The sequence below is a fragment of the Chitinophaga sp. Ak27 genome, assembly GCF_012726295.1.
GTDB lineage: Bacteria > Bacteroidota > Bacteroidia > Chitinophagales > Chitinophagaceae > Chitinophaga.
This window is the reverse complement of the sequence record NZ_JABAOB010000001.1, coordinates 1,441,786-1,499,456: the sequence shown is the minus strand read 5'-3', so window position 1 is coordinate 1,499,456 and position 57,671 is coordinate 1,441,786. Positions and strand designations below refer to the sequence as shown.

Here is a 57,671-nt window from a genome sequence, read left to right as displayed (position 1 = left end):
ATTTCGTCGGCTGTCCATCTCTGTCCCGTGATTACAGTCTTCCACTATTCCTGAAAGGCGGCTCAAAGATCCATGTAACAGTGAGTAAGGAGTTAAACAAATTTACAATCTCAGGGGATAGCAATGCTGAAGAGCAAAACCGATATTACAAGGGAGCGGATTCGATTTACCGTGCTTTTGCGCAAGTGGGGGATAAGGCCAGTGAGCACACAACAAATTACGGTGTACAATGGGTAAAGGATCACCATAATTCTCCATTCAGCGCTGCTATTATAAGGCTTTATTTGTCTAGTGGTTCCATAGAGGCGGAAGATAAAGTTGCAAAAGCTTGTTACAGCTTCTTATCGCAGCAGGCAAAGAAGGATAATTATGAATGTGAGTTATTGGAGAGCCAGTTTTCCTGGCTTGACGACAAATACGAGGTGGTGGGCCAGCCTGGATTTGTCAAGGATTTTGTGATTAGAGATACCTTAGGCCATGAAATCAGGTTCAATGATTTCAAAGGCAGCTGGTTGTTGATGGATTTTTGGGCGAGCTGGTGTGGTCCATGCAGGGAAAATGTCCCCGAACTCAGAGAAGTTTATGAGAAATATAAAGGTAAGGGCCTGAAGGTATTGAGTATCTCCGTCGACACAGATCCAGAGAAATGGAAAAAGGCAATTCAGTCGCTTGGAATGGAATGGCTGCATGGGTCCGACCTAAAGGGACAGCTTTCTGGTGTGGCGCATAGCTATCGTATAAATGCTATCCCACGTTATTTCCTGTTTGCGCCGGATGGAAAGGTCGTGATCTGGCGTAAGACTGATAATCTGGGTGCCATCGCTGATAAATTAAAGGAGGCGCTTTAGGGACGGGTGGAAGTGAGTAACCGGATTTAATGAAGTTAATAGGGACGAAATTTATTTCATGGGAATTTGCCTGCATAGGATGAAATGCTTTTATCATACGGACGAAAACTGTAGCCTAAACGCGGGGTGGCATAAATTGAAAGCTAGATGAAAATGTATGAAAATTTTCTATTTGATACTTGCGCATCATCAGCTCAATCGACTTGATAAATTAATTACGGCGTTGAATCATGAGCATGCACAATTCATTTTGCATGTAGATAAGAAGGCAGATATCCGGGAGATAAAAGAACTCCGGAAGAAATATCAAGGAAAGGTGGTGTTGATAAGAAGGCGATTTGATATAGCCTGGGGAGGGTATAATATGGTCAAGGCAACGTTGTCCCTTATAAGAAAGGCCGTGAAAGAGAGCGAAAAAGGGTATTTAGTGTTGCTAAGTGGTGAGGATTTCCCATTAAAATCCGCTGACCATATATATGACGGATTGCATGAAAATTATGGAGTCGAATATATTGAACATTTTGCATTGCCTGATCCGAGATGGAGTATGAATGGTGGGTTAGACCGCATAAATTATTATTGGCATATTGATGAGTTGAAAAGAGAAGGGAGTTTTACCACATATATTGACCAGCAGCAAACCGGGCATGTCAGACCTTATTTTGAAGGGATTATTCCTTGTGGGGGCTCGCAGTGGTGGTGCATAACATTTGAATGCGCTAAATATATATTACGATTTCTGAAGACAAATAAAATTTATGAAGAGTATTATAAGTATTGTTACATCCCTGATGAAATGTTCTTTCAAACACTTATTCTGAACTCTCCATTTAAGCATAATGTAATGAATAATAATTTAAGATATATCGATTGGGAAAGTGGCCCGCAATTCCCTAAGGAATTAACGATGCATGATCTGGACAGCTTGGTGAAGTCTGGTAAGTTTTGGGCAAGAAAATTCAAAGACGCTGTTGGTGTTACCGTAATATCTGAGATTGAAAAGGATCTAGGGCTACCATTATAAAAATGCATTCAATGAAAACAGCAAGTATTCCCACTTTTGTTATTAATCTGGAAAAAAGAAAAGAGCGAAGACAACATATTTTGAGAGAGTTTGCCGGAAGAGAGGAGTTCGATGTTACAATAGTTAAGGCCAGGGAGCACAAGATTGGAGCGGTTGGATTATGGAATACCATACAAGATATTATTGGAAACCTGGTGGATGGGACAGAAGAATTCATTTTGATTTGCGAAGACGATCATCAGTTCACGAAAGATTATTCCAGCGAACTCCTGTTTAACTGTATCACTGATGCTAAAGAAATGGGTACCGATTTATTATCAGGTGGCGTAAGTTGGTTTAATAATGCTTTACAAGTGTGCGAGCATACTTTCTGGATGGAACAATTTACTGGAACACAGTTTATTATCATCTTCAGGCACTTTTTTAAAAAAATGCTGGAGACGACGTTTGACGATCAAGAGACGGCTGATCATAAAATTTATACACTGTCGGAACACCTTTTTTTGATGTATCCTTTTATTTCTACCCAAAAGGAATTTGGTTATTCTGATGCTACCTCCATGAATAATGAAGACCATAGGGTGGAATTGTTGTTTAAAAAGAGTATTGATAGTGTTCAAATCTTAAAAGAGATAGATTGGTTTTATAATAAAAAAGATCCGAAAGTGAATATACATGGCGGATCATTTGATAATGTTTTCATCCCAACTTATATTATCAACCTTCCAGAAAGGACAGAGCGACGCGAGCATATTGTGAAACAGTTTTCGGGTAGAACCGAATTTGATACTGTTATTGTCGATGCATGTAGGCATGAAATCGGAGCCGTTGGCCTATGGAGAAGCATTATCTCCATCATTAAAATGGCCGTTGACAATGATGATGATGTGATTGTGATATGTGAGGATGATCATGAGTTTACAGAGCATTATAATCGAGAGGTTTTTATCAGGAATATTATTGAAGCAAATGCACAAGGCGTCGATTATCTATCAGGAGGAACTGGCTATTTTTATCTGGCGGTGCAGGTTTCTGAGCACAGATTTTGGGTAAATCCCAGCTCGGCAACGCAATTTATAGTTATATACAAGAGATTTTTTGATAAAATATTAAATGAGCCATATAATGACAATGTGATTGCTGATGTTTTACTTTCGGGGATGACAGGTAATAAAATGGTAATGTACCCGTTTATATCCAGGCAAAGGGATTTTGGTTATTCAGATGTTACCCCTGTTCACAACAATATGCCAGGATTGGTGGACTGTCTTTTTTCGGAAAGCAGCAGAAAATTAGGGATGTTAAAGGATACTGCCTGGAAATTTTGTCAGAAGAAATCATTGACACTTGATCCATCGAAATAGTATTACAACATGACACTTGGTATTCATACAATTTTTGTTTTGCGCGAGAATATTTTATTCTTGGAAGAGTGGATCAATTATCATATTAGCATCGGGGTTGATAAAATCATATTATATGATAATTCACTTTCCATCGGATGGGAAGGCAGTACGCAAACTACTAATAAGTATAATGTCAATTTTGGTAATTTAACTGCACATTTTTCAGACCGTGTAGTCCAAAAGATGTTATCTGGTATTCTGAATAAGTACCACAGCGAGGTAGAATACGTGGAATGGTCTCCTAAAGACGTTGATGGAAATATATTTTATGCCCAAAATGAAGGAATTGAACATTATTTGACTCATTATTCCGACAAAATTGATTGGACTGCCTTTATTGATATGGATGAGTTTCTATTTAGTAAAGTAGCTATCAAGGAGATTGTTGACAAGTATCAGACTATGGGTAATGGTGATCTTTTATTATTGCAAAAAAAATTCAAAGATCGATTTGAAGATGCAAAGCTACCCGTAACAGAAATTTTGGACTGTATTGAGGGAATTGATACAAGACATTGGGCTCCCAAGCATATTATTAAAAACAAAGACTTTGATTTTAATACATTGGCATTTTGGAATGTTCACCGTCTACCTGTGATTAACTCTAATACTATTGTTATGGATCCGGCTGAATTGAGATTCAATCATTACAATGTAAATAAATGGCAATTGGAATGGATGAAGTTGTTTTATAATACTAGTGAAGACTTTAAGTTCAATGCAAGGTGCGATGAGTTGCAAAAATTATATTTTGGAAAGAAGTTGAGGTCGTAAATATTGTAGCTTCATGTCTGAAGGTTTTGTTGGCTTACATTTTACTCCAGTATTTTAACTTAATGGAGTGAGGTGTTATATATTGGAGAGGGTACTTTATGAAAAAAAACGAGTCACTATGTAAAGCCCCGCTGATCAGGAAAGAGATAAACAAAAGGATTATGGCGGAGGAGCAGGATCTTCTGCCCAACTGTATAGCGGATAACATCAAAAATAAAAGGGTTTCCCGAAAAATCAACAGCTCGGGAGCGCCTGGGAACCATTTACTAATGTTGAAATATTATAACACAAACCTGCTAACCGAAAATATTTTTAGAAGGATTGGTCTGTTCTTATACTTTACAGATACATTCCTGGAAGAAAATCGTTTCAACTGGCTTGAAAATATGCGCCGTTATTGGACATGGATAACTTCTGCGGTAGCTGTATTATTTGTTTGTACAGTTTGCTTTAAAGTAGCAGGAAAACCAACGCCTCTGATAACGGAACTGGCATTGAATGGGATCAAACAAAAATGCCCTATACCGGGAAGCTGCAAATCCATTCTTACTCTAGCCGATGGCATGCAGCTAGTATTAGCTAACAACTCAAATGATACCGTCGGCCAACAGGGGAAAAGCAATGTTACTCACCATAAAGGCGGGCTATTCGCATATAATGCAGGTAATCAACCAACAGGAGCTATTACCGTTTTCAACACCATTGTCGTCCCGGCCGGTGCCCGATATGAGGTGGTATTATCTGATGGTACTCACGTTTTTCTTAATTCCGCGTCCTCATTAAAGTATCCAGCCTCCTTTTCAGATAGTAAACGGGAAGTTGTATTAACAGGAGAAGGCTATTTTGAAGTGGCACATGCGTTATCAAAAGATAGAAAAGCGAAACTCCCGTTTATCGTGAAGATAGGTCTTCCCTCGGGAGATGGCGGGAAGGTGAATGTACTTGGAACACATCTTAATATTATGGCTTACGCTAATGAGAAAGCTGCGAAAATAACGCTTGTGAGCGGCTTGGCGGACGTCCACAAAGGAAACAGCTACGTATTGGTTAGACCCGGTCAACAGGCCATTTTATCCAGCAACTCGAATAAACTGACGGTTAGGGAAGTTGACCTGGAAGAAGAATTGGCTTGGAGAAGTGGGAAGTTTATATTTAAACACGCTGAAATTACGGCAATTATGCGTCAGATTTCCAGATGGTACAATGTCGATATCGCATACCGAGGTGACATGTCTGGCATAAGGTTTTCCGGAAATATTATGCAGAAAGATAATGCAGCAGAACTATTTGACATCCTTGAAGCTGACGGTCGGCTTCACTTTACTGTAACAGATAACCAGGTGATAGTATCCCGTGTATCGGAATAATATATAACCATCTTGTTCTTTTATTGGGGAGAAGTAGACGCCAATATCTGGAATCTGTATAATTCGAACAGGGACGATTCACAAAATGTATTTTTTTCAGCTAGTGCGGTTGAAATGCTATTGATCCGATATTTTGCCTTTATTTATTTCGATCCTACTGAAGTATACTTAATGGCATTGCTAATCAACCGGTCCATTAAACGTGTATTTCTAGTAATAATAATTGCCTGCGCCTGCAGGCCTGTTTTGTATGGAATAGATATATGATTATTGGTAACTAGTCCGTTGTCCAGTCGTACGGTTGCCATAAACCCACTGTCGGAGGCTATCTTCGAAACATAGTTAATCGTTCCTTTTACAAAGCCGACTTCTTGGTAGGGATATGCTGCAAAGCGCAGTTGTACCTGCAATCCGGTATCTATTTTTCCTAAATTGGTCTGTGGTAAACTTATCTCTGCAAAATATTGACTAAAGCCGGGATCAATATATCCTAATGTTTTTCCCTGGAGTAAAAATTGGTTTTCCTGTAACGGCACATTTAATACTACTTCCCCGGCAATAGGCGCCATAATAACATATTTTCTTTTCCACTCATCAACTACGTTTTTCAAAGATTGTATCGCCTGTTGGAAAAGGACTTTTTGCTGTAGGTAATCATGTTGCAGCTGGTCTATCTCTTTTAACTTGTCTCTTTTTTGAGACTCGTTGGAAATTAGTGAGGCTGTTAGTTGAGGGATGCTCATTTTCTTGTTCACAAACTTACTTTTCTCATTTCTGAATTCCTCTTTTGCGATTACTTTCCCATCAAATAATTCCTTATTCATATTGTAGCTTTCTTCGGCGAGTTTTACGTCCTGCTCTGTGAGCTCCAGCTGCTGTTGGAGTGTGAGTTTTGCCTGGTCCATTGATGTCGCATCTTGACGTAATGTTTCAGTTTTTCTGGCATAAAACCCGTTCACTACATAGTCATCAAATTGCTGCAACGACTTAATAAAATCGCCGTAGGGTTGTTGTATCTCGCCCAGGTTATTGTGATGCCGGGAGAAATATCGGACCACTTTCTCAAACCGACCATGATTAAACAGGGTAATACAGCTATCTATCTGCATAGACAACTCTAGTACTTCCTGGTGACTGGCATTGCTTTCCATCAATCCCAGCAGTTCATTTTTTTTTACCTTTTTCCGATTAAAGGTGAGCAGGTTTACTAGCCGCCCTTCCTGTCTTACTATGATTTCCTTAGGCGCATTGGTGGCGGTTAATACCGCGTTGGCTTCAATAATATCGGGGTATTTTATAAACCAGGTAGTTGAAAACAGCGACAGCAGGATGATTAAAAATAAGTACAAAGCCCATCGTTCCAGGAAACCTGGTTTATGGCTGATGATTTCCTGCACCATCTCCGAACGCTGTTGGATGCTATACACCATTTCTAGTATTTCCGCGGAAGGCGAAGCTTCCTTATAATTGTTTACCACTTCGTCTATCATCATCGTATTTTTTTACATACCGAGTTCTAGCTGGTTTTTAACCAGTTCATAATATTTTCCTCTGCTGGCTGTTAAAGATGCATGCGTGCCTTCTTCGGTTATTTTTCCGTTATCCATTACAATTATTTTATGAGCATTTTTCACCGTGCTTAACCGGTGTGCCACCACTATCACGGTTCTGCCATGAAAGAACCGCTCTAAATTCTCCACAATCGTTTTTTCATTGTTGGCATCTAATGAATTGGTGGCTTCATCGAAGAAAAGATACTGAGGGCTTTTATATACAGCCCTGGCTATGAGCAGCCGTTGCCGCTGACCCTGGCTCACGCCTACGCCTTCTGCACCCAGGATGGTATTAAATCCGTTGGGCAACGTTTCTATGAATGAGAAGATATTAGCAATTTTACAACTTCTTATTAACCGGTCGTGATCTACGTATTCCCCGCTCACGGCTATGTTTCGGGCGATGGTGTCGTTGAAAATATAGCCATCCTGTAATACAGCTCCGCATTGCTTGCGCCAGAAAGAGGGGCTGAGGTACTTAAAATTATTATCTCCGATTTTTATTTCACCCTGGTACTGCTCATATACCTTCAACAACAATTTGATCAAGGTGGTTTTGCCGCTTCCGCTGGCTCCTACAATGGCAGTGACTTTGCCTTCAGGGATAGTTAGATTGATATCTTCCAGCACTGGGTCATTCCCGGCGGACGGATAGGTAAACGACAGGTGATTAATTTTTATCTCGTGTTTTTCCGGTAGTGCGGCAATAAGTGTTTTGTTAACTGGTTCTTCATCTTCTATATTATGTACCTCGTTCAGTCTTTCCATACTTATTTTTGCATCTTGGATACTTTGCGATAAACCGATGAACTGATGTACCGGACCGCTGAGCTGGCCAATAATGTATTGAATAGCGATCATGGCACCGAAAGTCAGCTGTCCTTGTACTACCAGGCCTGCTACTGTAAAGCTGATGATAATATCCTTTCCCTGGTTGATGAATAATGCACCGGCCGATTGCCATTGGCTGTAGTTGAGACTCCTGAAAGTGAGCTTAAAGATTTTTGCCTGTATATTTTCCCATTCCCATCTTTTGAGTTGCTCTGCATTATTTAGTCTTATTTCCTGCATGCCCTGTACCAGTTGCAGAGTAGCATTGTTTTCCTTCGCCGATATATGAAAAGATTCATAGTTTATTTTTCTGCGGATCCGCATAAACAGGCGGATCCAGAGAAAATACACAGTGCTGCCTACCGAAAAGATCATGAACAGGGGGACACTGTAGGTGATCAGGATAACGGCATACAAGAAAAAATTAAGAATAGAGAAAATAGTGGTTAAGGCCTGACCGGTTAGAAAGGCCTGGATTTGTTTGTTGTCACCGATGCGTTGAATGGTATCGCCGGTATGATGAGCATCGAAATAGGACAGAGGCAACCTCGTTAATTTTATCCAGAAATCGGAGAGAATCGAAATATTAACGGTATTGGATATCCGTAGTTGTAACCTGCTTCTGATAAACTCTATCACGGTGCTGCTGAACGTGAGCGTGAGCTGGGCGACTAGCACAATAGTGATGTATTGCATGTTACGGGTATTTATGCCCGTATCTACCATACTTTGAGAAAGAAAAGGTAGTATTAGCTGCAACAGGGAGCCAATGAGCAGGGCAACAAACACCTGTGCAATAGACCACTTACTGGGACGCAGATAGCGTGTGATAATATTCCAGTTAAGTTTATTCTCTTTCTCACCTTCCTCTTCGTAAAACGAAGAAGCTGGCTCCAGCAGTAAAACCGTGCCTGCCTGTTCCTCTCCGTTTTTTTTGTTAGAGAGCCAGTAGGGTAGAAACTCTTTAGTGCTGTATTGGATCATCCCCCTGGCAGGGTCGGCAATCTGCACCTTTCTTTTATTCATGGATACCAGTACTACAAAATGGTTCTGGTTCCAATGTAATATAGAAGGATGGGCGATGGTCAATAGTTTATCGTACGTGATCTGAACGCCTCGTGTTTTGAATCCTAGCTTTTCTGCTGTCTCACTTATACCCAGTAATGAAACGCCTTGCTTGCTGAACCCTGTTTTTTGCCGGATGGTATCTGCATTATAATGTCTGCCGTAGTACTTCGCTACCATTCGTAAACAAGTGGGGCCACAGTCCATCTCATTCAGTTGTTTATAAAAAGAGAAACTCATTATCTATTTTAGTTATCGATGTCAAAAATACAATTGCAAATTGTTGCCGTAACTTTTTCCCCATATATCCAGTCCGTTTTCAATCAGGTAGCGGGGTATATCTATTCTATGGAGACGGTGAAAGTGCTCAGTATTTCTGTTTTCTATTTGATGACCTCCAATATATTTTGAAGAGGAAATCCCAGTTATTGAGAGAGGTGAAAAATTAATCATCTTCATAAAGCAGGATGAAAAATCTTTCCATTGCCGGGCGATAGCCCGAAAGAATTTTTCGGCTGGCCTTATTGCACGCTGCAACCAGTTGTTTGGTAGCGAAAAAAGGCTGTGACCTCCATATGCCGGCAACAATAGGCGTCCTCTATTTTATTATCACTGCCTACACTGTGAGGAAATATTTTAGGTCCTCCACGGTATAGATATCGGGCATCTGGTAGCCATTTATAAAGAATGTGGGAGTAAAGCTTATCTCTGTCTCATTACACCATTTATGCATAGCATCAATTTTATCCTCTTGTTGTTTCAACTCACCATTCATGGGATATTTGGCGGCAAATTGGTCGTAGTTTTTTTCTTTTGCTAGGTACCATTCGTTCAGTCCTTGTTTTATAGCGGTGTTATCGCCTTTATCGGAAGCTGCAATTGCCAGCAGATGCTTAACCGGTGGAGCACTTGGATCTCCGACCTTATTACTTGCGGTGAATATTATCTGGACCTGTACATTAGGGTTGTTCTCCAGCAATGCTTCCATAGGAACGTGAGCTCTTGCACATGGACCACAATAAGGATTACATACTTTAATGATTTTAAACGAAGCAGATGGGTCCCCCAATGTGATGCCTAGTCCATCGGAAGGAATAGAAAGTTGTTTTTGTTTGCTCAATAGGGCGTCAAATACCTGGCTACTATGCTTTATTCGCTGTAACCGCGATATGTTTTCCCTGCTTTCCCTAGCCTTTTTGAAAATAGGCATTAATGCAGTCGCTAGTATAAAGGGAAAGGTATAAGCGGTGATGATGGCTGGAAGCCACTCAATTCGGAAGGAGAGGGGAAATAGCGCCCCCAGCCTGCCGGTCGTCAAAAGTGTTATCAGTTGTAATACCAGTATGACCTGTACGAAAAGACAAAGCACACACCATTGCTGTGCAATCCGCCATTGATAATAGATAGAAAAGAAAGTGTAAGGGAAAGCCACCAGTATTAGTATACCTGTAGTAAACAGCACTTGGGCACTGTTAAGACCAGTAAATAACATAAGCAGTAGCCCACCGGAAAAATAGCTAAAACCAATGGAACTCCAGCTAATACCTGCTATTTTTGCTGCCTTGGACTGGAGAATAGAACCACAGTTTGTATTTTTTCCAGCACCGCATATTTGTTGCAATGCTGGATTATGCTGATCAAGTTCATACCATAACAGCAGCCCACCCGCTGATGTGCCGGCGAGATTTAATAGCGCAAACAATAGTGATGACCAACTGCTCATTCCGTATTGTACGCAGCTGATAACACTGGCAATACATACTATTACAGGAAGCGCTATTAAGCCTAATAAAGTAAGAGTAGATTTACGTTTTTCTTCTTTTGCATTTTGGGCAAAATCCTGCTCACCTGCATCTTCCCTGGCCTCCGCCAGTAATGCCACTCCTAGGTATCTGTTTAAAAAATCATCTTTTTTACTATGCCGCCATTTAAACGATGCGGGATCATAGTAATCAATGTAGTCACCGTCAATTTTTTTTACAATAGAAAAATAATCAGGTTCATTGTTAGCGCCTCTTATCTGGGTAATAAAAGGAGTAGGAGTAATAAGTAACTTATCGCTATCCAGCCTGACCGCCAGGTTATCTACTCCGAAACGTGTCAATATATCACTGATACTTAACAGACTATTGAAGTTGGGATGTTCTTCCAGTTCTTTGTTAATAGTACCGGCAGTTACAGGTACCTTGAGCGCCTCCATGAATAACAAGATAATATCTGGGCTGTTACTTTTGGGTTTAAAGAGTTTTTTTAAGAATGAATACATCTTGTTGGATTTTGTATAATTCCGAGATGCGATAGGTCCTCCAGCAAAGGATCTCCTGAGGTCTACCTGCAGCTAGTTTTCGACGGAATCGTTGAAGGGTTTACTATCGGTTGCTGAATGAATAGATGTTGTTGGGTACTTAACTAAGATTCTGAGTTCGCAGGATCATTAGTATCGGGGGGGGCGGTGAAATATTGTGATATACATCGTTTTTTTGAGTTTGGCAAAAATCAGAGTTTATATAGTGAGATTTACAGTTGCGGCCCTAACGGAGAGCTATTGTTCTCTTTACGAAAGTATGGGGGTGATTTCTGTTAAACAACCACTATTTTGATTTATTTCATTGCTATTTTGATTTTAAAAGGGATTAACCTGCAGTTAAGACTCAATACCTGTACCTGGAATAGCGGTTTAGTGTTAAGATGATTGGGCCAAGAGGGAGACGCAAAAGGATAAAGGCAGACTACATATTTAGAAAAAAATTATCCTCTTTATACTATGGCAAGGTGTTGCTCATGTTTAACTATCTATATAAATTTATCTTATCGATTCTCTGTTTCGCAAGTATTCGGGGGAGGAACTAGTTAATAAATGAAACTAAAAGAGTTGGAAACTGAGTTGGTACAAGGTAAGAAAATAATTTCTGACCAAGCCTTTCACAGTAGTGATACTGTTGCTCTTAGGGCTTCAAATTTATTAGAATTATAGATATGAAATTTATTAAATAGTGCCACTTGGTCTTTAGGAGCAGTCAACTGTGTGAGATATTGGCAACATTTTTCTATTTTAATTTATCTATTAGTAAATGTGTCGGTGTTACTCGCCGGGAATCGTTTGTTTGTCTGCAGTGTCATGGCGAGCCCATAAAGGAGGACCATGATTGTGACAATTTTTACTATAATCCATAAGCATCTACTAAAGCTATTGCCGATATATTTACTATACGTATCAATTTTTGTAGCGTTACGTCGTGCATAAAACTGTTTTCTACTGGCAAAAGTAAAGGCCAGTAAGCTTGCTACCATTATTATGATCCCCTTTTAAATTTCCATGGGAAGATCAATGTAGGAGTGTTAGGTAATGCTTTGAAATTAAGGCGTACTATTCGATAATGGAACCACTTTCTCTCTTTTTTATTCAGAATATTATTCTTATGGTCTAAGAAAATATTTTTATTCAGTAATACGGTATATATATATTTATTATCTCCACTGAGTGACTATTGTACCTGAAATTAAAGCACAAACCATAACATCTGTATTTTTTATTTATGACGACAATTAGGCATGAGAAAGGAAATAGTCCTTCACGGCTCTTTATTCAGTGGAATCGGCGGCTTCGACCTTGCAGCAGAATGGTGCGGCTGGCCCTGTCAGAAATATTCGGTGGCAGGAAGTAGAATTGGATCTGAACCTCTCAAGGAAGTATTGTTGGATGTTGTGGAAGCAGTCAGGCCGGGATGGGCAGTGCTTGAGAACGTTTTTGGCTTTATTACTTAAACGTTTGCCAAAGAATACGATTTGCTCTGTCATTAACTGGAATCCAAGTTGGCAGAAGCTGGCTTCCAGGACCGCGGAAATAAAGGCTACAGAAGACCTTTTATCTTGGAGCGTCACCAGGAAATGAGAACCGCCCTAAACAATATATCCCGGGTAGAGTTAAGAATGGCGGCTATTACGGAAAGTAAGCCCCTTGAGGATGCGGATTTTTTAAATGGAAATATTCTGAACAGATATAGCGGGCAGCTGGATAAATTAAGAAGCCGGCTGAAAGGCCAAAAGTATAAAAGCCTTTATTATCTCCAAACGCGGATACGGGAGTCTCATAATGCAATTAAACTATTAAAGCAAAGATTAGGTGATAATACCTATTCTTTTGCGCTACAATCGGAAGTCAGGCAGGAAGCCAGAATTTTTTACTTAGCCTGTATAAAGAGGGAACGGGAAGTGATTAAGTTTTGTCAGAAACATCGAGAGTATCTTGAAATGGACCAGGAATGCAAGGTATTAAAAACGAAAAAGGACATAATACGCGGTTGTTAGTCCCACACATATTTAAAGTAGAAATTTGTCTATAGGGCCTGGGGATGATGGTTACGGTACCTTAAATCACTTTTTAAGAAAATGTATAATGTATGAAAATTGAACTAAAGAACATACATCACGCTCATACTCTTTCTGGATCGTGGAATGCTTTCTCCGCAAATCTATACATTGACGACATAAGGATTTGTACTGTTACAGATAATGGATTTGGCGGCGGACTGGAGTATGGTATTATTGATCCTCTGCAAATAGATAAATTTAATCAGGCATTCGCATGGTGCCGGTTTCAGCCTCCGGTCAAGGTGTATCCCGATATGGCGGATAGCATTGAGACTGTAGCCCTGGACCTTGACTTATTCCTACAACAAATTGTGGAAAAAAACCTTGTTGCCAGGAGGAAACTAAGATGTTGAAAAAAATGGAGAAGAATTTCCTTATCGGCATACCCGGAGTCAATTATTTCATGATAGCCTTTAAGGTTCCTTTTGCACAAATACTTTCGTCACCTAATGGCGCATTAATGATGGAGAAGATGCTTAGAAAATATGTTGTACCGGAATTAAGAGGTGATAATATTCTTTTAAATACCAATGTCCCTGAATATATATTAACATCCGCTGGACTTAATAAGTGGCAGTATGTAAAACCAATTTCATCTACTGTTTCACCTAAAAAGAAACGACGGGGGAATCATCCGTAATTGGGCGTCAATAGACCCAACTTGGGGTTAGTTATTTTCTCAAATGTTAAGAGGTGAGGGTAGTTATGGAAGAACAATCATTAAAACCGCTTATTCGTTCGTTAGAACAGCTTGAATGCGATGATCCTATTTTAATAGAACAGGTTAACTTTTTTGCATATTGCAGAATTCCGTATTTTACACTTTCTCATGAGTCTTCGTTTCCGGATGGCACTCTTGAGCTCCGCCTACGGTGCCGTCGTGATACGGTTACTGGAATCTATAGCTTAGAAAATTATAATGGAACATTTATCAGGGAAATAGAAATAACCCAAGATATCATCAATGATATTGACCTCAGGGAACTGGATAGCGATATGGAAGACATTAACTGGAAAGAAATGATTCCATTGTTAGCTTCCTGCGAAGAAAACCAATCCTGTAGAACAGTGCTTGAAAGACTTGGAGGACTAGGAGCTAATGGGACTGCCGAAGGAATTCTTCAACAAAACCTTTTAAGAATAAAGTACTGGTCCCATACTGCATGGCACGATCCATCGCTAAACGAACAACGAAAACAATATATCCGATCACAGCTGTATTCAACAGAGTCATTGACTGGGGAAGGCCATTATTTTTGTTATTACCAGCTTTCCGGAAAGTATGAACAGTATCTAAAAGAACTGCAAAGGATAGGATTTAATTTAATGTTCCTTTTTACTTAAAGCAGGTTCTTTCTGGCCCTAATAAAAATTTTTCCCTTTTCCTGAATAAAGTCGTTCCCGATGGTTTGATCGAATGCGAAATTCCCTTTAGTTATGATACTTTTAACTATCAAATACAGGACTATCACGCGAGACATGTCATACTTAACCATATTTTTGAACGTCGCATAATAATTTTGCGGAGTTTCACCAGTAAGACAATCTAGTAAGTATCGCCTGAATCGAAAGCAGAAATCATACGTCACCTCCACTGGTGAAACAAATTCGCGCCTGACGTACTTTTTGAATTTTGTGAAGCAGCAGATTAGATGCCTGCTGCCCTGCCGTTTATTGTTTTCGACATACTCTTTATAATAATCCAGGAAGTTTCGTTTGACTTTATGATTCGGTATATATCCTGTTCCTATTGCCTGTGCTTCTACAATAGCCTGTCCCTTCTTGATTTCCAGGATGGCCAGAGTTTCTTTATTGTAATTCTTTTCCGTTGGAGATTTTGGATGGGCATAAATGAATAAACCAGTAGATGGTCTCTGTCCGGCCCCCCTCCCCAAGTCATAATGAAACATAATTTTGTCCCCGGTCCGATTGGGTCTCTTTATAAATCTCATCGTTCAACACATTTAAGGGTTAAGAAATATGCCTCAAACGTTGTACCGCAACCGTTATGAAGGAGGTAGAAAATGCTCCTCCATAGCGGGGTTGAAGGGTTTGTGTGAAGATGTGTGAAAAAGCGGCAGGAAATATTTTTTAGAAATCTTCTTACCCTTAGCCATTTAAAAAGATCATTAGGTCTTGCAGTCAGTGACAGCCTGACAGGGTTTAAAAGCCTTGCCCAGGTGCGATTTTTTCGAGGTAAAAAGTGATAAAAATGCAGGTGATATTCCTGCTTTTTTCCGCCTAAAGTGCGTGTCATAGTGCGTGTCATTTGCGTGTCAGAATGGGTGGGAAAAGGTGTAAAAAAGCGGAAAAATTTGACACGCACTAAATAAAAAAGCCTTGTAAATCAATGACTTACAAGGCTTATATGTGCCCAGAACTGGATTCGAACCAGCACACCCTTGCAGGCGCTGCGACCTGAACACAGTGCGTCTACCAATTTCGCCATCTGGGCAACTGATATTGTGTCAGGGGTTGCAAAGATAAGCAGACAAAGCATTTCGCCAAATTTTTTTTTAGATTTCTGCGATTTTATTGACGTTGCTGCCGAAAAATATAATGGAACCCCTTGCTGATAATGCGTTTAAGCCTCCATCGCTTTACTTACCCGGCGATACACAAACTCATGGTAAATATGCCGGCGGCAAAACCTGCCCGGCGTATCGGAGTTAATCAACTTCACATACAAGGCTTTGGGTACGTCGAGGTATTCATAGCTGCTACCATCCTGGAAATTCAATTGCAGGGTTTGTTTCTCGTAACTGAAATCCACAACAGTAGAGGCGGAGATAGTTTCGGTATACTGTGGTAACGCAGCAGCAATGGTTTCAGGAGCAATGCTTACCAGGAAATGGTAGGCTTCTATCACTGCTTTGCTCTTGGCCTCTGCTTCCAGCTTTTGCTCCTCTTCAAAGTCTACTAACTTATCAGGATGCAGTTCCTTCATCAGGTTCCTGTAAATGCTTTTTAATTCTTTTAACTCGGTTGTTTTGGTCACGCCCAGCAACTTCCGGTAATCAACTATTTTACTCATCACATATGGGTTCAAAAATAAACAGGCTGATCACCAGGAACCGGCTACCATCTATTTTGCGGTAAAAAAGCGCAAAGATACCCCGTTTTAAGCTCCCGGCAAGGAATTATTTACCCTTATCCAGCGCCATTTTCAGGGCCAGGCTGCCGAAAACGCCCGCCATAAACCACTTCTGCATTTTCACCCAGCGGGGATTGGCCGCAAACCAGCCCGTCACCCGGGCGGCAAATAATATGATGATAAAATTGACAGAAATGCTTACACTGATCTGGGTGATGCCCAGCATAAAGCTCTGGGCAAGTACCGACCCATACGCCGGTTTTATAAACTGGGGGAAAAACGACAAATAAAATACCGCCACTTTGGGGTTAAGCATATTCGTAAATAACCCCATACTAAACAATTTCATAGGAGAATCGGCAGCTAAGGTGCGGGTGTTGTCAAATAATCCCTTTCCTCCCGGCTTTACCGCCTGCCAGGCCAGGTAAAGGAGGTAAAGACTGCCCGCCATCTTCAACCCGGTATAGGCGAAAGGAACGGCCAGCAATACGGCTGTAAGTCCAAACGATACCAGCGTAATGTGAAACAGGAACCCGCAGGCAACCCCCGCCAGGGAAATCAGCCCCGCTTTCCTGCCCTGCGTTATGGAACGGGAAATCAGATAAATCATATTAGGCCCTGGTACTAATACCATGAGTAACGCGGCAAACGCAAATAACAGGAGTTGACTGATTGGTAACATGATAGGCAGATGATAGGTAAGAGCCCGCAAGATACAAATAAAAAAAGCCTTACGCATAACTGCACGCTAGTTCAGGAAATTGCTGTATTTTAATAGCCTGCTTATTGTTTCAAACTGATCTATATGAAAATACCCGCGTTGTTAACCATGCTGCTGGCCTTTATCGCAACAGGCCATGCACAGCAACTGGACTCTCTCAAATACCCGAATGGTTATCTTTACTTTCATACCTATGGCGCCGGAGCGCCGGTAATTGTTTTGTCTGGCGGTCCCGGCAACTCCTGCCTGCAGCAGGAAGAAGTAGCCATAGAACTCGGCAAAAAATACCGCGCCATTTTACCGGAACAACGTGGCACCGGTTTATCGATTCCCGTACCATTTGATAGTACAACGATTACCCTGCAATCGGCCGTGGAAGACCTGCACCGGTTGTTACAACACCTGCATCTTAAACAGGCTATTTTTTACGGGCATTCCTGGGGCGCTATGCTGGCTATGAGCTTCGCCGCACAGTACCCCGACAAAGTACGTGCACTGGTACTGGTCAATCCAGGTTATTACAAGTTTTCGCCCGACCTGCTCACTACGCATGTCAATAACCTGCGCTCCCATTTGGGTACAACAGATTTGGCATTGTGGGATTCATTGGGCAAAACAATAGCAACCGGCAAGGGTACAGCCACAGATTCCGCCCGGTATAACCGGACTATCCGGCTTGGCTATATTTATAACAAGTCGCTGATCGATAGCTTTATGACGAAGATCTACGCTGCAAAACCCAACGGGACGATGCAAGAACTTATGGTTAGCGATCTGAACCGGGCACATTACGATCTCAGTAAAAATTTATTTCATTACAAAGGCCCCGTGAGTATCATTGCGGGCGCCCAGGATGCACTGGCGTTTTATACATATGAACTGAAAGTAATCCGCCCAGCCATACAACTATACTGGATCCAGGAATCCGGCCATTTTCCTATGTTTGAACAACGTACTGCTTTTAATAAACAGCTGTGGAGCATAATGGCTGCCTGGCCATAAATGCAAATTATCAACGCTAAATTCGTATCTTCTGGCTACATATTATCCTGATAGTAGCACGGTAGACCGGCATTGCTCAAAATACCCGTATTAACACCAACACACTTTGTAAAAATGTTTCAAAAACAATGCAACTATGAAAGTAGGTATTATCGGATCCGGCGCCGTGGGACAAACGCTGGCCACCGCATTTTTAGCTGAAGGACATGAGGTAATGCTGGGCACCCGGAACCCGGACAAAGAAGAAGTAAAGAACTGGAAAAGTAAAAATCCGAAAGGCCAAACCGGCACCTTCGGGGCTACCGCTCAATTTGGCGAGTTACTGGTACTCAGTGTAGCCGGCAGCGCGGCAGAATCGGCAGTGCAACAGGCGGGCCTGTCTAATTTTGCCGGTAAAGTGGTGATCGACACTACCAATCCCATTGCAGCCGCTCCGCCCGAAAATGGGGTGCTGAAATTTTTTACAGAGCAGAACAGTTCCCTGATGGAAAAAATTCAGGGACTTATCCCCGAAGCCAACGTGGTAAAGGCTTTTAATAGCGTAGGAAATGCGCTGATGTACAAACCGCAATTGCCCGGGGGCAAGCCCACCATGTTTATTTGTGGCAATAATACCGCTGCCAGAACAACGGTAACGGATATACTGACGGCCTTCGGCTGGGAAACGGAAGACATGGGCACTGCGGTGGCCGCCCGCGCCATAGAACCGTTATGTATCTTATGGTGTATACCAGGCTTCTTGCAGAATAGATGGAACCACGCCTTTAAACTGCTGAAGCCGTAGTAACCACCAGGCTAGATGTCCATAAACTCCCAGGCACTCTGGTAAGCGTTTTTACTTTCTGCATAGCTGATAAAGCTGGCATAAAATCCAAACCCCGACAGGGTGCCACTATCACCTATTACCACCAGCTTCTTACGGGCACGGGTCATGGCAACGTTCATGCGACGGGTATCCGACAAAAAGCCGATATTGTTTTCCGTATTGCTCCTGGTCATACTGATGTATACAATATCCCGCTCCTGTCCCTGGAAACTGTCGATGGTATTTACGGATATTTTATCAGCATAGGGTTGCAGCGCCGGTGAGTGCTGTAGCTGTTCTTTCAGTAATTGTATTTGTTGTTTATAGGGAGAAATAACTGCCACCGTAGGAAAATCTTTCGGCTGGTAATGCATCCCCAGTGAGACTACCAGCTGGGTGAGGTGTTTAAACAGGAACACGGCTTCTTCCGGGTTGGTGGTACTGGTGCCTTCCAGCTTTTCATCAAAACCACAACCGGCAGTATCTACAAACGATAGCGGGCTGTCTTCCGAAAACAGCAGATGGCTGGCCACGGAAGCATGTGCTTTCAGTTTATCTCCGTAGAAAATACGGGAAGAATATCCCATAATGGTTTCGTGCATGCGATACTGCTCTTCCAGCAGGGTTACGCTTTCGGGGTATAAGGCGGTGCACTTTTCCAGCAGGGTGGTACTTAGTCCTTTCCGTGCCGCTTCGTCGGATTTAATCGTAGGCGATAGCTGGCAATGGTCGCCTGCCAGCACCACTTTCTGTGCTTTCAGGATGGGAATCCAGCAGGCTGGCTCCAGTGCTTGTCCTGCTTCATCGATTACCACGGTATGATAGCGCTGACTTTTTACGGTATAGTGGTTAGCACCCACCAGGGTAGCAGTGATCACCTGCGCTTTGGCAATGAGGTCGTCTATGATATATTGTTCGGTATTACCGACTTCCTTCATAATTTTGCGGGCTTCGTCAAACAGGGCTTTGCGTTGTTCTCTTTCTGCCTTCCCAAAATTGCGCTTGTATTTGTGGGCCATGTCCCTGAATTCGTTGGCTTGTTTTTTCAGGCGCTTAATTTCCTTCACACTGGGGTGCTCCGATATTTTGCTATCGAGTGTGAGCGACATGAGTCGCTCCGATACCCGGGCAGGGTTGCCTACCCGTAATACATTGAGTCCCTCATCCGACAACTTTTCGCTGAGCAGGTCAACAGCGGTGTTGCTGGGGGCTACTACCAGTATCTGCCGGCCATCCTGGCGGATAAGCGCCTTAATGGCCTGTACCAGCGTAGTGGTTTTACCAGTGCCGGGAGGGCCATGCACGATCGCCAGGTCATTGGCCGTCAATATTTTTTGAACCGCTGCCTGTTGGGAAGCATTCAATGCAGGATTGGTATAAGCCGGCAGGTTGGTATGAAAAGCCGGCGCCGTTTCCCCGGTGAGGATTTTTACCAGGCGTGCGCTGGGGTCCTTGTCAGGCAAAGCATCCGCCTGTTTAAGGGCAGACTGCATTTCATCATAACTATTATCGTCAAATAGCAGGTCGATACCCAGTTTGCCGTCGTTGGCCCAATCGGGTAACTCATCGGTGCGTAAGGTGATTTTCAGGCGGTTGCCGCTCTGGTAGGAGATGGTACCGTCTAAATGGTCGTCCTTGCGATTATGATTGGAAAACAGCACGGCAGATGCGCCAAAACGAAGTTGATGCGGAATATCCTGGTGGGTGGTGCGCTCTATTTCAACGGTGAGATAGTCGCCCCGGCTCATTTCAGACCCCCTGATGGCAATAGGATACCAGCTTAGCCCATTTGCCCTGCGTTCGGCTACAGACGTGCTTTCGGTCATTTGCTGATAAGATTTCCGGTCTACTTCCCGCTCTGTTTTGAGCAAATCAAGCTGCTTTTTGAAATAATCCATGATGCAAAGGTAAGATGTTCTGCTTTGTCGCAATCGACCATTAAGAATGTCGGATTCCCCCAGCAGGAATCCTGGAGAATCGATCTAAGTTTGTATCGTCAATCACACACAAGAAAACAAACAAAAAAATTAAATGTATGGAAACTCAAACATTGTATATGAACGCCAAGGCTCCTTCAAAAAGTGCGAATATTACGGGCTGGGTTATTACCATCCTCTGTGTATTGTTCCTGTTGGTAGATGCAGTGATGAAAATAGGTAAAGCGGCTGCTTCCGTGCAAGGCAGCGCACAGCTGGGCTGGCCTGAAACACAGGTACAGGGTATAGGCATTGTGCTGCTGCTGGCTACTATTCTCTACGCCATTCCCCGTACAGCTGTATTGGGCGCTGTTTTTGTAAGCTGTTACCTCGGTGGCGCCGTGGCCGTTATGAGCCGGTTAAATGCACCTTACTATTTCCCTATTGTTTTTGGTATCCTGATCTGGGTGAGCCTGTTCCTGCGTATCCCCGCGCTGCGTGCGCTTTTTCCCCTGAATAAAGCATAAAGCAGAAAGCAAATAGCTATTGAAGCGAATGATCTTTGCAAATATGTAATCGCATTGGTCACTCGCTTCAATAGCTATTTGCTTTCTGCTTTATGCTTTTTCTTTCGCCTTTATGCCGTATTTTTGTAGAGATCCTATGAGCCGAAATGAAAACTTTTATGCGTTACGCATTACCAAAATATACCTTTGCCAGTTTTTCGGCATTCATAATCCTTGTTCATTTAAATTGTCGACCCCATGAATCACTACAATGCCGGAAACGGCGCCCAACAAATCAAGTTAGCTGTTGATATCTCTACCAACGGGTTTGCCTGGACACGATGTTTTACCATTGCGCCAGACAACACGAAATTGCCTATACCAGATGCAGTATCGGATGCCTCCGGCGACATCAATACCATGGCGGTTGGCAGCGCCAAAAGTCTGCAGGGCAGCTTCGTGCACATCGTTACCAAAGTCGAATTGTTTTGGGACGATATCGATACCCGGAAAATTGAATTCGGGAAGATAGGTACCCGCTATACGCTGGATGGCGGTGGAGACGGGCGTAAAGAATTTACCACACCGGATCAGACCCTCAACGCCAACGGCGATTTTACGACGATCTATATTTTGATGACTGTTAAACTGGATTAATCATGCCGCTATACAAACACCTACTGATAGGCCTGTTGATGATGGGGGCCAGTCACCAGCTTTTTGCACAGGAAACTACCGCAGATAAACTCAGCATACCCCAAACCAGCGCTTTTAAGCTGGTAGATGTATCGCCTACCCTGATCGAATCTCCTGCTACGCCCAAGGCTTTCGGGGTATCGGTATTGCAGAGCTTTGCCGGAGATGGATGGCCACAGAATTATACGGCCCAATTCACACCATACTGGTGGGCACTCCCCAAAAAGCGGGATGTCTTCCGCTTTATAGGCGTAAAAAGAGATACAAGTCATCCGGCGGCTGCCTGGAAAATGCAACCTTTTTCCGCTCTTCAATTCACCAATATTTCGGTGGCCTTTATCCGGAAAGATATGATCCCGGACACTTCCGGGCTGTCGCAAAAAGTGTTTTCTATTGGTTTTCATTCTACCCTGGTAAGGGCTTACCGCAGCAGTTACGCCGCCCGCCTGCATGCCCTGGTAGATACGCTTACGCAAAAGCAGCAAGCCGATATACTGGATGCGGTGAGCTCCGATCCGGCCTATGATGCCGCGGTTACCAGCGGCGATACGGCTACTATTGCCCGTATTCTCCGGCAGTATACCGCCCGCAAAAATGAAGCGCTAACGAGCCTGATGACACGGGTGAAAAACCAGTTGACGGAAAAGCCGCTTTTCCAATGGGATGTTGCCGGAGCCTATGCCACCTACGGTATCGCAGATACTACCTGGAAAACAGGAAGGGTAGGGGTATGGACTACTTTATCGCTCAATACACCGCTCAATTTTGATGCAGCGGTACCTAATACCAATTACCTTAGCATAGCCGCCTATGGCCGGTATATGTATGATGCCTATGCACTGGAGAAAGGTATGGTGACGGGCTCCAACAGCTTCGATCTGGGCGGACGCCTGTCGTTTGAATTTGATCCCATAAGTTTCGGTGTGGAAGCCGTTTACCGGAAATATGCGGTGGATGAACACCTGAAATCGCAGCGGGTGGTAGGATATGCCAATTACAGGATCGCAAAGAATGTCTATATCAATGGCGCCTTTGGCAATGACTTCGGACTGGATAAATCCCGTATTCTCGCCATCTTCGGTATCTCCCTCGGATTTGGTAACGAAAAACTGGACCTGGGTCAGCTGCCTCCGCTGCCCTGAGTATACCCGGTATACACTACCTGCTGTGGCTCCCCACAGCAGGTAGTCAATTTTTACGTAAGCTGATTTATTTTCTCGCGGATGCCCTGTTTTTCTGCATCCGTTTTAGCGAGGTTGTATGCCTTTTGTAGATGGGATAAGGCTTTGGCATTATCTATTTCTTTATACAGCTCTCCGAGCAACAGGAAATAAAAATGATTATCTGTCAACTGTAATTTCTCTGCTTCAATTAAAGCCGCTTTCCGGCCATTGGCTTTATATAGGGCAAAGGTCCTGTTGAGTGCTACGCTGGGAGAATAATTGATGAGTAGTAACTGGTTATAGAGTTGAAGGATTTCTTCCCATTTTTCGGGGCTGTCTTCTTTGATACAATGCCAGTAAGCAATACGCGCTTCCAGGTGATAGGAGCTGATTTCCTGGCCCCGGGCAGACAAGCCCAGGAAATGTTCTCCCTGGTGGATGAGTGCCTGGTCCCATAGCGATTCGTCCTGTGCTTCATATAATACCACCGTGTCATCCGGTGTTTGCCGGGCGTCGAACCGGGAGGCATGAAAACACATGAGGGCAATCAATGCATTGGTGGAAGGCCGGTTGGTAGCTTCGTATTCGGTGAGCATGAGCCCCAGCCGCAGTGCTTCTACACAAAGCTCTTTCCGCAAGATCTGGTTCTGGGTTTGGGAATAATATCCTTCGCTGAAAAGGAGGTAAATGATGTGTAATACATTATCCAGCCGCTTCACAATTTCATGTTCAGGGGGCAGCTCCATCTTTATTTGTTCGGTGCGCAGTTTTTCTTTGGCCCGGAATAACCGTTTATTAATGGTTTCTTTATTGGAAAGAAATGCTTCGGCAATTTCTTCAATACCAAAACCGCAAAGAATGCGCAATGCTAACCCAATCTGCGCTTCGCTGGCGATGGCGGGATTGCACACGGCAAACAGCATTTGCAGCTGGCTGTCTTTAATCTGCTGTGGCGAAAACTCCAGCACATCGCCTTCCGTGCTTTTTTCATTGCGGTGAGTAATTTCCGGCAACACCTTTTCTTCGTAGATTTTATTTCTCCGGAAATGATACAACGTTTTTTGTTTGGCCACCAGGTATAGCCAGGCGGTGGGATTGGCCGGCATCCCTTTTATACCCCAGGTTTCCATGGCCTGTAAAAAAGTTTCGCTAACAATATCTTCTGCCAGCTCTATGTGCTGTAAGCCATAAGTGTGGCTGATGACAGCTACCATCTTGGCAAATTCCTGTTGAAATAAATATTTGAGTGAAGCGGTTTCCTTTTCCATACGATATGGCAAAAACCACTCGCTGAAGGAGTGGTTTTTTTGTGAACAGATATAAAAATTTATTGCATGATAGCCCTGATTTCTACACTACCATTAGCATCCAGCGCAGGACAGCCATGTGCCAGTGTAGTAGCTTCTTCCAGGGTATCGGCTTTTACAATCATAAAGCTACCCAGGCGTTCCCTGATTTCTACAAAGGGGCCATCGGTAATCACACCACCGGCTTTCAATACCTTACCATCAGTTTCCAGCCGACGCCCGGTGGCGCCCAATTTGCCCTGGGCGGCAATTCCGCCTACCCAATCGGCCCATTTTTTTCCAATGGCCTGCATCTCTTCAGAAGTAGCTTGACTGTAATCATAACTGGGCTGACGGAATATTAACATGAACTCTTTCATGACGTATTATTAGTTTAAATAGTGAATGAATGTACGATTAAATTATTAGTTAGCTTTTGCGTTAAACATGCCTGGCTGGTAATTGCCGGCTACCGGGCGGAAAGCGATATTGATGCGGTTATAGCCACTGATGGTAATCGCAGCGATGGTTAAGTCGATCAGCTCTTCTTCAGAAAATTCCCGGCGGGCAGTTTCATATACCTCATCCGGGGCTTCATTGGCATTGATAGCTTCTACCCAGCCGAAGGCTGCGCGTTCACGTGCTGTATATACTGGTGATTCTTTCCATGCCGGCAACATATACAGGCGTTGCTCTGTTTCGCCCATTGCACGTAAATCTTTGGAGTGCATATCGAGGCAGAAGGCGCAGCCATTTACCTGTGATATCCGGAAATAGATCAGGTGCAGGAGAGGTTGTTCAATACTGGATTTACCCAGGTACATGCCTAAGCCAAATAATGCTTTCAGTGCTGATTGTCCTTTTTGCAGATAGTTAATTCTTGGTTCCATGATGTCTTTCGTTTTTATGTATTATTGAATGTTTGTGTTTATACTTCAATAATGCTCGGGTAAATCCGAATTGGACATTCTAGGGGAAAATTTTTCAATTTTTTTTATTTTCCGTTGTAAATCCGCTACAGTACAGTATTTTAATTTTCCAATAAAGCTACTTTTGCCGCCATGCCATCTGCTTTTTGGTTGGCTTCATCGGCAGTGATGGCATTTCTGCCAGCCCATTGCATTAGCTCGGTATTGTGCTGGCCGGCGGCAATCTGGGCTATGCGGAAATAGGTATATGCCAGCAGCTCCGGCACCCGCGATGCACATTGCAGCGCGCGTTGATAATAGCCCAGGGCCTCTGCAGGCTTATTTTGTGTGCTCGTAATCCGTCCCAGCTGATACAACAGCGAAAATTCTACCCCGGCAGTGTCACCGGCAATACCTTCTTTTAAATAGGAATGCGCCAGGCTGGCTGCTTCATTATCCTTACCATCCATCCGCAGCCATAACACCCGCCCTGGCCTGGCCTGGGCATAGGCTATCCTGGCCAGCGAATCCTCCCAGTGCAATACCTTAAAATAGGGATCTACCTGTACGGATGCTACTGCGTTGGTTACCGGCAGCTGAAATGTTTCGCTGCGGGAGTCAATGTTAATGTTCTCCATAACCTGGTGCCCATCTTTATAAGTAACCAGCACTTCCAGCGGTAGCTGGTAAAGACTGTCTTTTTGAGTAATAGTTAGCTGGAGATGATTACCTTGTTGTTGCCACTGCTGCTCCCAGGCTGGCGCCCCGGTGCGTTCGAACCATTGCCGGTAAAACCATTGTAAACTGCTGCCATGGGCGGTTTCCATTTCGTGGAGGAATTGATCCCAGCTCACGCCATCGCGACTGTACTGGTTGCTGATGGTTTGCATGGCTTTATGGAAAACGGATTTTCCAACTACGTTGGATAATAGTTCCAACGCCAGGAATCCTTTGCTATCTCCCAGTGTATGGCCATTGCCGCCGGTAAGGGCCGACAACGGTTCATCATTGCCCGCCGCCACATTTTTAAGATAGCCCAGTCCGCTCTGATCACGCAGATAGCCGGCATAGCCGGTTTTCCGGTAATAAATGGCATGTGCACTATCAAAATGGCTCACCACCTGTAGGGAGCCATACTGCGCCATGCCTTCCGACAGCATTTCGGCGCCTCTGCGGCCCTTCGACAGGACCTTGTTGCCCCACCACTGGTGTCCTATCTCATGGCCAAAGAGGGCGTAATTAAATTCATGCAATGCACCGGTGGGCATCACTACGCCACCTAATACACTGGCGCCGCCAATGCCGGTGCGCTCAGATACCGCATCAGGGAATTCAATGATGGAAAAATTGGGAATCGTTAAAGGGCCAAACAGGGAGGCGAGATAATCCAGTACCATAGCGGCCTGCCTTGATAACTGGCTGCCATTCACGCTTTTACTGATACTATAGGTATAAAAGGGGTACTTGCCCTGGTATTCCTGCCGCGTATAGTGACCAATATATAGAGAGAAGATATCGGGCTGGTCGTACCGGAATTCGGTCGTTTGCCCCGAACCTGTTGGAATGGCAGTACTCATCTTACTGGCTGCCATCACGGGCATAAAGCCGGCAGGGGTGGTTACCCGGATGCTGCCGCCGCCCCGTATGGCATTGTCGGTACCATCGGCAGCGCGTGCCATTACCTGGGGGTACCATGCGGAGCCATATCCGCCAGCCATGCAGAAGCTGCTGTCGATATAAAACTGGAAAGCCGGCGTAGCGCCGCGGTCCAGGACATAGCTAAAGCGCAGCACCGTGCCCTCAGGCAGCGGACGGCTAAACCGCCAATGATAAACGATATCGCCGGATTCGTTGGTGCTGGTATCCATCGCGGCGCTCCTGCCTTCCAGCTGTAACCGGGAATGGCCCTGGCCACGGCTCATCACCATCGTAACAGTATCAGTAGCTGGTGTACTGGTGGTAAACCGGAGACTGCCCGTTACCTGGAAAGCTTTCTTTTCAGGATCGGCCTGCACTTGTAACTGGTAAATAAGCTGGCGCTGGGCACATAACCACAGGGGACATAACAGGAACAGCAAAAGGGTAAGTCGGCGCATCTTTTTTTTATACAAAGAAAAAGATCGGGGACCAATAAAAATGGAACCAGATTAACTATTCAGGAGCCTCCTGAATTGATAGGGTGTACTGCGGTAATGCCGACGGAATATCCTCACTAAGTGGGAGGCATCCGAAAATCCGGCCGCGAAAGCAATGTCGGCAATGGGGAGAGAAGTGGTAAACAACAGGAACAGGGCTTTTTTTACCCGCATTTCCATTTGGTATTCCCCAGGCGTCATGCCTTCTTTTTCCCTGAATGCGCGGGCAAGGTAAATAGGATGTACATATACACGGGAGGCGAGTGAATGGATGGTGTGATGAGTATCAAATTCATTTTCCAGGATGGCCTTTGCTTTCGACAGCCAGGGCAGGCGGGAAGGGATTTTAACGGCACTTACATCCGACAGCCAGCCCAGGATATATTCTTCAGACATACTACCGGAAGGATCCTCCAGGAAAGAATATAGCAGCTGGTATAAATACTGGAAGGTGCCAGTTTTGTACACTGTTAGCGTGGTGGGTAATTGTTGTGGAGACGCCAACTCATTTAATCCCGGGTGTTTAAATTCAATATTCAGGCATCTGCCGGGAATGGCATGGAACCTGTTGGCATGTGTGTAACCGGCAGGCCGGAACAATACCTCTCCGGGAAGAATGGCTTGCTGATGGCGGCCCGCCATCTCCTCATATCCACCGCTGATCAGCAGGCTGAGATACGCATTTTCATGGCAGTGGTCATGCAAATGTGTATTGGGCTGATATGCGGTGATATTCAGCTTGAAAAGCGCTGTTTCGTTAAACTGCTGCTCCTTACCAAAATAATGTCCGGCAGAGAGAAGGATACTCATAAAGCTGGCCGGCGCAAGAATGGTGTTACCGGCAAAAACAAATATACAGGAAAATCAGCCGGTTTCGTCACAGCATTTACTGCTTTCACCACATGTGTATGCCGATTTCATGAAAGCATTATAATATTGGTTGCCTTATAAAACTATATTTATGCGTATACTTATTACTGGAATAATATGCCTGGCGGCGGCGGCGGTCTTCGCGCAGGGCCGCGATACAGCCTTGAAAGCCTATTTCGATAGTATTTCCGCTCATCATTTGTACGACGGAAATATAGCCCTGACAGAAAATGGGCATAAAGTATACGCCTTCTCCGATGGATACGCCGACTATGCCACAGGGCAGCGCAATACCATGCAATCACGCTTTAACCTGGCCTCCATTTCAAAAATATTCACGGCTACGGCTATCCTCCAGTTAAGAGATAAAAAGCAACTGAGGCTGGAAGACCCGGTTACCCGCTATCTGCCCGGGTTTCCATTCCCCGGCATTACCATCCGCCACTTGCTTACGCATACCTCCGGATTGCCTGATCTGGAATTGTATGAGGAGGTGGTTAAACAATATCCTGATTCGGTGATTACCAATGCGGCTATACTACCCTTGCTCCGACAGTGGAACAAAGAGCTTTATTTTACGCCGGGTGATCAATTCCGGTATTGTAACACCAACTTCAGTTTGCTGGCCCTGATTGTGGAGAAGATAACCGGCAGCTCGTTCCCAGCCTATCTCGAAAAACATATTTTCAAACCCGCCGGCATGAAAGATACCTATGTAGCAGTATATGGCAGCAGTAATTTCCAGGATAGCCTTCGTGTAAAACAGCAGGTAATACCTGCATTATATGACTCGGCCTACACAGATGCGACCCTCGTAAAGCGTTACCGGTACAGTGAGTATAATAACCAGGCAAGCATAGGGCCATCCAATGTAATTACCACAGCAGACGATATGATAAAATTTGACAACGCTTATTTTAGCGGGAAACTGTTGAAGCTGTCTACTGTAGAAGAGGCTATTACTCCGTTGAAACTCAATAATGGCAAAGTATACACGGAGCATATGGATACCATGCTGGGAGAAGGAACCGGGCAGTATGGCCTGGGCTGGGATATATTTATACAGCCAGGTTATGGAAAAGGAGTGGGGCATGGCGGGTTTAAATTTGGATTGGCTACTTTTTATTATCATCACCTGGCGCGCAAACAGGTCGTGATAGCCTACACTAACGGTAATAGCAGGTTTGGAGAAAATGTAACCTCCTGTTTTTATATGTTAAATCATCAGCGACCTATGCCATTGGATTTTAAAAAGTCTGCCGTGCGGGCCTATGCTAATGCGCTGATAACCGGGGGCGCTGACCACGCTGCCTGTATGTTGCACCTTTATAAAGCGGATACTTCTCATTATTATTTTAATACACGGGAGATGAACTTCCTGGGATATGACTTCCTGTACCAATGCAGCGCCAAAAAACATCAACAGTGGTCGCTTGAAACATTTAAACTGAATACCTTCCTGGATCCAGGGAATTTTAATACATATGACAGCTACGGAGAAGCACTGCTGGAAACCGGTTACCGCGAAGACGCTGTCAGGATGTATAGGAAATCCCTTGAATTGAACCCTAACAGCGCAGATGGGTTAAAGGCTATGAAGAAATTAGGACTACTTTAACTATCATAAAAACAGGCAGCCGGAAAGCCACCAGCTGCCTGTTGTACATAAGGGTGATATATAAATGGTTAGTAACTCACGGAAATGCCTATGTTAAATGCGGCGCCTTTGCCCTTTGCATAAAAACCCGGAATCATAAACCACTGTGATCTTGCAGGGAAGTAATCGGTGTTAAAGAGGTTTTCTACACCCAGTGTCAGCAGAGTACTGCGTGTAACACGGTAGCTGGCATTCAGGTTAAAGAGGTGATAAGGTTTTACGATACCTTCATAGCCTTTATATAGTCCACTGGGCAATTTTTCAAAACGATCCCGTTTCATAATTCCAGTATAATGCAACTGTACCTCCAGCGTATTCAGCGGACGATAGCTGATGCTGCCGCCTATTTTAGGCGCGGCAATACGGCGGTTGTTGAGGTATACATCATAACGGTTAACGCGCCCGGTATCGGATTTGCCCTCTGCATAGCTGAAAGTAGCATTCAGGTCCAGGTTGCTGAGCAGGCGATATTGTACTGCCGCTTCAAAACCGTATATACGTTCCGGTGTCCTGCTTACAACGAACAGATCGGTTTTGGTGTCATATACCATTTCAGCGCCCAGCCTCGAGGTGCTGACAAAGCCGGTCAATTCAAAGCGGAATCGCTGCATTTTACTCACAAATCCGAGTTCGTAGTTATTGACCTGTACGGCTTCGGTATTGATTTTCTTTAAGTCATTCACCTTGGCGTCACGGAGCGCTAAGCCTATGTCAGATACGGAAAAGCCCTGGGAGAAGCTGATATAGGGTGAGAACAGGGGAAGGCGGTTGTAACGAATGCCTACATTGAACAAGGTGGCGGTATAGTTAAGATCTCCGCCTTTTACGGCAAAGCTGGGCGTTATCGTAGCACCGCTGGCGTTAGTAATCCGCAGGGTAGTATAGTCGTTGACACCAATCTTCACGTTCTCTACCCGGATACCGCCTTTTACGATAAGGTCATCCATAAAAGTCCACTGCGTTTCTGCGAAAGGAGCGATGTTAAACATATTCATCTCCGGTACCCATATCCGTCCATCTACCAGTGGCTGGGAAGTAATATCGTTAACCAGGTCGGCACCATAAGACAAACTGCCTTTGCTGGTTATTGGCGAATTGAACATAAAGCGGAATCCCTTTTTCTTTGATAAAGTATGCGATTGTCCATCGCCGCCTTCAAAGCGTCCCAGGGAAACGTAAAAGATATCATCACGCGATTCATAGTAAGCATCGGCTTGCAGGCTGGCGCCGCCAATGAGACTGTCGGCATGCCAGGAAAGCTGGAGGTTATGGTTGCCGTTGATACCGGTAGGACTGCCCGCCTGTTTGCCCAATACGCCGGTAGCCGGTTTGCCCGTGAGATAATCACCATTTACCAGGGTGTAGTTGGAGTTTTGCAGGCTACTGTACAGGTTATACATGAGCTGAATACGGTGGCGGCGATTGGGTGTATATCCCAGTTTAACGAAAGCGTTGTAGCTATCGGTTTCTCCCAGGCTGTAGTTGGGGCCTACAAGTTTTCCTTTCGCATCTTTCCATTCGCCGGTACTTTCATACACGCCGTTTACTACGTAATCAAATTTACCGGACTTTCCGTGCAACAACTGGCCGATACGGCCGCCCACACTGTTTTTGAGGCCAGCCAGCGATCCGGTCATGTTTAAGCTGGTCTTACCCCCGATAGCTTTTTCGTCTCTGGGAGTCAGGGTAATATAGTTGATCAGGCCACCAGCAGCGCCATTGCCGTAGATAGCGGTAGCGCCTTTGATCACGTCGATATGCTCCAGCACCGCCGGGTCAATAGAACGCAGGTCTACTTCTCCATTACGCAGGGGAGTGGATTGAGGGATACCATCAATCATAATGAGTACGGATCTTCCGCGCAGCGACTGCCCCACATTACTGTTGGTTTGGGCAGATGGCGCCAGCCCGGGTACTTCATTGGCCAGTATCTGGGTAATATCGGTAGTAACCGCCATATTATCTTCCAGTGTTTTACGGGACAGCACTGTTACCGACGACGGGATATTATCAAGCATTTCTGGTTTACGGCTGGCAGATACGACCACCTCTCCCAGTTCGCGGGAAGCAGGTGTCAGCAGCCAGTCGACCGTTTGCTCACCTCCGGCCTGCAGCGTTTTGGACTGGGTATCATATCCTATTAAGGAAGCCGTTAATACTACCACGCCGGATTGACTGGTTTCGATAGTATATTTTCCATCCTTGTCGGTATAAGCTGCGGCAACACTGCCCTTAATCTGCACAGTGGCATACCTGAGGGGTTCACGTCCCGAACGTACTACGCCTTTAATAACAGTCTGCTGGGCGGATGCAACCAAAGAAAAAAGACAGGAAAATAAAATAGCTACGAATAGGTTGGTTGAAGTTGACATGTTTGCCGTTGAAATTTTTTGCAAAATTAGGGGCAGGGAAAGCATGGCAGCGATCGTATCGGGAATTTGATTTATGGAAATGGGAAAATTTGCAGGTGGCAGTGGAAGAGATTGAGCGTGATTCGTGGTCATCGAAATGATTACCTTTATTAAATGAAATACATCTGGTCATGAAAAAATGGTTACGACAGCTATTCATGCGTGAGAAAAAAAATCCCGAAATATATACTCCGCTTTATTTTGAAAAAAAATTGGCTGTTAATATGTGGACGGATCAGGAGGTAGATGATTTTAGGAAGGCATTACTTCGTACGATCAATTGGGTCGAAACACTGACCAGGGAGAGGGAAATTACCACGGGTACTTATAAAACAATACTCCGGCGTACCAATCCGCTGATAGCAGATGTGCCGCTGTATAATTTTGATGCGGAATACCTGGCCTGGAATCATAACCCTGCTGATGAACGCCGCTTTTATGGGGATCTCCTGCAGCAGATGATGCAGCAAAGACCTGAAGTAAGAGATCAATATCTTCCGGATATCGGAAGTATGGGAAGAATACTTTCTTTTGAAACATCCATATCCGCCGGGGATGGGGCGCCATTGGAAGCAAGCCAGGGGTTTGTTGATTTAAACGATACGCCGCCTGTTGATACCTGGTTTTATCTGAAAAGTAATTATGATCATGGTACAAGTTATGCCTGTGAGCAGGTTTTGTTTTGCTGGATTCCCAAGGCTTTTGAGAATGTGATGCAGTCAGCCATAAATGTTGAAATACTGGATAGTTACAGGTGGGTCGATGAAAATGACCGGCTGTTATATCAACAGCTGCAAAAGCATTTACCGCAATCGTGAAAAGGAGCACTTCCCCTCCTGACATAAGGTTGTCGCAACGCCGGTTTATATTTGTATCATCAAATTAAAAAGCATGGAGGCAGACATTCAAACACTTTACCAGTCGGATATCGGTGCTGTGCACAATTTTCTGTGCCAGTGCCGGCAATGCAAAGTGTCCGGTAAAGAATACCAGGAAAAATTTTCTATTGCTTATATCCGCAAGGGCAACTTCCGGTTTAAAGTATTCAGGAACGACCTGGATGCCTATAGTGGTTTATTTCTCCTGTGTAAACCTGGTTATGAACACCAGGTGGCACATATACACGATATCCCGGACCAATGCACTATTTTTTCTTTCCCGGCAGAAAGCGCGGCGCTGTTACAGGAGCAGGCTACGGGATTCGACTGGTTCTTTAAAAATCCGGATATACAGTCGGTGCTGGTAAAAGCAACGCCTGAAATGGAACTGTTGCATCAGCATATTTTCCACCAGCTTGGAAAGCCGCATTATTCCCAACTATGGGTGGAGCAGCTGATGACAACACTTTTTTTGCGGGTATTATCGGCAGGTAATGATTTAAAACAGCCGGTATTGAGTGATAAACAAAAGAGATGTTATTTACCGGTGATAGAAACCGTGAAGGCATTTATCCACGAAAACCACACCGACGTCATTACTTTACCGCAACTGGCTGCGCTGGGACATATGAGCCCTTTTCATTTTAACCGGTTATTCAAACAGGTGACTACCACTACACCTTATCATTATTTATTGCAGGTACGGTTGCAACAGGCACACCTGCATTTGCGCCATACCAGGCTACCGGTCACAGATATCGCTTTCTCCACCGGATTCAACAGCCTCGAACATTTTTCAGCAGCGTATAAAAAGCAATTTGGAAAATCACCATTAGCCACCCGTTGAAAAAAGCGCAATTTTCCTTAAATAGATGGGATAGCCGCCGGTTAATTTTGTGATATCAAATCAATAATTATGAAAACGCAATTATTAACCACCCTGGAAAATGCCAGGAATTATACCCTGGGCGTGGCAGCGGCGATGCCGGCAAAGCAATACGATTTTAAACCGGCAGCGGAAGTTTGGACCTTTGGAGAATTGTTACATCATATCGGTTATGGCATCGGTTGGTGGGAAGAGAATTTTATCCGGCAGCAATCATCCGACTGGAACCCGCCAGCGCCAGCTTTCGGTAAAGAGGCAACAATGAGTTATTTAGACGGCGCTTTTGCCGAATTGAAACAAAGCGTGGAAAAGAATGCCACCACAGATAAAGCGATAGCCGGATTTTATGCTACTATCGATCATATTACGCACCATCGCGGACAGGCAATTACCTACCTGCGTTGCAGAGGCATTGTACCGCCGGAATATATTTATTAACCTATAATAGCTGTTTTATGCCAGTGTACTATGTAAATAGTTATGATATCACCAACATGGAGGAATATGCCCGGTATGGCCCGCCGGTAGCGGAATTGTTGAAGAAATATGGCGCTGAAATATTGGCGGCCGATCTGCAGGCGATCGGGGTAGAAGGTAACCCCAGAACGATGAATGCCATTATCAGGTTTCCATCAGAAGCAGCCGCGCTGCAATGCTATGACGATCCGGAATACCAGCCCCTGAAAGCTATCAGGTGGAATTCCTGTAGTAGTGGAAGCATGATCCTGGTACATGGACTATAAAGTAAGAGCAATGGACATTCCCATTGCTCTTACCGTTTTTTAAAAAGCTATTTATATATGTAAAAATTGTATCTATTCATGCAAAAATAGAGGATGTTTTTTGTATAAATGTAACCCCATGGCGTAAATGGCCTATATCTGCTGCTCATAAATAATGGAAACCAGGCTTTCGGGAAGTATATTTTCTGTATTTTACATTTTGTATCCAATGGTATTGACTGGTTTTTACCATTATACCTGGTAACTCAACTTGTTATTTCTAAAATTGCCCGGCATCTGAATGAATGTTCAGTGCCGTTGAGCAGGGGTTTTTAAAGAGGATGGATAATAATACAGGACATGAACTTGCACTTTTCCGCCAGATCGCAATGGGCGATGAAGCTGCGTTTGCGTCGTTGTTTCATTTGTATGTTCCAAAAATAAAGCCTGTAATCACCCAGATTATCCGGGTAGAAGGACCCGAGAAAGATATTATCCAGGAGATATTCCTGGGCATCTGGCTGGGCAGGGAAAAGTTAAATGAGGTAGCCGTGCCCCATAACTGGATCTTTAAGATGGTCTACTATCGCTGTTATACCTGGCTGGAGCGACAGGGGGTTAGAAATAAGGCAGTACATATTATGGGGCTTAAAAACCCGCTTGTCTCCAATTTTACGGAAGAAAATCTCTCCTTTTCAGAAACAGCGATGCTGGTAAAGCAGGCTATTCAACAACTCCCGCCCCAGGCAAAAAAAATATATATGCTTAGCAGGGAAGGAGGGCTGAAGATTACCGAAATAGCCAGTCAACTAGACTTATCTCCCCAAACTATTAAAAATTCACTGGTCCGCTCCCTGAAGTCCATCCGGGAATTCCTTGTCGAACATGGAGTTATCCTCCCACTCATCCTCCTGGAAATGGGAATTTTATTTTTTTGTTAAAATTTTTTTATCCCGATAGGTACTATCGGTTATTTGGCGGTACGTATAAATACAGGGAGCTGTTTTTCCTGTTCACCTGTGCTACGTTATCAACTGAGTATTATATTTAAAAATCACGGTATTGCCTGATATAGAAAGACTTACATACCTGCTGACGCGTATCCGTTCGCAGCAGGCCAGCAAAGAAGAGTACCAGGAGCTGCTTTCCCTGATCCAGGCAGATGAATCGGGCGAGGTAATAGCGTTGATGGATGCTTTCCATGCACCGGAAACGCCGTCAACGGATGCCGGAGGGTATGATCATACTTATTGGCACGCCATATTAACAGAAATACTTGATACCGATAAAATCACAGCACAGCAGCCGGTGCGGTTCCTGTCCTGGAAAAAATGGTGGGCAGCCGCTGCGATTGTCGTAATCGCTGCTGCCGGGGTCTATTTTCTCCGGCCACATAAAGTGCAGCCACCTGTTGTGGCCACTAAAGCCCCTGTGCGGGATGTAGCCCCGGGTGGGAATAAAGCCATGCTAACCCTGGCCGATGGTTCACAGATAACGCTGGATAGTGCCAGCAACGGCTTATTGGCTACCCAGGGACACACCAAAGTAACCAAACTGTCCAACGGCCAGCTGGTGTATGATGAATCAGCCAATCCAGAAGGACAGGTGTTATATAATACGATGAGTACCCCTTTGGGCGGCCAGTACAAGCTGGTATTGCCCGACGGTTCCACAGTATGGCTCAATGCAGGGTCCTCCATTACTTATCCCACGGCATTTACCGGTAAAGAAAGAAGCGTGTCTATTACCGGTGAGGCCTTCTTTGATGTGGCGAAAAATGAAAAGATGCCATTCCTGGTAAAAACAAGGGGTACCGTGGTGGAAGTACTGGGTACACAATTCAATGTCAACGCCTATACAGACGAAGCGGCCATTGCTACTACCTTGCTGGAAGGGGCAGTACGCGTTAATCTGCGCCAGCAGCAGCTGCAGCTCCGGCCCGGACAACAGGCCAGGATAGCACCGCAGGCGGATAAAATAGCCGTGGTAGACCACGTAAACCTCCAGGAATGCGTTTCCTGGAAAGATGGATTCTTTTCATTCGATAATGCTGATCTCCCCACCGTTATGCGCCAACTGGCCCGGTGGTATAACATAGAAGTAAAATATGAAGGAGCCATTCCTCAACGCTCATTTACTGGAGAAATCGGCAGAAGCCTCTCACTATCACAAGTATTAAAGGGTTTAACTAAAACAAGAATCAAATATAGAATCGAAAATGGCAACAGGATCGTTATCCAGCCATGATTATTGAACAATTAAACAACTAAATAATTGAACAATGAATAAAACAAAGTCCTGGCAGCAGCCCTGCAGGCTTTTCCACGCATTTTTAAAATGAAAAAAACCGGGGATAAAGATTGGCGTCCTACCCCGGCTTTGGCTCAGTTTAATCAACAAACAAGTCGGTAAACATTATTTATTAATTCAACCAAACATTGCAAAAGTATGCAAGTAAATGCTATTTGTAATTCCGGTACCCGCAAATATTGGAAATATGCGGACGTATCCACCAAAATCCTGTTAGTTATGAAGCTAACTTCGTTTATGCTGCTGCTTGCCGCACTAGAGGTCAGTGCTAAAGGCAATGCCCAGACAGTGACCTACTCGGCCAAGGAGGTGAGTTTAAGAAAAGTGCTAAATATTATTAAAGACCAAACCGGTTATGTTTTCTTCTACGATAAGGAAGATATAAAAGACAGCCACCCTGTATCCCTGAACCTGAAAAATGCTTCTCCACAGGCAGCCATGGAAGCGGTGCTGCGGGATCAAAAACTCAGTTTCGACATCCAGGGCAATACTATTTTTATTACTAAAATGGAAACGCCGGTAGCTGCCGCCACCGTGGCTAATATACCGCCGCCGGTAACGCTTACTGGTAAAGTGACCGATGAAAACGGTGCACCTGTTCCTGGAGTATCTGTAGTCATTAAAGGCACCCAAAAAGGCGCTATTACTGATCCCGGTGGCGCATTTCATATTGCCACCACCGGCGAAAATGTAACCCTCCTGGTGACCAGTATTGGTTACGAAAGCCAGGAAGTGAAAGTAGCCGCCGGCCAAACACAGGTAAATATTAGGCTGAAACCAGATGTTAGTTCCCTGAAACAATTGGTAGTAGTAGGTTATGGCGTTCAGAAGAAAGCCAATCTCACCGGCGCCGTTGCCAGCATTGGCACCAAAGAACTGGCCAACAGGCCCGTTACCAGCTTAGGTAATGCGCTCCAGGGAACTATGCCCGGTGTAACCGTTACCGCTGCCGCCAGCGGCCAGCCAGGCTCCGATGCCGGAACCATCCGCATCCGGGGTATAGGTACGCTGAATAATGCCGATCCTATTGTGGTAGTGGACGGGGTAATCACTACCCTCGCCAACCTGAACAATATCAACCCGGACGATATCGCCTCCATGTCGGTGTTAAAAGACGCTGCTTCTGCTGCTATCTACGGTTCCCGTGCAGCCAACGGTGTTATCTTGGTAACTACCAAGCAGGGTAAAAAAGGCGTTACACAGGTAACTTACAATGCTTATGTAGGAAAGCAAAAAGCTACCGGTCTCCCTGATTTCCTACCCTCCTGGCAAGCAGCCACCCTGTTTAACCAGGCAAGGATAAACGAAGGGAAAACCGCCCGTTATACACCGGAAGAAATTCAGAAGTTTAAAGATGGCTCCGATCCGTTTAATTATCCTAATACGGACTGGTTGGGGATGTTTTATAAAGGAAGCGGTATCCAGCAAAACCATTACCTGGGCTTGTCTGGTGGGTCAGAAAAAACACAGTACAATTTGTCACTGGGTTTATTTGATGAAAATGGCCTCGTGAAGAAAACAAATGCCACCCGTTATACCGCCCGCCTGAACCTCAACTCAGAAGTAAGGAGCAACATACACGTAAATGCGAATGTGGGCTTTACCTCTACTGGCAAGAAAGAACCCAGCAATCCATATACCGGCGACTTTACACAGCTGGTACGCCAGATCAACCGCATTTCTTCTACCGTGCCTTATAAGTATAAAAATGGTTATTACGGCGCTATTGGCGACGGTAACCCTATGGCATGGCTCGAAGGCGCCAGCTTGAATCAATATGCCTACTACGACCTGATAGGTAATGTAGGCGCTGACTGGGAAATTATAAAGGGCCTGCATTTCAAGCCATCCATTGCCTACATCATGAAGATGAACCGTAACAAGAAGTTTGCTGCTGATCAACAGTACTATACCGCTAACGGCGACAGCTCCTTCTACCAGGGTCCTTCTTATGTAAGAGATGAAAATTACCTGACCAACACCCTGACACAACAGGCTTTACTGGAATATACCAGGTCCTTTGCCAAACATAATTTCAAGATCCTGGGCGGTTACTCACAGGAACATACAAAAGGAACTTTTGATGATGGTTACCGGAAGGGATTCCTGATTAATGCACTGAATGATGTCAACCTCGGTTACACAGATGGTCAGACAACCAGCGGGTATACTTACGAAATGGCTTTGCAGTCTTTCTTCGGCAGGTTGAACTATGACTATGATGGCAAATACCTCTTTGAAGCTAATCTCCGTTACGACGGTGCCAGCCGCTTTGCTCCCGACTACAGATGGGGCTTGTTTCCTTCCTTCTCTGCTGGTTGGAACATTGATCGGGAAAACTTTTTCGCTGGTGCAAAAGAATATATTTCCAATCTTAAATTAAGGGCTTCCTGGGGCCAACTGGGTAATCAGTATGTGAAAACATACGATGCTACCAATTATCCCACTTTCCCTTACTATCCATACGTTACTACTGTTAGTTCCGGACAGAACTATACTTTCGGAGGTACTAACCCCATCATTGCCAGTGGTTTTGCACCAGTAAATGGTGCTAATGCAGGTCTGCAATGGGAAAGTACAACAGAAAGCGGCCTGGGACTGGATGCAACCTTCCTGGATAATAAGCTTAATTTCACAGCCGATTATTTCTATAAAAAGACAAACAATATCCTGCTGACTCCCCCCGCCGCTTCTACCTATGGATTAAATGCTCCCGTACAAAATGCTGGTGCGGTGCTGAACAAAGGGTGGGAGTTTTCTCTCGGGTACAGCGACAGGAAGGGTGACTTCTCCTATAGCGCTAATTTCAATACTGCTATTATCAATACCAAAATAACTGATCTTCACGGAACAGGTCCCATCATTGATGGATATACGGTACAGCAGGAAGGGCTGCCCATCAATTCTTTGTATGGTTACATCGCAGAAGGTATCTTTCAGTCCGCGGATGAAATTGCCAAAGCGCCTAAACAGTCCACCACCACCGCTCCGGGCGATATTAAGTATAAAGACATTAATGGCGACGGTAAAATCAATAGTGCTGACCGGCAATACCTGGGCAACTATTTCCCTAAAGTAACTTTTGGTCTTAACCTGAGTGGTTCCTGGAAAAACTTTGATGCCAGCATCTTCCTGCAGGGTGCTGCCGGTGTGAAAACATACATTGACGCCGGTAAACTCGGTGCAGTAGGTAGCACTGTTGGTAGACCTACCACCGCACTGCTGGATACCTGGACACCTGAAAATACTGGCGCCGCGTTGCCTCGCATCTGGAGCAGCTATACACAGAATGATCCTAATGGTACCCCTTCTTCTTTTTGGGTGAAAGACGGATCTTACCTCCGTCTGAAAAATCTGCAGATAGGATATACACTTCCTGAAAATCTGCTGAAAAGAATTGGTCTTACTAAAGTGCGCTTTTATTACAGCGGCCAGAACATCCTTACATTCGATCACCTCTACAAATGGATAGATCCGGAAGCGCCGAACAGGAGCAGTATTTACTACTATCCACAAGTGAAAGTGAATACGCTGGGTGTAAATGTTAGTTTTTAACCGATAAGCATAACGATTATGAAAAGGAACATACTATATATATTTCTCTTTGCAGCTTTATTTGAAACGGCTTGTCAGAAAGATTATCTCGATAAACAACCGACCGATGCTTACAGTAATGACAATCTCTGGTCATCTTCTGTAGGTGCTACCGTAGCATTGAATGGCTGTTACAATGGTTGGGAAGGTGATTACAACCTCCTCTATATGGATGCCGTGAGTGACAATAGCTATAGCCAGTGGTATTGGGATAATTACCAGCACCTCGGCAATGGTACTGCCTCCGCAGCAGATCCAAATGTGCAAAACAGGTGGGATTACAAAACGATCCAGAAATGTAACTGGTTTATGGAAAACATCGACCGCGTACCTATGGATGATAAATTAAAAGCGCGATACAAAGGAGAGGTACGCTTCTTAAGAGCTTACCAGTATTTTACGATGTCGCAGCTCTATGGTGATGTGCCACTGGTTGTCAAGACCCTGACTGCCCAGGAAGCGGCAGCCGTAACCAGAACGCCACGGGCGGATGTACGCAAATATATCCTCGACGAACTGGCCGCTATTGCACCAGATCTCCCTGCCAGCTACAGTGGTAGCGATGTAGGACGCATTACACAAGGCGCCGCTCTTTCTCTGAAAGCCAGAATAGAACTGTATGATAAAAAATATGCAGATTGTATCGCCGATTGTAAAAAAGTAATGGGATTAGGCTATAACCTCTATCCCAACTACCAGGACTTGTTCCGCATTGCGAACGAAAACAACAGCGAAGTAATCCTCGATGTACAATATAAAGCCAATGATGTACCTAATGGCGATATCGGTATCATGCCTTCTTCCGGTTTCGGTGGCTGGGCTTCCCTGAGCCCCACGCAATCACTCGTAGATGCCTACGAGATGAAGAACGGTAAAACCATCGATGATCCTGCTTCCGGCTATGATGAGAGCAATCCCTATAATAACAGGGACCCTCGCTTATCCGCAACCGTAGTATATCCAGGCCAGATGTATGAAGGCAAATACTATAACTCTATTGAAGCCGGCAAGGATGATTATTACAACGGTAATAACAATTCTCCTTCTGCCTATATAGAGAAGAAATTTACTTCGCATCTGTCCGACTTCCCGGATATGTGGAACACAGGTTTGAATATGATCGTGATCCGCTATGCAGAAGTACTGCTCACCTATGCAGAAGCACAGATTGAATCAGGTGTAATCGACAACACGGTATACGATGCATTGGATGCTATCCGGAAACGCGCTGGTATGCCGGTGGTAGACAGGGCTGTGTACAATTCACAGGGTAAACTGCGTACCCTCGTAAGACGCGAACGTAGAGTGGAACTGGCATTGGAAGGTCTCCGCTGGTATGATGTACAACGATGGCAAATTGGTCCTGCCGTTAGAGCGGGCGTAGTATATGGCTCCAGGTTAGGAACCGTAGATCCTGCTACCGGTAAGCTTACATTGACCGGTGATCACGTAAAAGTGGAAACAAGAACCTTTAACGCGGGCAGAGACTACCTCTGGCCGGTACCGCAGAAAGAGAGAGACCTGAACAAGGGCCTGTCTCAAAATGAAGGTTATTAAGTTAGTTGAGTTTTATATATTTTCAAATCCCGCGAATTGCAAAATACGCGGGATTTTTTTTCATAAAAGGTAATATATGTATTGCTTGAAAATAGTGTCCTTATTCACCGTTATTAGCCTGTTTGCCCTTTTACCTGCCTCCGCACAAAACAGGACCGTACTTAATTTTAATACCAACTGGGCTTTTCATCGCGGCGACACTACCGGCGCAGAAAGTATTTCGTTTAAAGACAACAGTTGGGCCGCCGTTAGCATTCCCCACGTGATGCGCATTGAAAAAAAACACAACGGGGGCAACCAGGTATACCAGGGCGTTGGCTGGTACCGCAAATATTTCCGGGTACCGGCTGCTTACCGCCATCAGCGGATAACCCTGTGTTTCGATGGTGTGCAAATGAACTGCGATATCTATCTCAACGGGAAAAAAATTAAAACGCATACAGGTGGATATATAGGTTTTGTGGCTGATCTTTCTGATCATATTTTTTTTGATAGAGACAATGTACTGGCTGTAAGAGTCACGAATACCGATGATCCACGCACTACGCCCGGCAAGCCCCAACAGCACCTCGATTTTAATTATTTTGGCGGCATCTACCGGAATGTATCCTTGCTAGTAACTGACTCCTTGTTTATTTCCCACCCGCTGGAAGCCAATCGGGTGGCTGGCGGAGGGGTGTTTATTAAATATCCTGCCGTAAGCGAAACAGCCGCAGTGATGGAAGTTAACACTCATGTGGTAAACAATCATCTCACAAGTGATAATGCCACCCTGGTTTCCAAGCTCATAGATAAAAACGGAGCGACGGTCGCTACAGCTACCAGTCGCACGAAAGTGGAAACACAGCACGATAAAAATTTTCACCAGCAACTGACGGTGGCACAACCACACCTGTGGCATCCCGACCACCCTTATCTCTACCGGCTGGTATCACTGGTATACCGAGATGATAAATTAGTAGATAGCATATCCACTTACACGGGCATACGAAAGTTGGCCTTCCAGGCGGATGGATTTTATCTGAATGGAGCCAAACTATTCCTGCGGGGCGCTAACAGGCACCAGGCTTATCAGTATGTAGGCGATGCCGCCTCCGACCGTATGCAATACCTGGATGCGCTACAATTAAAGAAAGGCGGTTTTAACGCAGTGCGTGCCGCCCATTATCCGCAGTCGCCCGCCTTCCTGGATGCATGCGATTCACTGGGACTACTGGTGATTGAATGCGAACCTGGCTGGCAATTCTTTAGCAAGGATACCGCGTTTGTAAATCATACGCTGACGGATATACGCGAAATGATTCGCCGCGATAGAAATCACCCGGCAGTATTCCTGTGGGAAACCTCCCTGAATGAGTCTCCTACCCCAGCTTCTTGGATGGAAAAGGCGGTAGCCGTGGCTCATGCTGAAATGCCGGGAGACCAGCTATTCCTGGCCGACGACTATAACAGCCGGAGTAAAAGTTATTACAACGTTTCTTATAAAGTAGTCAATGAAGATGGCACCGATCCGATGCCCTCGCAACCTTTTCTGACACGCGAATGGGGCGACTCCTGGATGGCGGATGCCACCGGTGAAAACAGTCTGCGTGCCTCCCGGATCTATACAGAAAAAGGAATGATTAATCAATGTATCCTCCGGCAAAATGCACTCAATGGCGAAACTTCCGAAGCAGCCGGAGGTTACTGGGACCATGGAAAACTGGATGCCAACCCCAGGATAGGAGGGTATTTTGTGTGGAGTTATAACGACTATACCAGGGGCTCAGACGCCGTTACCGCGTTCAGTGGGGTGGTAGACCTGGATCGTTATGAGAAGTTTGGCTATTACCAGCTGAAGGCTATGCAAGACGCACATAACCCCGCCTATGGCCCTATGGTGTATATTGGCAGTTACAACAACCAACCTTCGGAAGATAGCACGATCATGGTCTTTTCCAATTGCGATGCTGTAAAGCTATACAGGAACAATATTTTCCTAGGCCAAATGACCCGTCGCGGAAATGCTGCCACGGCTACTTTTGTGGCAGCGAAAGGAGGCAGCCCCTATTTCCTGTTTCATACAGGCAAATATGAAGCCGGCACCCTGAAAGCAGTAGGCCTGATGAAAGATGCGCCTGTTTGCACGCACACCGTGCAAACACCATTAGCTCCCCATCACCTGGAAATAACAATCCCCGAGGGGCTGTCGGCCTTCCCTGCGAACGGGTGGGAGATGACCCCATTTTATGTAAAGGTGTGCGATAAGAATGGCACCGTGATAGCCAATCAAACACCGGGACAATCCTACCTGTTGCATATCAGCGTAAGCGGTGCAGGGAGCCTCATAGGAGGAAATATCCCCGCCACAGGTATCTCCCCGCAACAAACGGAAGGCGGGATTGCCTATGGCATTATTCGCCATGGCAGCAAACCTGGTAAAATCGTGATACATGCGGAAACAAAAGAAGGCTTGTCTGTGGAAAAAGTAATTAACACAGTTGCTGCCAATACAGCATTTCTAACGGACGGTAAACATCCGCATTGGATAGATGAAAGTAAGATAGTAGTAGCTGCTATCAAAGAAACGGCCGTTGCCAGCAAAGCACTCCATCCCATTATGCTTACTGGTAAGCCACTTAGCATAATGCCTGTTACAAACCAGGAGAAAGTACCGCTTATTACTGATAACAATACCGCCACTGGCTGGACGACAGGAACTACGGCCTTTCCTTTAAACATAACGATCGACCTGCAAGAAAATTATCAGCTCTCCGGTAGCCGGATCGTATGGGGAAAAGACAGTGACTGGTATATCTACAGTATCGCGATATCAACAGATGGTGAGCACTGGACTACGGTAAAAAATGCCATACGTGCATCAGGACAGGATTACAAGCCGGTAACATTTGATCCCGCAAGCGGGCGGTATGTGCGTTTCCAGGTGACAGGTATTCAGCCAGAGAGCAGCAAAGTAGCGATCCGGGAGATAGAATTGTATGGCGAGAAGAAGTAGAGCAGTGCAATATTGCCCATTATCGCTCTTATTTTTGCAGCTAAGTAACAAGCCTCCTGCTAAATGATACATTTGGTAGATGATTGCTGGGCTGGTTCCCTTCCTGTTACTATTGGCTGCCCCGGTGGCCGCACAAATAAAGCAGATTGCAGCAAATGACCGCCGGACCGCCTACCATGCGCAGTATGCCGGCGATTCCATCAAATGGTAACAGGAAAGCAATACCATTTTAATCATCAAATGCAATGGAGATAGTCTTTTTTATAACTCGTGAAGCAGATGTAACAGGCCGTTCTTTTCAGGACGGCCTTTTTTATTGCCATTGTTGGTAAACAGGTACTACAATCGATGTAAATAATTGTCGCTAAAAAACTATAAAAAAGTGACAATATTATATTAGGAAGATAACGGAATTAATTGGAGTTTTAACAAAGCGTCATAGATAGATCACTGTGATAAAACAGTGTTACACCACGTTACTTTAATCTCTTTACCAGATATCCTTTTGATAAATGTATTCCGGCCATACAGATGAACAGTTGGTAGCGTTGCTGGCCAACGGTGATGAGAGTGCATTTAATGAGATCTACAACCGGTATTGGAAATGGCTGCTTTTTATTGCGCACAAACGCCTGCGTGATACTGAGGCGGCCCGTGAAGTTATTCAACAAGTGTTTCTGAACCTTTGGAATAAGCGCAACCGCATTATGATCGCTTCATTGCCGCAATATTTGGCGGCAATGGCCAGGCATGCAGTATATCGCCACCTGGCTAATGAGGGGAGGAGACAGGAAGCGCAAACCGGCGCTATGATACAAACGGATGTCTCGCACGCTTTTGATATCGACAATAAACAACTGCTGGAAATCCTGATCAGATATGCCCACGAGCTCCCCGAAAAGTTTAGCATCGTATTTATACATCATAAATTGATGGACAAACCCCTCGAAGAAGTGGCGCAGGAACTGGGCGTATCACCCCGCACCGCAGAACGCTATATAGGCGAAGCTATGAAGATAATGCGCAATAAACTACGCGCCCTGCGTACTGCTATATTCACCACTTTCCCCCTGTGGTGAAACTTTTTTAAAAAAAGTGGCGATTTGCTGCGTACAACTTTCCATTTCATGTATCTATTATAGTAAATCCCGGATCTATGCACCCTGATAAGGACGCAATACAACAGCTTGCCCGGAAATATATGGATGGCGTTGCCAGCGATGAAGAGATAAGACTCCTCCACGACTGGTACGACGACGTCAATCCGGGAGAGATGGAAGCAGTATTCACCGATAGTAGCGAAATGCAGTTCGGGACCGATACCTGGCAACGTATACAGCAACAAATGAACGCTGAAAAGCTGTCCCGGGCGAAGATACGTCCGTTGCATCGCTGGTGGGCCGCTGCCGCTGTATTGGTACTGGCCGGTGGGCTCTGGGCCATCCAGGTGCATAACAACCGCCATAAAAGCGCTACGATGGTGGCCAGCAAGCCATTGCATGATATCAAGGCGCCGGCTGCCAACCATGCCGTATTAACATTGGCGGGTGGCAGGCAGATATTACTCGATAGCGCCGGTAACGGCCTGGTAGCCAGCCAAACGGGGATGAATATCATGAAAAATGACAGCGGCAGCATCGTATATGTGGGCGATGGAAGTCAACACGATATACAATATAATACGCTGACAATTCCTGCCGGAAGCAAGCCTTTGTCGATCGCATTATCAGATGGGAGCAGGGTGTGGCTGAATGCGGCATCTTCCCTGACTTTTCCGACCGCGTTTTCCGGTAAAGAAAGAAAAGTACTGATCAATGGAGAAGGATACTTCGAAGTAGCTACTAATTCCCAGGCCCCTTTCGTGGTAGCCCGCCCCGATAAAGGGTTGCAGGTACAGGTATTGGGAACAGCTTTTAATGTTAATGCCTACGATGGAGAACCCGATATACGCGTTACCCTGATCTCAGGCGCCGTAAAGATTTCCAGGGGAGCGTCGCAACCAGCTGTTACCATGGCGCCAGGCCAGCAGGTACGGATCTCCCCAACAAATATGGAAGTACTGAAAGATGTGGACATGGATGTAGTAATGGCCTGGAAAGATGGATTATTTGTGTTTGATGGAACAGACATCCAGGTGATGATGCGGCAAGCGGCGCGTTGGTATAACATCACCGTAAAATATCCTCATGGGGTGCCGGCAGAGCACTTTACCGGATCGCTTTCCAGAGATGCCAGTTTATTGGAATTCCTGAAGATACTTGATTACAGCGGCGTAATAGCCAATATTGATGGTAAAACCGTATTCATTAATCCTTAAAAATAAGTCTATATAAAACAAGAAACCGGCAGTGTAGCAGCACTGCCGGCGGAATGTTCAGGCAAATATAGTCCAATTAACCAATTGCTTTTATCAACCTAAACAACATGAAATTATGAAATTAAGATTTCATAAGCAATTCCTCGTTAGCAGATGGAAGGCGAATTGCTTCCGACAGTCAACCAAAATCCTGTTAGTTATGAAAGTGACGTGTCTCCTTGTATTATCGGCCTGTTTGCAGGTATCGGCCGAAGGATTTGGTCAAAACATCTCCCTACATGTCAAAAATGCGCCCCTGGCGAAAGTATTCCGGGAAATCAGCCGCCAAAGCGGTTACCAGGTTTTTGCCAACGACCGCCTGTTGAAAGGTATTGGCCGGATAAGCGCCGACTTGCAAGGCGTTTCGCTGAAAGTCGCCCTGGATGCCTGCTTTAAAGACCAGCCGCTCAGCTATGTTTTCGTAGGTAAAACGGTGGTGATTAAACAAACTGAAAATACGGAACCGGCAATACCACCTATAGAGGTAAAAGGGGTGATCAGCGATGATAAAGGAAGCCCTCTCCCTGGTGCCTCTATCCGTGTAAAAGGAAAGAAGAAGGCCGTTGTATCCGACAACCAGGGTGCTTTTACACTCACGGCAGAACCAGGTGATCAGCTGGTGATTTCTTTCATCGGGTATGAAGACCAGGTGGTTACCGTAAATGGGCAGACAGAGATCAGGGTTGCCATGAAATTAGGTTCCAGTAAAATGAATGAATTAATAGTAGTGGGATATGGCAAACAATCGAAACAAACAGTAACCAGTTCTATCACCACGGTGAAGACCGATAATTTCAAAGATGCGCCTTACACGGATATACAGTCAGCACTGGCTGGCCGTGCCGCCGGCGTAGTGATAAATTTTAGCGGAGGCGAGCCGGGTAGTGTGCCTTCAATGACCATCAGGGGCGGCGAACCACTGATCGGGCAAAGCGCGCCGTTATACGTAATCGATGGTATTATCCGCGACCGGGACGCTTTTACTGCATTGAACATGAACGATATTGAAAGTATCAGTTTCCTGAAAGATGCCGCCGCTACCGCAGTATATGGTTCCAAAGCTTCGGCAGGCATTGTACAGGTAACTACCAAAAGCGGGCAAACAGGCAAGCCCAAAGTGTCTTATTCCAATAATATGGCCTGGAATACCCCCAATCTTTTCCCCAAACTGATCAATAGCTATGACAAAGCATTGGTAGGAAATGCCATCGGCGAGGCCGCCGGTAACGGAAAGTATTCGGTGTATACCCAGGATCAGCTGAATAAAATTAAAAGCGGTACCGATCCGGATTATCCCAATACCGACTGGTACAGCCTGAGTTTCCGAAAATATGCACGGCAACAAAATCATGCATTGTCGGTAAGCGGTGGTAATAAAGAAACTAAATACTATGCCGGCCTCGGATATTTCAACCAGGGAAGTAACTATGTGAATAACTCCTTCCGCGTACAACGTTTTTCCTACAATACGAAGATCAGTACCTCTTTTGATCCGATAGGGCTCAACATCGCCCTGGGCCTGAACGGATATTATACCTACAGTACTCAACCACCTGCCGGATCCGGTTCTATCTTCAGCCATATCGTGGCTAAGAGCCCGCTGGAGAAGGCGTACAACAAAGACGGCAGCTTTTCACCCCTGGTGGATCACCCGTTGGCCGAGATCTTTTCTCCAGGATACAGCCGGAGCGAGGCCATGTTCAACGATGGTAATCTTACCTTCACCTGGAATGTACCCTGGGTAAAAGGACTTACATTGAAGGCGTTGGGCGACTATACCTTTATTTCAAATCCTTCTAAAACCTTTGATGTATTAGCCACCCAGTATAATACAGATGGTACTATTTACCCTACGCCGAAGCCTTCTTTGTCAGAAAGCAGCAGTAATACCCGCGCCTACAATGTGGAATTCCAGGCGGATTACAATACCGCGTTCGGACAACACTCATTGGGTGCTACACTGGTGTCTGTAACCCGTGGTGGAAACAATAAATGGTTCAGTGCACAAAGAAAGAACTTTGCTTCCACCGCTATTGACCAGATGTTTGCCGGAGATGCAGCCACGCAGGTAAATGATGGCTCTGCCAGTGAATGGGGAGAAGTAGGTTATGTAGGCAGGATCAAATATGACTATGCCAAGAAATACCTGCTGGAGTTTGTTGGACGCTATGATGGTTCCGATTATTTTCCTCCATCCAAACGTTTCGGCTTCTTTCCGGCCGTGAGCGCCGGCTGGCTGGTATCTGAAGAAAAATTCTATGATGAACTGCATCTCGATAAAGTATTCTCCTACTTCAAATTCAGAGGTTCTTACGGTAAGGTAGGTTCCATCGGTGGTACCAAATATGCTTATCTGCCACAATATGGCGTACATACACAAACCTATGTAGCCAACGGTAACCTGGTAAACGGTTATTATGAAGGCGGGCTCACCATGGCGAATCAAAACATTACCTGGTTTTCCACCCGTTCCCGCGACTTCGGCATCGAGTTCGAAAGTCTTAAGAAGAAGTTGAGTGGTAACATCGATTACTTCTATACCCGTACCACCAATATCCTCGGCAGCCCGGCCTACCGGTATACCGATCCTTTGGGACAAGGCCAGCCACAGGTACTTACGGATGCGGCTACCCGTAAGGAAGGCTTCGACGCAGCGGTTACCTACAATTTTAATATCAACCGGGAACTGAAAGGTTATATCGGCGTTAACTGTACCTACTTCAACTACCTGTGGGAAAGAACAAATGAAGACAGCGCGTCGCTCACCAATCCGTATACCCGTAGCCAGGGCGTAAACCAAGACTACTATGCGGCGATGTATGGCTCTCGCGGCTTATACCAGAACCTGGATGATATAATGAATAATCCGACCCGTATCACGTCTTCTGCCTTGAGTTTGGGAGATGTGTGGCTGGAAGATACCAATGGAGATGGTAAGATCGATGCGCAGGATTTCCGCCGCCTCGGTAAGTCTACCTCTCCACGATTTACTTTTGGTATCCCGTTTGGATTGGAATTCAAAGGGCTGAAGCTGGATGCACTCATCCAGGGATCGGGCACACGCAATGTATACCTGGGTGGCTACCTGCAAGGTGGTGAAGGCTTTGGCAGGATCAATTTTGACTTCCAGAAAAATTACTGGCTCTCATCCAACAAAGACGCCGAATTCCCCAGGGCTGGTAACAACACCATGAACTCCAACAATAACTATACTTCCAATACCTTTTGGTTGAAGAATGCACGCTTTGTACGCCTGAAGAGTATAACACTCACGTATAATTTCAGACGGCTGCTGAAAAAAACAAGCCAGTTCAATGAACTGTCGGCATTTGTTAGCGGCAACAACCTGCTCACCTTTTCTCCGGTAGACAAATTTTTTGACCCGGAGCTGGCAGATAACAACAACTTCTTCTACCCGGTAAATAAAACATACTCAGTAGGTATCCGTGTGGGATTCTAAGTTATTTATATCCAAAAGTCTGAAAACAATGAAATACTATATCATATTGATCATGGCGTGTATCCTTACCTTTACTTCGTGTAATAGGGTAATGGATACCAAACCGCTGAACACCTATACGGGCAGCGATGTATGGAGCAATTACGACCTGGCACAAGGGTACATATATGAATGTTACTCCAATTGCATGGGATACATTTTTTCCTGGAACTATGATGCTATCACCAAAAGTGTACGTAATCATCCCTGGGGAGGAGCCTTTACATCAGAAAAAACCGAGCAAATAGACCGTAACAACGACGAGGGTTGGGGCGCCTTTGGTAATATACGTCGCGTAAACCTGGTGCTGAAAAATGTAGCGACTGCGCCTTTTACAGCTGTGCAGAAAAGCACTTTCCGCGGAGAAGCACTGTTTTTACGCGCGGCCATTTACTCCAACCTGGCATTCCGTTTTGGTGGGGTACAGCTGGTAAAGGACGTGTTGAGTGTTGAAAGTGACTTTAATATCCCTCGTTCTTCACTGAAAGATACGTACGATTTTATCCTGAGCGACCTCGACTCTGCAGCTAACCTGCTTCCACAAACCAATGAGCGGGGACGTGCTACCAAAGGCGCTGCATATGCCCTGAAGATGAGAGTAGCCTTGCAGGCAGGCGCTTATCTCAATGATAATAATTATTACAGGGCAGTAAGGGCAGCGGGCGACAAGCTTTTCGCGTTGGGGCAATATAACCTCGACGACTATTCCAATATGTTTAACGCCTATAGTTCGGCCATCGCATCAACGGAAAATATCCTGGTATTCGAAAGAAAAAATACCAATACTGACTTCACCAGCACTCCCATGCAGTGGTTGGTATGCAACAGTGACCAGATAAGTTCCAAATTAACAGCAGCGGCTATGCAAAAATATCCGCTGAAAGAATCTATTGAAGGATGGATGAACTATGCTCCCACACAAGACCTGGTAGATGACTACCTGGTAACCGACTCAGATGGGAAAGAAAAGAAATGGGATCAGACTTCCTATATCACCACCGGCGGCAGTGCCTATGAAAAGATGTATAAGAACAGGGATAAGCGCTTTTATGCTTCTATTATCTGTGATAGCTCGAAATACTTTGGTAACTGGGCCTATTTGAGAGCAGATGGTAACGCATCCTCCAATGTGCAACCACTGAACGGCGGTAACATCAACGGCGGTGCTTCTGTTACCGGCTACCTGTTTGCAAAATATGTATACCAGGCTAAAAAACTTTGGTACTCCGACCCTACAGATTTCTGCTACAGTGTACTACGCCTGGGGGAGGCCTATCTTAATTATGCGGAAGCGTGTATTCGTTTGGGTGATGAAGGAGCGGCACGTACCTACCTTACCAAAACATACCAGAAACATGGCGGTTTCAGTAATGCGATCACCTCTGCCAATGAAGACTTATGGAATGATTACCGGAGAGAGCGGCATATAGAAATGATCCTCGAAACCGGCGACCGTTACTGGTCACTGCTGAGATGGGGAATGCAACTCACCGGTGGCTTGAAACAAGGTTATGAAAACACTGGTATGGCAATTCCCGAACTGAATGGTAAGCAGCACGGTATGGCCATCACCTCAGATGGTAAAAGCTACCAGGTATTTGAGATGAATGAACAGAATGGACAGCCGCTGAAGTTTACGCCTAAACGTTACCTCTTTCCTGTACCGCAGGCAAAGATCGTCGCGTTGCCGAGTCTCTCACAGAATGCAGGGTGGTAGCCCATTTTAATTAATTCAATCTTGTTTAGTATGAAAAATAAATATATCAACTTTATTATAGTAGCACTTAGCTCGCTGGCGCTGGTGTCCTGTCTGAAAAAGGATCTGCCACAGATGACCAACTCCGGGCTAAACGATATCAGCGACTTTAACCTGTACTACAAATATGTAGACACCATTATAGATAACAAAGGTACCCCACAGGAGAACACACGTATCCAGGTGGAAACGGTACAGTTGAGCAGAACTAAAACCATCTCAAATGACACGGTATACGTAACGCCCAGCTTCCCCGCCGGTTTCCCACGCAATGAAAAGCCCAAGGTGACCCTGGCGAAGATATGGGGTTATGCCAACATTCCCGAAGCAGCCATCATTGCACCCACCGGCAGTTCACCCGCATTGGGCAAGCCAGGCGATTTTACAAAACCAGCGGAATATGAAGTAACAGCCGCCAATGGTAACAAAAAGAAATGGGTGGTGGTAGTCACCCCGCTGCCAGTGGTGAACGCCTGGGAAGGCACCTACCTGGAGAGCGGCACGCTCAACCACGCATCAGCAGGATTGCAAACCTGCCCGGTAGGATTTACGCAAGACCTGCTCACCGTGAGTGCCACTAAATTGAAGGCTACCGCAGGTTTTTGGTACTTCAACAATTCCGGTATCACCTACTTCATTACGGTAAATGCAGATAATACGGTCACCATTTCCAGCGATCCCGATGCGGTGGTAGCCATACAGCAGGAATCAACGCCTGCGTCTACCTATGACCCGGTGAACAAGCGTTTTACGCTGTATTACTACTATTACAGTGGCGGCAATCCTGCCAACTGGCGCAGGTTTAATACTATACTGACGTTGAAATAAACAATGCATATAACAGAACGGCCACCCAAACGGTGGCCGTCCTGTTATCATTTATATCTCTATCATCTTCGGTACATGCCCGGCATATGCCAAAAAATCATGTATAACCCAATCCATAGGCACTTTCATATAGCTCGTAGTGGTACCGTCACTACAGCCATACCATTCTTCCGACAAAATATCTTTGTCAATGATCACTTGTATCTGATGCGCTTTATCCAGCATAACCCCGAAGATAGTAGTCGCCCCAACAGCGGTGCCCAACATGCTATCCAGTAATTCCACCGGCGCAAACGACAATCGTGAAATGCCCAATGCGGCGCTCAGGTCCTTCGTCTTAAAAGGTTTATCAGCAGTGGTAACAAACAGGTAGAAATTGGTCTGTTGCCGGTTACAGAGGAACAGCGTTTTTACCGTTTTCATGTTTAGCTGTTCGTTAATCCGGGTACAATCCTCCATCGTGATCGCTTCGTCGTTATCTACCCGTTGAAATGGCACGGCTAATTGTTCTAATGTATGGTAAACCATTTCCTGTAGTGGTGTTTTGAAAGTAACAGGAGGAGTGGTTATGGGTGCGCTTACATAGATCATTTGTGAAACGGGTTTAGCTATAATTTTTCAATGTACGAAGATATGAGATAATCAAGCGGTGATTACAACTCCCATTTTTTTGTTAACTTCCACATTTACGCTGATCATATTTAATGATTTCTATGGAATCTAAGATTGCTAAACAGATTGGAGGAAAATCTGCCTTTGTGGCAGTATTATTTGCTGTCATTGTTTTAGAAATTTTCTGGCTGATGATGGGTACCGGAGAAGATCTGGCCAATCACCTGATTTTCTTTATAGCAGCCCAGGCCAATATATTTGTGGTTACTTTTTTTATACTTCTTTTTAGTGCTACTTATTTTTTAGGTAGATACGCGGGAAGGGATATCTTAACCTTTAATAAGAATCACATTTGGATTGGAATTAAGTACGCTTTACTGACAAGTGTGATAAATTGGATTTATCTGCTCATTGTTTATCAGGTGAATCACATCTTGGAACATGCATGGAGCGCGGTTCTGGAAGCCCTGTTGACTTTAACTATTGCTATATTTATGGCGTGGATGTTTGCAGTGAAGAGAATCCGGTTAAAAGCCTCAAGGGAGTAGCGGCAATAAAAACTTACGGCTTGTATGAAGGTGAAAATGGATAACCTGAGTTTGTCTGTTTTCGCGCTCTGAGCTAGATCCTTAATCAGTTGGGATGTAGCCCCCTTGATCTATTATGAAGACATTGCCTTGAATTCCGTAGGTCTCATGTTTGTCAATTGGTGAAAATTATTACTGAATGCCGATATATTGGAGTATCCAATCTCATAAGCAATTTCGGTCATGTTCAAATCAGTGTCTTTAATCATTTCCATAGCCCGAATAATCCTCAACATTTTTACATATTGAACAAAGGTGATGTGAAGTTTCGTCTGAAATAACCTTGTCAGACTTCTCACGCTCATTCCCGATTGCATCGCCGTTTTTTCCAGGGTAATATTTTCATTGAGTCGACTTCGAAGCTGACCAACAATAGCCTGGAGCCGCTGATCGTCGGTAGTGGGCAGTTGGATCGAAAACTTTTTAAGGTTTTCTTTGGACAGCACGTTTCTCATTGTTGTTAGAAACTCAAATTCCCAGGAACCTTTGTGATAATCACCCTGCCATTTTTCGGTAAAAGAAAGCATTTCAGATAAAAGTTTGCTCACCGGATAAATTCCCATTTCGTCGTAAAAAACGCCCGTACTTTTCCCTGGAAAATAGATGTTGATAATATATAGATCCTGCGTGTTAAACATCAGGTTGTGGGGATATTTTTTCGGAATCCAGATATAGTGATTGGACGGAATATAGAAATCTTTTTCATCAGTTTGCAGGTAGGCAATTCCCCCGAAAACCAATAGCAACTGAGCTTTGTCATGCTGATGTGAAGGCAAACGCTGTTCGGTTTGCTGACGCATGACCACAATTGACGTAGGATTTTGGTCAACACTATTTATGAGTTGCTTAAGGATCTTCATGTGGCCAAATATAACAAATATTAGGCTAATTATATAAAAGGATGAATTTCCAATGGGAATAATTTTGCTGCGTAAATAATAGCGGTTCATAATGAAACAGAAAATCATAAAGCCGGATAAAGGCATTGAGTGTGTGACACAACGTAAGTCTCCTGATAATATGGTATGGCATTCCGCAGATGAAATTGGTGCACCAAATATCTACTCGCTTGGTTATTCTGATCCTTTTATGCCCATAATGGATTTATCCTTTGTCTTTGATGAATTAAAAAAGATGGTGAATAGCTGGTTCTTAAATAAAAGTGAACGTACAATCAATAAAAAGAAAGGTGCATGAAACCATACAAATTAATACCAATTTTGGGAACTATACTGCTACTGTTCGTACAATCTCTCCATGCCCAGGATTTAAAAACTACGCCAGTATTTAGCTTAGACGAAATGTGGAAAATTGCCGAAATGAATAACCGCCAACTAAAACTATCGGATTTAAATCTTCAACAAAGTAATCTGGAAGTCCTGGAGGCTAAAGATCGCTTGCTACCGGAACTTTCAATAGGTGGAGATCTAAAAGCCAATTCAAAATTTCTCATTTATGATAACGGATTATTTTCATCCCCACAAGATGTACCTGTAAAGGGCTATGGCTACCGGGTAGGCTACAACTTGAATTTTACCATCTTTAATGGTGGTAAAGACAAAAGGAATATCAAGATGAAGGAGGAAGGGGAGACTCGTAGTCAATATGAAGTTGATATGCAAAGGCACGGCATAAAATACAATGTTGCGGATGCTTATTTGGGTCTATATAAGTTTCTGAACTTCCGTGATTTTCTTGCTGCAGAAATTGCTGCGGAGAAAAAGCAGCTGTTACTCATCGAAAGCTTACACAAAAATGGTATCGTGCTAAAGAGTGATGTGCTGAGAACCTCGGTGAAATTGTCACAATTGGAATTAAGCCTTTCAGGTATTGAAAAGAAGATCGACATCACCAAACAGCGTTTGAATATATTGATGGGGCGAGATAATAAAGAGGAATTTGATATCACTTATAAAAGTGGTTTTGAAATGGATGCCAACACGGATACTAGTTACGCCGATTACGTAAATATCGCACTCCATCAATCGCCCGAGTATAAAATGGTTACCAGCGATCTTAGATTGAGTGAGATGAATATCAGGCAAATTAAAGCTACGCTGTTACCTAAAATTGCTGTGTATTCGAATTACGATTATACCTATCCACAGATATCATTCTATCCTTACTCGAATGATTTATGGGGATTTGGACAAACAGGAATCAAGATGCAATTTTCTATTGATAATTTATACAAAAGCAAACATGCCATTGCACGTGCTCAGGTCGTAAATGATCAGGCAAGAGAAATGATCAATATAAAAAAGGATGAAATTTCTATTCGGGTAAAAGAGGCGTTTTTACAGCAACAACAGGCTTGGGAAAGTGTAAAAATGGCGAAGGAAAATATCATCAAAACGACCGAAACCGTCAGGGTCATCAGAAGTAGCTATCTCAATCAGGAATCACTTTTGACAGATCTTTTAGAAGCAGAAAATGCCCTGCTGGAGGCAAAATTTAATCTGACAACCGCACATACCAATTTAAAACGCACTCATATCCAACTGCTGGCAATCGTTGGAATGCTTTAATACAAACACTATGAAAGAAAACAGAACAGATAAAATAATCGTGACGCTAACAAAATGGTTGGGAATCGCCTTATTTACCGCGATTATCATTTGGACAGCCCTTTATTTTTTAAAAGGATACCGTTATGAACAAACCAATGACGCACAGGTAGAT

At 44.6% G+C, this 57,671-nt stretch carries 50 protein-coding genes and 1 tRNA gene (2 of these 51 only partly in view); 35 read left to right on the top strand and 16 right to left on the bottom strand.

Going from position 1 to position 57,671, the window contains the following annotated elements; genetic code table 11:
- The 5 genes from HGH90_RS05890 to HGH90_RS05870 form a co-directional block, all read left to right on the top strand.
- Positions 1–848, top strand: the 3' portion of a protein-coding gene (locus HGH90_RS05890) for a TlpA disulfide reductase family protein (RefSeq protein ID WP_168767650.1). Its footprint begins 229 nt before the window's first position; 848 of the gene's 1,077 nt are visible here — the last part of the coding sequence; its start codon lies beyond the left edge, outside the window; it ends in the stop codon at positions 846–848.
- A gap of 157 nt (positions 849–1,005) precedes the next feature.
- Entirely contained in the window at positions 1,006–1,872 is an 867-nt protein-coding gene (locus tag HGH90_RS05885; RefSeq protein ID WP_168767651.1) for a beta-1,6-N-acetylglucosaminyltransferase, read from the top strand.
- An 11-nt stretch (positions 1,873–1,883) separates the two neighbouring features.
- Entirely contained in the window at positions 1,884–3,236 is a 1,353-nt protein-coding gene (locus HGH90_RS31600; RefSeq protein ID WP_211093157.1) for a hypothetical protein, read from the top strand.
- A 9-nt stretch (positions 3,237–3,245) separates the two neighbouring features.
- Complete coding sequence (locus HGH90_RS05875) at positions 3,246–4,052, top strand: glycosyltransferase family 92 protein (protein WP_168767652.1); 807 nt, start codon at positions 3,246–3,248, stop codon at positions 4,050–4,052.
- A gap of 98 nt (positions 4,053–4,150) precedes the next feature.
- Entirely contained in the window at positions 4,151–5,419 is a 1,269-nt protein-coding gene (locus HGH90_RS05870; RefSeq protein ID WP_168767653.1) for a FecR family protein, read from the top strand.
- A gap of 143 nt (positions 5,420–5,562) precedes the next feature.
- Here HGH90_RS05870 and HGH90_RS05865 read toward each other — a convergent pair whose 3' ends face one another.
- From HGH90_RS05865 to HGH90_RS05855, 3 genes are all read right to left on the bottom strand, one after another.
- On the bottom strand, positions 5,563–6,912 hold the full coding sequence (locus tag HGH90_RS05865; RefSeq protein ID WP_169190625.1) for an HlyD family secretion protein: 1,350 nt from the start codon (positions 6,910–6,912) through the stop codon (positions 5,563–5,565).
- A 9-nt stretch (positions 6,913–6,921) separates the two neighbouring features.
- Complete coding sequence (locus HGH90_RS05860; protein WP_168767644.1) at positions 6,922–9,108, bottom strand: peptidase domain-containing ABC transporter; 2,187 nt, start codon at positions 9,106–9,108, stop codon at positions 6,922–6,924.
- A gap of 376 nt (positions 9,109–9,484) precedes the next feature.
- Positions 9,485–11,134, bottom strand: coding sequence for a vitamin K epoxide reductase family protein (locus HGH90_RS05855; protein WP_168767645.1), 1,650 nt, complete (start codon positions 11,132–11,134; stop codon positions 9,485–9,487).
- 1,286 nt (positions 11,135–12,420) lie between these two features.
- Here HGH90_RS05855 and HGH90_RS05850 point away from each other — a divergent pair.
- From HGH90_RS05850 to HGH90_RS05830, 5 genes are all read left to right on the top strand, one after another.
- A complete protein-coding gene (locus HGH90_RS05850) occupies positions 12,421–12,633 on the top strand; it encodes a DNA cytosine methyltransferase (RefSeq protein WP_168767646.1) in 213 nt (70 codons plus the stop codon).
- A 48-nt stretch (positions 12,634–12,681) separates the two neighbouring features.
- Positions 12,682–13,176 (top strand): hypothetical protein, encoded by a 495-nt coding sequence (locus HGH90_RS05845; RefSeq protein WP_168767647.1) that lies wholly within the window; start codon positions 12,682–12,684, stop codon positions 13,174–13,176.
- 92 nt (positions 13,177–13,268) lie between these two features.
- Positions 13,269–13,592, top strand: a complete 324-nt coding sequence (locus tag HGH90_RS05840; protein ID WP_168767648.1) for a hypothetical protein — start codon at positions 13,269–13,271, stop codon at positions 13,590–13,592.
- 5 nt (positions 13,593–13,597) lie between these two features.
- Positions 13,598–13,879 (top strand): hypothetical protein, encoded by a 282-nt coding sequence (locus HGH90_RS05835; RefSeq protein WP_168767649.1) that lies wholly within the window; start codon positions 13,598–13,600, stop codon positions 13,877–13,879.
- A gap of 65 nt (positions 13,880–13,944) precedes the next feature.
- A complete protein-coding gene (locus tag HGH90_RS05830; RefSeq protein WP_169190624.1) occupies positions 13,945–14,583 on the top strand; it encodes a hypothetical protein in 639 nt (212 codons plus the stop codon).
- Here HGH90_RS05830 and HGH90_RS05825 read toward each other — a convergent pair.
- From HGH90_RS05825 to HGH90_RS05810, 4 genes are all read right to left on the bottom strand, one after another.
- Positions 14,580–15,191 carry a phage integrase SAM-like domain-containing protein gene (locus tag HGH90_RS05825; protein WP_168767641.1) on the bottom strand — a complete coding sequence of 204 codons (612 nt, stop codon included), beginning with the start codon at positions 15,189–15,191 and terminating at the stop codon, positions 14,580–14,582. The genes HGH90_RS05830 and HGH90_RS05825 overlap by 4 nt on opposite strands.
- 419 nt (positions 15,192–15,610) lie before the next feature.
- Positions 15,611–15,694, bottom strand: a tRNA-Leu gene (locus tag HGH90_RS05820).
- Positions 15,695–15,823: 129 nt separating this feature from the next.
- Positions 15,824–16,273, bottom strand: coding sequence for a KTSC domain-containing protein (locus HGH90_RS05815; protein ID WP_168767640.1), 450 nt, complete (start codon positions 16,271–16,273; stop codon positions 15,824–15,826).
- A gap of 106 nt (positions 16,274–16,379) precedes the next feature.
- On the bottom strand, positions 16,380–17,015 hold the full coding sequence (locus HGH90_RS05810) for a LysE family translocator (protein WP_168767639.1): 636 nt from the start codon (positions 17,013–17,015) through the stop codon (positions 16,380–16,382).
- A 123-nt stretch (positions 17,016–17,138) separates the two neighbouring features.
- Between HGH90_RS05810 and HGH90_RS05805 the strand changes: the two genes are divergently transcribed.
- Together HGH90_RS05805 and HGH90_RS05800 are read left to right on the top strand one after the other, a co-directional pair.
- Entirely contained in the window at positions 17,139–18,056 is a 918-nt protein-coding gene (locus HGH90_RS05805; protein WP_169190623.1) for an alpha/beta fold hydrolase, read from the top strand.
- A 136-nt stretch (positions 18,057–18,192) separates the two neighbouring features.
- Positions 18,193–18,840 (top strand): NADPH-dependent F420 reductase, encoded by a 648-nt coding sequence (locus HGH90_RS05800; RefSeq protein WP_168767637.1) that lies wholly within the window; start codon positions 18,193–18,195, stop codon positions 18,838–18,840.
- An 11-nt stretch (positions 18,841–18,851) separates the two neighbouring features.
- On the opposite strand, the gene HGH90_RS05795 is transcribed toward HGH90_RS05800, so the two are convergent.
- A complete protein-coding gene (locus HGH90_RS05795) occupies positions 18,852–20,759 on the bottom strand; it encodes an AAA domain-containing protein (protein ID WP_168767636.1) in 1,908 nt (635 codons plus the stop codon).
- Between the two features lie 137 nt (positions 20,760–20,896).
- Between HGH90_RS05795 and HGH90_RS05790 the strand changes: the two genes are divergently transcribed.
- From HGH90_RS05790 to HGH90_RS05780, 3 genes are all read left to right on the top strand, one after another.
- On the top strand, positions 20,897–21,304 hold the full coding sequence (locus HGH90_RS05790; protein WP_168767635.1) for a DoxX family protein: 408 nt from the start codon (positions 20,897–20,899) through the stop codon (positions 21,302–21,304).
- Positions 21,305–21,541: 237 nt separating this feature from the next.
- Positions 21,542–21,940 carry a hypothetical protein gene (locus HGH90_RS05785; RefSeq protein ID WP_168767634.1) on the top strand — a complete coding sequence of 133 codons (399 nt, stop codon included), beginning with the start codon at positions 21,542–21,544 and terminating at the stop codon, positions 21,938–21,940.
- Positions 21,941–21,942: 2 nt separating this feature from the next.
- Positions 21,943–23,121 (top strand): hypothetical protein, encoded by a 1,179-nt coding sequence (locus HGH90_RS05780; RefSeq protein ID WP_168767633.1) that lies wholly within the window; start codon positions 21,943–21,945, stop codon positions 23,119–23,121.
- A 53-nt stretch (positions 23,122–23,174) separates the two neighbouring features.
- On the opposite strand, the gene HGH90_RS05775 is transcribed toward HGH90_RS05780, so the two are convergent.
- The 5 genes from HGH90_RS05775 to HGH90_RS05755 form a co-directional block, all read right to left on the bottom strand.
- Positions 23,175–24,410, bottom strand: coding sequence for an RNA polymerase sigma factor (locus HGH90_RS05775; RefSeq protein ID WP_169190622.1), 1,236 nt, complete (start codon positions 24,408–24,410; stop codon positions 23,175–23,177).
- 59 nt (positions 24,411–24,469) lie between these two features.
- Complete coding sequence (locus tag HGH90_RS05770) at positions 24,470–24,808, bottom strand: YciI family protein (protein ID WP_168767631.1); 339 nt, start codon at positions 24,806–24,808, stop codon at positions 24,470–24,472.
- Between the two features lie 45 nt (positions 24,809–24,853).
- The gene (locus HGH90_RS05765; RefSeq protein ID WP_168767630.1) at positions 24,854–25,318 is read right to left on the bottom strand and encodes a carboxymuconolactone decarboxylase family protein; all 465 of its coding nucleotides are present in this window, start codon (positions 25,316–25,318) and stop codon (positions 24,854–24,856) included.
- Between the two features lie 140 nt (positions 25,319–25,458).
- Entirely contained in the window at positions 25,459–27,432 is a 1,974-nt protein-coding gene (locus tag HGH90_RS05760; RefSeq protein ID WP_169190621.1) for a M1 family aminopeptidase, read from the bottom strand.
- Positions 27,433–27,483: 51 nt separating this feature from the next.
- Positions 27,484–28,281 carry a helix-turn-helix transcriptional regulator gene (locus HGH90_RS05755; protein WP_168767628.1) on the bottom strand — a complete coding sequence of 266 codons (798 nt, stop codon included), beginning with the start codon at positions 28,279–28,281 and terminating at the stop codon, positions 27,484–27,486.
- A 151-nt stretch (positions 28,282–28,432) separates the two neighbouring features.
- Here HGH90_RS05755 and HGH90_RS05750 point away from each other — a divergent pair, with 151 nt between their 5' ends.
- Positions 28,433–29,959, top strand: coding sequence for a serine hydrolase domain-containing protein (locus tag HGH90_RS05750; RefSeq protein WP_169190620.1), 1,527 nt, complete (start codon positions 28,433–28,435; stop codon positions 29,957–29,959).
- Between the two features lie 68 nt (positions 29,960–30,027).
- Here the strand turns inward: HGH90_RS05750 and HGH90_RS05745 are convergent, their stop codons facing one another.
- Positions 30,028–32,370 carry a TonB-dependent receptor gene (locus HGH90_RS05745; protein ID WP_169190619.1) on the bottom strand — a complete coding sequence of 781 codons (2,343 nt, stop codon included), beginning with the start codon at positions 32,368–32,370 and terminating at the stop codon, positions 30,028–30,030.
- Positions 32,371–32,540: 170 nt separating this feature from the next.
- On the opposite strand from HGH90_RS05745, the gene HGH90_RS05740 reads away from it, so the two are divergent.
- The 15 genes from HGH90_RS05740 to HGH90_RS05675 all read left to right on the top strand — a co-directional run bounded on the left by HGH90_RS05740 (position 32,541) and on the right by HGH90_RS05675 (position 53,790).
- The gene (locus tag HGH90_RS05740; RefSeq protein ID WP_169190618.1) at positions 32,541–33,227 is read left to right on the top strand and encodes a hypothetical protein; all 687 of its coding nucleotides are present in this window, start codon (positions 32,541–32,543) and stop codon (positions 33,225–33,227) included.
- 73 nt (positions 33,228–33,300) lie between these two features.
- Positions 33,301–34,134 (top strand): helix-turn-helix transcriptional regulator, encoded by an 834-nt coding sequence (locus tag HGH90_RS05735; protein ID WP_169190617.1) that lies wholly within the window; start codon positions 33,301–33,303, stop codon positions 34,132–34,134.
- A 69-nt stretch (positions 34,135–34,203) separates the two neighbouring features.
- A complete protein-coding gene (locus HGH90_RS05730; protein WP_168767623.1) occupies positions 34,204–34,611 on the top strand; it encodes a DinB family protein in 408 nt (135 codons plus the stop codon).
- A gap of 17 nt (positions 34,612–34,628) precedes the next feature.
- Complete coding sequence (locus tag HGH90_RS05725) at positions 34,629–34,916, top strand: DUF1330 domain-containing protein (protein WP_168767622.1); 288 nt, start codon at positions 34,629–34,631, stop codon at positions 34,914–34,916.
- A gap of 320 nt (positions 34,917–35,236) precedes the next feature.
- Complete coding sequence (locus HGH90_RS05720; protein WP_168767621.1) at positions 35,237–35,836, top strand: RNA polymerase sigma factor; 600 nt, start codon at positions 35,237–35,239, stop codon at positions 35,834–35,836.
- 121 nt (positions 35,837–35,957) lie between these two features.
- On the top strand, positions 35,958–37,142 hold the full coding sequence (locus HGH90_RS05715) for a FecR family protein (protein ID WP_168767620.1): 1,185 nt from the start codon (positions 35,958–35,960) through the stop codon (positions 37,140–37,142).
- Positions 37,143–37,424: 282 nt separating this feature from the next.
- Positions 37,425–40,760 carry a TonB-dependent receptor gene (locus tag HGH90_RS05710; protein WP_168767619.1) on the top strand — a complete coding sequence of 1,112 codons (3,336 nt, stop codon included), beginning with the start codon at positions 37,425–37,427 and terminating at the stop codon, positions 40,758–40,760.
- Positions 40,761–40,778: 18 nt separating this feature from the next.
- A complete protein-coding gene (locus tag HGH90_RS05705) occupies positions 40,779–42,356 on the top strand; it encodes a RagB/SusD family nutrient uptake outer membrane protein (RefSeq protein ID WP_169190616.1) in 1,578 nt (525 codons plus the stop codon).
- A 76-nt stretch (positions 42,357–42,432) separates the two neighbouring features.
- Positions 42,433–45,351, top strand: a complete 2,919-nt coding sequence (locus tag HGH90_RS05700; RefSeq protein WP_169190615.1) for a glycoside hydrolase family 2 TIM barrel-domain containing protein — start codon at positions 42,433–42,435, stop codon at positions 45,349–45,351.
- Positions 45,352–45,430: 79 nt separating this feature from the next.
- Entirely contained in the window at positions 45,431–45,562 is a 132-nt protein-coding gene (locus HGH90_RS31940; protein ID WP_262888548.1) for a hypothetical protein, read from the top strand.
- 301 nt (positions 45,563–45,863) lie between these two features.
- Entirely contained in the window at positions 45,864–46,430 is a 567-nt protein-coding gene (locus HGH90_RS05695) for an RNA polymerase sigma factor (RefSeq protein WP_168767616.1), read from the top strand.
- Between the two features lie 77 nt (positions 46,431–46,507).
- Positions 46,508–47,668 carry a FecR family protein gene (locus tag HGH90_RS05690; protein ID WP_169190614.1) on the top strand — a complete coding sequence of 387 codons (1,161 nt, stop codon included), beginning with the start codon at positions 46,508–46,510 and terminating at the stop codon, positions 47,666–47,668.
- A gap of 199 nt (positions 47,669–47,867) precedes the next feature.
- Complete coding sequence (locus tag HGH90_RS05685; protein ID WP_169190613.1) at positions 47,868–51,167, top strand: TonB-dependent receptor; 3,300 nt, start codon at positions 47,868–47,870, stop codon at positions 51,165–51,167.
- Between the two features lie 28 nt (positions 51,168–51,195).
- A complete protein-coding gene (locus tag HGH90_RS05680; RefSeq protein ID WP_169190612.1) occupies positions 51,196–52,923 on the top strand; it encodes a RagB/SusD family nutrient uptake outer membrane protein in 1,728 nt (575 codons plus the stop codon).
- A 30-nt stretch (positions 52,924–52,953) separates the two neighbouring features.
- Positions 52,954–53,790 carry a DUF5018-related domain-containing protein gene (locus HGH90_RS05675; RefSeq protein ID WP_169190611.1) on the top strand — a complete coding sequence of 279 codons (837 nt, stop codon included), beginning with the start codon at positions 52,954–52,956 and terminating at the stop codon, positions 53,788–53,790.
- A gap of 51 nt (positions 53,791–53,841) precedes the next feature.
- Here HGH90_RS05675 and HGH90_RS05670 read toward each other — a convergent pair whose 3' ends face one another.
- Entirely contained in the window at positions 53,842–54,381 is a 540-nt protein-coding gene (locus tag HGH90_RS05670) for a prolyl-tRNA synthetase associated domain-containing protein (protein ID WP_168767611.1), read from the bottom strand.
- 122 nt (positions 54,382–54,503) lie between these two features.
- Between HGH90_RS05670 and HGH90_RS05665 the strand changes: the two genes are divergently transcribed.
- On the top strand, positions 54,504–54,950 hold the full coding sequence (locus HGH90_RS05665; RefSeq protein ID WP_168767610.1) for a hypothetical protein: 447 nt from the start codon (positions 54,504–54,506) through the stop codon (positions 54,948–54,950).
- Positions 54,951–55,063: 113 nt separating this feature from the next.
- Here HGH90_RS05665 and HGH90_RS05660 read toward each other — a convergent pair whose 3' ends face one another.
- Positions 55,064–55,849, bottom strand: coding sequence for a helix-turn-helix domain-containing protein (locus HGH90_RS05660; protein ID WP_168767609.1), 786 nt, complete (start codon positions 55,847–55,849; stop codon positions 55,064–55,066).
- A gap of 91 nt (positions 55,850–55,940) precedes the next feature.
- On the opposite strand from HGH90_RS05660, the gene HGH90_RS05655 reads away from it, so the two are divergent.
- The 3 genes in view from HGH90_RS05655 to HGH90_RS05645 are tightly spaced (at most 10 nt apart) and all read left to right on the top strand, a layout consistent with a single transcriptional unit that may run on beyond the window.
- Complete coding sequence (locus HGH90_RS05655; protein ID WP_168767608.1) at positions 55,941–56,186, top strand: hypothetical protein; 246 nt, start codon at positions 55,941–55,943, stop codon at positions 56,184–56,186.
- The gene (locus HGH90_RS05650) at positions 56,183–57,517 is read left to right on the top strand and encodes a TolC family protein (protein WP_169190610.1); all 1,335 of its coding nucleotides are present in this window, start codon (positions 56,183–56,185) and stop codon (positions 57,515–57,517) included. The genes HGH90_RS05655 and HGH90_RS05650 overlap by 4 nt, the downstream gene beginning before the upstream one ends.
- Positions 57,518–57,527: 10 nt before the next feature.
- Positions 57,528–57,671, top strand: the beginning of a protein-coding gene (locus HGH90_RS05645; RefSeq protein WP_168767606.1) for an HlyD family secretion protein. The gene runs 903 nt beyond the window's last position; only the first 144 of its 1,047 coding nucleotides appear in the window; it begins with the start codon at positions 57,528–57,530; its stop codon lies beyond the right edge, outside the window.

Bases quoted from the DNA above. Each gene is read 5' to 3' on its own strand.
- HGH90_RS05885 (WP_168767651.1), top strand. From the start codon at position 1,006: ATGAAAATTTTCTATTTGATACTTGCGCATCATCAGCTCAATCGACTT.
- HGH90_RS31600 (WP_211093157.1), top strand. From the start codon at position 1,884: ATGAAAACAGCAAGTATTCCCACTTTTGTTATTAATCTGGAAAAAAGA.
- HGH90_RS05875 (WP_168767652.1), top strand. From the start codon at position 3,246: ATGACACTTGGTATTCATACAATTTTTGTTTTGCGCGAGAATATTTTA.
- HGH90_RS05870 (WP_168767653.1), top strand. From the start codon at position 4,151: ATGAAAAAAAACGAGTCACTATGTAAAGCCCCGCTGATCAGGAAAGAG.
- HGH90_RS05865 (WP_169190625.1), bottom strand. From the start codon at position 6,912: ATGATGATAGACGAAGTGGTAAACAATTATAAGGAAGCTTCGCCTTCC.
- HGH90_RS05860 (WP_168767644.1), bottom strand. From the start codon at position 9,108: ATGAGTTTCTCTTTTTATAAACAACTGAATGAGATGGACTGTGGCCCC.
- HGH90_RS05855 (WP_168767645.1), bottom strand. From the start codon at position 11,134: ATGTATTCATTCTTAAAAAAACTCTTTAAACCCAAAAGTAACAGCCCA.
- HGH90_RS05850 (WP_168767646.1), top strand. From the start codon at position 12,421: ATGAGAAAGGAAATAGTCCTTCACGGCTCTTTATTCAGTGGAATCGGC.
- HGH90_RS05840 (WP_168767648.1), top strand. From the start codon at position 13,269: ATGAAAATTGAACTAAAGAACATACATCACGCTCATACTCTTTCTGGA.
- HGH90_RS05835 (WP_168767649.1), top strand. From the start codon at position 13,598: ATGGAGAAGAATTTCCTTATCGGCATACCCGGAGTCAATTATTTCATG.
- HGH90_RS05830 (WP_169190624.1), top strand. From the start codon at position 13,945: ATGGAAGAACAATCATTAAAACCGCTTATTCGTTCGTTAGAACAGCTT.
- HGH90_RS05825 (WP_168767641.1), bottom strand. From the start codon at position 15,191: ATGAGATTTATAAAGAGACCCAATCGGACCGGGGACAAAATTATGTTT.
- HGH90_RS05815 (WP_168767640.1), bottom strand. From the start codon at position 16,273: ATGAGTAAAATAGTTGATTACCGGAAGTTGCTGGGCGTGACCAAAACA.
- HGH90_RS05810 (WP_168767639.1), bottom strand. From the start codon at position 17,015: ATGTTACCAATCAGTCAACTCCTGTTATTTGCGTTTGCCGCGTTACTC.
- HGH90_RS05805 (WP_169190623.1), top strand. From the start codon at position 17,139: ATGAAAATACCCGCGTTGTTAACCATGCTGCTGGCCTTTATCGCAACA.
- HGH90_RS05800 (WP_168767637.1), top strand. From the start codon at position 18,193: ATGAAAGTAGGTATTATCGGATCCGGCGCCGTGGGACAAACGCTGGCC.
- HGH90_RS05795 (WP_168767636.1), bottom strand. From the start codon at position 20,759: ATGGATTATTTCAAAAAGCAGCTTGATTTGCTCAAAACAGAGCGGGAA.
- HGH90_RS05790 (WP_168767635.1), top strand. From the start codon at position 20,897: ATGGAAACTCAAACATTGTATATGAACGCCAAGGCTCCTTCAAAAAGT.
- HGH90_RS05785 (WP_168767634.1), top strand. From the start codon at position 21,542: ATGAATCACTACAATGCCGGAAACGGCGCCCAACAAATCAAGTTAGCT.
- HGH90_RS05780 (WP_168767633.1), top strand. From the start codon at position 21,943: ATGCCGCTATACAAACACCTACTGATAGGCCTGTTGATGATGGGGGCC.
- HGH90_RS05775 (WP_169190622.1), bottom strand. From the start codon at position 24,410: ATGGAAAAGGAAACCGCTTCACTCAAATATTTATTTCAACAGGAATTT.
- HGH90_RS05770 (WP_168767631.1), bottom strand. From the start codon at position 24,808: ATGAAAGAGTTCATGTTAATATTCCGTCAGCCCAGTTATGATTACAGT.
- HGH90_RS05765 (WP_168767630.1), bottom strand. From the start codon at position 25,318: ATGGAACCAAGAATTAACTATCTGCAAAAAGGACAATCAGCACTGAAA.
- HGH90_RS05760 (WP_169190621.1), bottom strand. From the start codon at position 27,432: ATGCGCCGACTTACCCTTTTGCTGTTCCTGTTATGTCCCCTGTGGTTA.
- HGH90_RS05755 (WP_168767628.1), bottom strand. From the start codon at position 28,281: ATGAGTATCCTTCTCTCTGCCGGACATTATTTTGGTAAGGAGCAGCAG.
- HGH90_RS05750 (WP_169190620.1), top strand. From the start codon at position 28,433: ATGCGTATACTTATTACTGGAATAATATGCCTGGCGGCGGCGGCGGTC.
- HGH90_RS05745 (WP_169190619.1), bottom strand. From the start codon at position 32,370: ATGTCAACTTCAACCAACCTATTCGTAGCTATTTTATTTTCCTGTCTT.
- HGH90_RS05740 (WP_169190618.1), top strand. From the start codon at position 32,541: ATGAAAAAATGGTTACGACAGCTATTCATGCGTGAGAAAAAAAATCCC.
- HGH90_RS05735 (WP_169190617.1), top strand. From the start codon at position 33,301: ATGGAGGCAGACATTCAAACACTTTACCAGTCGGATATCGGTGCTGTG.
- HGH90_RS05730 (WP_168767623.1), top strand. From the start codon at position 34,204: ATGAAAACGCAATTATTAACCACCCTGGAAAATGCCAGGAATTATACC.
- HGH90_RS05725 (WP_168767622.1), top strand. From the start codon at position 34,629: ATGCCAGTGTACTATGTAAATAGTTATGATATCACCAACATGGAGGAA.
- HGH90_RS05720 (WP_168767621.1), top strand. From the start codon at position 35,237: ATGGATAATAATACAGGACATGAACTTGCACTTTTCCGCCAGATCGCA.
- HGH90_RS05710 (WP_168767619.1), top strand. From the start codon at position 37,425: ATGAAGCTAACTTCGTTTATGCTGCTGCTTGCCGCACTAGAGGTCAGT.
- HGH90_RS05705 (WP_169190616.1), top strand. From the start codon at position 40,779: ATGAAAAGGAACATACTATATATATTTCTCTTTGCAGCTTTATTTGAA.
- HGH90_RS05700 (WP_169190615.1), top strand. From the start codon at position 42,433: ATGTATTGCTTGAAAATAGTGTCCTTATTCACCGTTATTAGCCTGTTT.
- HGH90_RS31940 (WP_262888548.1), top strand. From the start codon at position 45,431: ATGATTGCTGGGCTGGTTCCCTTCCTGTTACTATTGGCTGCCCCGGTG.
- HGH90_RS05695 (WP_168767616.1), top strand. From the start codon at position 45,864: ATGTATTCCGGCCATACAGATGAACAGTTGGTAGCGTTGCTGGCCAAC.
- HGH90_RS05690 (WP_169190614.1), top strand. From the start codon at position 46,508: ATGCACCCTGATAAGGACGCAATACAACAGCTTGCCCGGAAATATATG.
- HGH90_RS05685 (WP_169190613.1), top strand. From the start codon at position 47,868: ATGAAAGTGACGTGTCTCCTTGTATTATCGGCCTGTTTGCAGGTATCG.
- HGH90_RS05680 (WP_169190612.1), top strand. From the start codon at position 51,196: ATGAAATACTATATCATATTGATCATGGCGTGTATCCTTACCTTTACT.
- HGH90_RS05675 (WP_169190611.1), top strand. From the start codon at position 52,954: ATGAAAAATAAATATATCAACTTTATTATAGTAGCACTTAGCTCGCTG.
- HGH90_RS05670 (WP_168767611.1), bottom strand. From the start codon at position 54,381: ATGATCTATGTAAGCGCACCCATAACCACTCCTCCTGTTACTTTCAAA.
- HGH90_RS05665 (WP_168767610.1), top strand. From the start codon at position 54,504: ATGGAATCTAAGATTGCTAAACAGATTGGAGGAAAATCTGCCTTTGTG.
- HGH90_RS05660 (WP_168767609.1), bottom strand. From the start codon at position 55,849: ATGAAGATCCTTAAGCAACTCATAAATAGTGTTGACCAAAATCCTACG.
- HGH90_RS05655 (WP_168767608.1), top strand. From the start codon at position 55,941: ATGAAACAGAAAATCATAAAGCCGGATAAAGGCATTGAGTGTGTGACA.
- HGH90_RS05650 (WP_169190610.1), top strand. From the start codon at position 56,183: ATGAAACCATACAAATTAATACCAATTTTGGGAACTATACTGCTACTG.